Below are 57,671 nucleotides of genomic sequence, written 5' to 3'. Positions count from 1 at the left end.
GGGTAAGTGATATGCTGGACGCCTTCTATTCAGGTAAGGCGGAACGTGACCGTGTCAAACAGCAGGCCGGAGATTTATACCGCTTCCTGAAAAATGAACGGGATAAAAATATCCGAAAGATCAAAAAGCACCAGCAAACATTGAAAAAAGCGGAGAAGGCGGATGATTATCAAAAAGAAGGGGAACTGTTGACAGCTCACTTACACCTTGTAAAACAGGGTGATAAAAAAGTAGATGTCGTCGACTACTATGACCCGGAACAGCCGACGATTTCCATCGAGCTGAACCCGAATAAAACACCAAGTGAAAATGCCCAAAGCTTATTCCAAACCTACCAAAAGATGAAAAAATCAAAACAAGTGGTCCAGGAAGAAATTAATAAAGCGGAAACAGAAATCAGTTATCTGGATCAGTTGATTGAACAGGTAGAGAAAGCCAGGGAACAGGATATCGATGAAATCAGAGAAGAACTGCGCGAGGAAGGCTATCTGAAGAAGAAACCTCAGACGCAAAAACGCAAAAACAAACCAAAGACACCGGAACCGGAAACATTCCATTCCAGTGACGGCACCACAATTTACGTGGGACGTAACAATAAGCAAAATGAATATTTGACCAACCGGCTGGCGAACAAAAATGATGTCTGGCTTCATACGAAAGACATCCCAGGCTCCCATGTTGTCATACGGTCGAATGATCCATCGGAAGATACATTGTTGGAGGCAGCACAGCTTGCCGCTAATTTCAGTAAGTCTTCCCAGTCATCTTCCGTACCGGTCGACTACACGCTGATCAAGCATGTCAAAAAACCCTCAGGCGCTAAACCAGGGTATGTCATCTATGATAACCAGCAGACATTGTTCGTAACTCCAGATCCGACGTTTATTAAGAAACTAAAAAAGGATGGCTCCTCCCAATAGGGAGAACCATCCTTTTTTTGCTTGTAGCAAGTCTGTAAAGCTTATTATTTTGTTAAGAAGTAGATGAATACGAGGATGGTTGCTCCATAGGAAAAAACCGCCTGGAGCCAGTATCTATTTTTTTCTCTCCGGAGCAGCCATTTGTTCCACAGAAAAAAAACTCCCACTCCTGCCACCAGCGTCAAAACCGGTGGCCAGGACCACATGCTTTCCATAAAAGAATAAGTAAACCATACATAAAGATAGCCAAAACATGTAATCAATCCAAGAATGGCATTTGTAAGTATGAACATGGAATGTTTACGTGATTTCATTATGCACCACCATTGTCGCTCTGATGTCTATATACACTATATGGTACATAACTCAAGCCCTCAGCACAACTCAACTGTCTCTATCCCTGAAAAACCTTTCGGTGTGTGCATAAGAAAAATTATTCAATTAAACCAACGAAAAGTCGAAGACTTTGATTTCGAGATGTTTACCTGCCGTTACTAACGTAACGGAAACAGGGAGTTTTACTGTAAGAGGGCTTGGTATTAAAAGGCGGATGGTTCGCGCTGCCATTGTTCTAATTTCGCTTCGGCTTCTTCATCCAGCTGACCGTCTTCCCTCATATAAGCAATCAGTTCCTTAAAATCAGTGAGGGTCTGGTAAGTAAATCCTGCTTGTTCAAAAGCCTCTGCGGCTTCCGGAAGGCCGTAGCTGAAAATTGCCAGCACTTGAACAACTTCTGCTCCCGCTTCCTGCAATGCTTTAGCAGCTTCAATGGATGACTTTCCTGTGGAAATTAGATCTTCAATGACCACAACCCGATCCCCTGGATTAATCTTTCCTTCAATCTGGTTTCCTTTCCCATGCTTTTTTGCAGACGATCGGACATACACCATAGGTAAATCCATCGCTTCTGCGATAAAAGCTGCATGAGGAATGCCAGCTGTCGCACAGCCGGAAATGACATCGACAGTTGCATCCATTTCTTTGATGCGCGCGACAAACTTATCCCTGATTTCCCGTCTGATTCCAGGATAGGACATCGTCAGACGGTTATCACAATAGATGGGTGACTTCAGTCCGGATGTCCACGTAAATGGCTGATCTGGACGAATCTGGACCGCTCCTATTTCCAAGAGACTTTTACTAATATTTTGGTTATCAGTCATGGTTCCACTCCTCGACTATTTGTTGATAGCTTTTTCCCGGATGTTCAGCGGCAGTGATTGCCCTTCCGACAACGATAGCGTCTGTACCTTCCTGCTTTGCTTCTTTTGGCGTGGCAGCCCGTTTCTGATCGTTGCGCGCACTTCCTTCCGGCCGGATACCTGGCGTTACCGTTAAAAAGTTGTCACCACAGGCTTCTTTGATGGCTTTTACTTCATGAACCGAACATACAACACCATCGGCTCCTCCTTCTTTTGCCAGTTGTGCAAGGTGAATGACAGATTCCTTAACGGTTCCCTGTTGTCGCAGTTCTTCTGTAAACATCGTTTGGTCGGTAGAAGTAAGCTGTGTTACCGCCAGTAATACCGGACGCGCCTTGCCTTGACACCCGGCTTCCAGCCCTTCTCTTGCAGCGGCGATCATTTCTATTCCTCCCTGGGCATGGACATTGACGACTTCCACGTCGAGACGGGCAAGGTTACGCATCGCCTTTTTTACGGTGGTAGGGATGTCATGCAGTTTCAAATCCAGAAAAATAGGATGCTGGCGTTCTTTCAGGCTGGATATAATAGCCGGTCCTGATTGATAAAAAAGTTCCATCCCCACTTTGACAGGAAGCGAAGCCAGGTGGTGATAATCCAAAAAGTCGATCGCCTGTCTATCTGTTTCCATATCCAATGCTATATATAAAGGGTCAACGGTTTTCAACGGTGTGCTCCTCCTATCATTTCTTCCACCTGATCAAATCCATAACGTTCCATCGCTTCGGGGAACTGATCAATCAGTTCTTTACAGATGAATGGATTTTTGAAATTGGCGCTGCCAACAGCAACCGCACTTGCACCAGCAAAGAGGAATTCGATGATATCATCTACTGTTTCAATTCCACCCATGCCAATAATGGGGAGGTCAACCTCCTGGTAGACCTGATAAATCATCCGGATGGCGATCGGCTTGATGGCTGGACCGGACAGTCCGCCTGTCTGATTGGCAATAATCGGCTTCCTGCGCTGAAGGTCCAGTCGCATACCTGTTAACGTATTGATCATGGATAAGCCATCAGCTCCCGCCTTTTCCACTGCTTTTGCCATCCCTACTATATCTGTGACATTCGGCGACAGCTTGACATACACCGGCACTTCACTTGCTTGTTTCACCTGTCTGGTAACTTCAGCAGCAAGGGCTGCATCGGTACCGAACTGCACCCCGCCCTCTTTGACATTCGGACAGGAGATATTCAGTTCCAGCGCTTTGATCGTACTGCTCTGTGATATCTTCTCTGCCACTTCGACATACTCTTCCACCGTGCTGCCAGCTACGTTGGCAATCACAGGGGTATCATAATTACTTAAATACGGGAGTTCATCTGAAATGATTCGATCCACACCTGGGTTTTGCAGGCCGATGGCGTTCAGCATACCGGCAGATGTTTCTGCAACCCGAGGAGTAGGGTTACCGTAGCGTGTCTCGCCGGTTGCCGCTTTAATGATGATAGCCCCAAGCTCAGATAAGTCATAAAACTCACTGAACTCTTTTCCGAAACCAAAGCATCCGGAGGCCGGCATAATTGGGTTTTTCAAATCTAGTCCTGGCAGCGAAAGGTTTAGCTTCGTCATAGAATCACCTCACCTGTTCGGAAGACAGGGCCATCATGACAGATTTTGCGGTAACCTTTGGCATCGCCTTCCGGGGCTTGCACGACGCAGGCAAAGCATGCTCCGACACCACAGCCTAATCGCTCTTCTATCGAAAGATACCCTTCATAGCCGTCCAGTTTTTCAGATACAGCTTTTAACATAACGGCCGGCCCGCATGAGAAATAAGTATCGAAGCGCCCGTCCAAGTCAGGAAGTATGTCTGTTACAAAACCTTTATTTCCGTATGACCCGTCATTGGTAGTCACGAATACTTCCCCCAACTCACGGAATTCTTCCTCAAAAAAGACCGAGGCTTCGTGCTGAAATCCTAGCACGGTCGTAACCTCGATCCCTTTCTCCTTTAACTGTCTCGCCAGATAGTACAAGGGTGGAACACCAATTCCGCCACCGACAAGCAGCGCCCGTTCCGCAGATATGCTATCGATTAGAAACCCATTACCGCCAGGGCCAAGTACATCGAGGTGATCGCCGCTCTGCATTTTCGACAGAGCAGCGGTCCCCTTTCCAAGAATCTTATAAAGAATCGTCAATGTTCCCTTGGCTGGATCAGCATCAGCTATTGATATCGGACGTCTTAGTGAGTCGCTTTGATCGATCAGTATGTGGACAAACTGGCCTGGCTGCTTGATTTCAGCTGGCAGATCCCCTAGCAATACCATTCGATAGGTGTCTTCTGCAATTCGTTCATGGGAGATAATTTCCATCTCTTCCCGGATCATCATGATAGCGTCACCTCACGATTACCGATCGATCTTGCTGTAAAGGACATGGAATCAATCACATCTACAATCGCTTTTGCCGTGTCCAGGCTGGTCAGGCAGGCAATGCCGTGTTCCACTGCAGTACGGCGGATCCGGAAGCCGTCGCTGCGTGACTGCTGTCCTTTTGTGAACGTATTGACGACAAATTGGACATTGCCTGACTGGATGATATCGATGATATTCATATCCGTAGCTCCTACTTTACTGACTGTCTGTACCGGTATACCAGCAGATTGAATGGCATCGGCTGTACCGATGGTTGCATAAAGCCTGAAGCCGAGTTCATGGAAAGTACGGGCGATCTCAAGCGCTTCTTTTTTATCCTTATCAGCAACGGTCAGCAGCACAGAACCTTCGACAGGTATCTTGAGGCCGGCCGCTGTCATTCCTTTGTATAAAGCTTTTTCGAGCGTGCTGTCATATCCGATGACTTCACCGGTTGATTTCATTTCTGGTCCAAGTGTTGTATCGACACTGCGCAGCTTTTCGAAAGAGAAGGCAGGCACTTTCACGTAGACACCATCCGGGCAGCCTGCTACACCAGTTTCATACCCAAGTTCTGTCAGGTTTTGCCCAAGGATAGCTTTTGTTGCCAGGTTGGCCATTGTAATACCGGTAATCTTACTTAAAAATGGCACAGTCCTGCTCGCCCTTGGATTCACTTCGAGTACATAAGCTGTACCGTTATGGACGACGAATTGGATGTTGATTAGCCCTTGCATATTCAATTCCCTGGCAATTTTGATCGTCGCATCGACACATTGCTGCTTTAATTCCTCGCTGAGTCGCTGGGATGGATAAACTGCCATCGAATCTCCGGAATGGACACCCGCACGCTCGATGTGTTCCATGATGCCAGGAATGACGACTGTCTCTCCATCGCTGATCGCGTCCACTTCAATTTCCATCCCTGTTAAATATTTATCGATCAATATCGGGTGATCACTGTAATCTCTTACGGTCTCCTCCATATAGGAAAGCAATTCTGTTTCTCCATAGACAATTTCCATCGCACGCCCTCCGAGTACATAAGAAGGACGGACCACTACAGGATAACCGATTTGACGCGCTGTAACGATCGCTTCATCGACACTGGTGACACTTTCTCCACCAGGCTTTGCTATTTCCAGTCGATTGAGAAGCTGTTCGAACAGATCCCTGTCTTCTGTTTCATTGATGGCTTCCATGGTGGTTCCGAGGATTTTAACTCCTCTCCGGCTGAGCCCATCGACCAGGTTGATTGCTGTCTGTCCACCGAACTGTACAATGACCCCTTCCGGTTTTTCCAGTTCGATGACATGCATCACATCTTCTAATGATAATGGTTCAAAGTACAATTTATCGGAAACACTGAAATCCGTTGACACCGTTTCCGGGTTATTATTCATAATGATGGCTTCAAAGCCCATTTCCTTCAAGGCGAGTACCGAGTGTACGGTGGCATAGTCAAACTCCACACCCTGGCCAATCCGGATCGGTCCGGAACCGATGACGAGCACCTTCTTCCGGTCGGTAACAACGGATTCGTTCTCTTCTTCATAGCTGCTGTAATAATATGGTGTCTCTGATGCAAACTCACCGGCGCACGTATCTACCATTTTATAGACAGGAGTGATCTGATTCGTAAGTCGGTACTGATAGACTTCATCTACCTCATCCCCTGTCAGCCGGGCTATTTGCTGATCGGAAAACCCTAACTGCTTCGCTTTCCTGATCGGTTCGTAGGAAAGCTTTTCTGCCGTAATTACCTTTTCCAAATCAATCAGCTTTTTCAGCTTATGAAGGAAAAAGAAATCAATGCCGGTCAGGTCATGCAGTTCCTCCAGTGTCCGGTTGCGGCGCAATGCTTCTGCCAGTACGAATATCCGTTCATCATCCGCTTTAATGAGCCGCTGATCAAGCACTTCGTCAGGAAGATCAGTCAGATAACCGAGATACAGCTCTTCGGTTTTCCCCTCCAGCGAGCGGACACCCTTCATCAGTGATTCTTCAAAATTCCGGCCGATGGACATGATTTCACCAGTTGCTTTCATCTGTGTACCAAGAATCCGGTTACCTTTTGCAAATTTATCGAAAGGCCAGCGTGGAATTTTGGTCACAACGTAGTCAAGTGCCGGCTCGAAACAAGCATATGTGGTACCGGTGACCGGGTTCTTGATTTCATCAAGGGTAAGTCCCACCGCAATTTTAGCAGCAAGTTTTGCGATCGGGTAACCAGTCGCTTTGGAAGCTAGTGCCGATGAACGGCTGACACGCGGATTCACTTCAATCACATAATATTGGAAGCTTTCAGGGTCAAGCGCTAACTGAACGTTACAGCCGCCCTCTATTCCAAGCGCCCGGATAATTTTCAAAGAAGCGTTCCTTAAGAGTTGATATTCCCGGTCACTTAACGTCTGAGATGGCGCCACCACAATGGAATCCCCTGTATGGATACCCACCGGATCGAAGTTTTCCATGTTACAGACTACGATGGCATGGTCGCTTTTATCCCGCATCACTTCGTATTCCACTTCTTTGAAACCGGCGATATTCTTTTCAATCAGGCATTGATTCACCGGGGAAAGGGACAGGCCGTTGCGGGTAATTTCCCGCAGCTCTTTTTCATTGTCGCACATTCCTCCTCCGGTTCCGCCCATCGTATATGCAGGACGAACGATGACAGGGTAGCCGATTTCCGCAGCAAAGTCTGTTGCAGTCTCGACACTGCTGACGATTGTACTATCCGGCACCGGCTCGTTGAGTTCATGCATTAAATTACGGAAGATCTCCCGGTCCTCCGCCTTTTCAATCGCCTCCATTTTCGTACCGAGCAGTTCGACACCATAATCTTCCAGAATCGTAGTCTTGCTCAGTTCCATTGCCAGATTCAGCCCGGTTTGTCCTCCAAGGGTAGGCAGAATGGCGTCCGGCTGCTCTTTCCGGATGATTTTGGTCATGAACTCCACGGTTAGCGGCTCCATATAGACTTCATCCGCGAACGTATAATCGGTCATAATCGTTGCTGGATTCGAGTTAGCAAGAATGACTTCGTAGCCTTCTTCTTTCAATGCCTGGCAGGCTTGAGTTCCTGAGTAATCGAATTCGGCTGCCTGGCCGATGATGATCGGTCCTGAACCAATAACTAGAATTTTTTTCAAATCTGTACGTTTAGGCATACGGCTTCCTCCTTCTGCTGCTTCTTACTGGTGCGAATATTGGTTAGAAATTCATCGAACAGGCTCTCGGTGTCTTCCGGGCCTGGAGAACTTTCCGGATGGTATTGAACAGAAAATACCGGATGAACGCGGTGGGCGAGTCCTTCTACCGAGTCGTCATTCAAGGATGTTTGGGTCAGTTCCAGTTCAGTCGTTTCCAAAGAAGTCTGGTTTACGGCATAGCCATGGTTCTGTGAAGTGATATATGTTTTACCGGTCCTCAAATCTTTGACAGGCTGATTAGACCCACGGTGACCAAACTTCATTTTCGACGTGTCCGCCCCGCTTGCTAAAGCGATCAGCTGATGCCCGAGGCAAATCCCGAATATCGGCACGTGACCAATGAGCTGTTTGATCGTCTCAATTGCTTCTGGCACATTTTTCGGATCTCCCGGACCATTGGTCAACATGATCCCATCAGGTTTCAAGCGGTTGATTTCCTCGGCACTGGTATCGTAAGGAACAACGGTTACATGGCAATCCCGTTTCGTCAATTCCCTCAATATCCCGTGTTTCATTCCGAAATCCATCAGTACGATCCGGCATCCCCTTCCAGGTACGACATATGGTTTGATCGTTGACACCTGGCTGACCTGGTCTGTTGGCAAGGCTGTATGATCAAGCAATTCCAATACTTCCGAAACAGACCGCTCCATGGATGTGATCATCGCTTTCATGGTTCCGTGCTTACGAATGATTTTCGTAAGCTTGCGGGTATCAATGCCCGAGATACCTGGAATTTGCTTTGCTTTTAAAAATTCATCCAGTGTCTCTTCACTTCTGAAATTGGATGGTGTGTCGCAGTGCTCCTTCACTACAACCCCTAAAATGGCCGGGTCGACTGATTCGAAATCATCCCGGTTGATGCCATAATTCCCGATTAACGGGTAGGTGAAGGTGACGATTTGCCCGCAGTAAGAGGGGTCAGAAATGATTTCCTGATAACCTGTCATTCCTGTATTGAAAACAATTTCTCCGATAGAATCCTCTTCACTTCCAAATCCTTCGCCAACAAAATAACTGCCATCTTCCAATACCAATTGTTTGATTGTCATCGATCACTCATCCTCCCAAACGATTTCACCTTGTGATATGGTAACTGCCGGCCAGCCATGTACTTCCCAATTATGGAACGGTGTGTTTTTCCCTTTTGAGAAGAAGCTGTGCCGGTCGATTGTTTTTTGTTTCTCCAAATCTATCAATGTTAAGTCTGCGATACTTCCCTCTTCCAGCTTCCCATAGGGAAGTCCAAAAATCTCAGCTGGAATTTCTGTCATCCTGTCAAGTAAAGCTTCGAGGCTGATTTTCCCTGTCTGAACCAGGTTGGTGTACAGCAATGGAAAAGCAGTTTCCAGACCGACAATTCCGAATGGCGCATTCATAAGCCCTTCTCCCTTTTCTTCCTCGGTATGAGGCGCATGATCTGTCGCTATGCAGTCAATGGTTCCATCCAGCAGTCCGTCCAACAAAGCTTCCTGATCCTCTTTACTGCGTAACGGTGGATTCATTTTGAACATCGCATCGTCCTGGGTGATGTCCTCTTCGTTCAGCAGCAGGTGATGCGGAGTGACTTCCGCGGTTACTTGGATGCCGTCGCGCTTGGCGTCACGAATAACACGTACAGACTCTTTTGTGCTGACATGGCAGACATGGTAATGACATCCGGCCGCTTCTGCCAAAAGAACATCCCTTGCTATATGGACCGATTCAGATACAGACGCTATACCCGGCACACCAAGCTTCTCACTTGTCTTCCCTTTGTGAATGACTCCCCCTTCTAATAAACTGTTGTCTTCACAGTGGGCGACAATACTTACGCCATTGTCAGCCGCTGATTTCATTGCCTCCAGCATTTTCCCAGCTTCCTGAACTCCGACGCCATCATCAGTGAAGGCAAAAGCGCCGGCATCTCTCAGTACAGCCATATCAACGATTTCTTTTCCCAGCTGCCTCGTTGTGATCGCCGCATAAGGAAGCACTCGTACCAGGGCGTCCTGCTCAATCCTATGCCTTAATGCTTCCATCGTATCCAGTGAGTCCGGTACCGGCCTTGTATTCGGCATAGCACAGACGGTCGTGTACCCTCCTCTTGCTGCAGCCTTTGTCCCTGTTGCAATCGTTTCTTTCGCTTCTCCTCCTGGCTCCCGGAGATGTATATGTACATCAACAAGACCTGGAACTGCAATTTTTCCCTGTCCATCAATCGTACGATCAGCTTCTATTTCTGGATGAGCACCGATTTTCTTAACGATATTTCCTTCAACAAAAATATCTTCTGTTACCCATGCCCCATCTCTTCTTACATTTACATTTTTGATTGATAGATTCATTACAGTTCCTCCTTTAATAGTTCTGATATAATTGCCATTCGCATCGTTACCCCGTTAGCCACCTGTTTGAAAATCCGTGACTTGGGGGAATCGACGACATCACTGTCAATTTCCACACCGCGGTTAAACGGCCCGGGATGCATAATGATTGAATTTTTATTCATTCTACTCTCTCGCTCTTTCGTGAGTCCATAGCTTTGCAGATAGTTCTGCTCCTCTGATGATTGGTCATGCCTTTCATGCTGAATCCGGAGCAGCATGACGACATCTGCAAGTTCAACCGCTTCCTCGATAGATACATAGTTTTCAGCTATTCCTTCATCCTGCCATTCCGGTTTAGAAACAAAGTAGACTTCCGCTCCTAACTTTCTTAGTGCTTCGCTGTTTGATCGGGCGACACGGCTGTGCTTAATGTCCCCGATTATCGCTACTTTCAAGCCTTCAAAAGTACCGAACTCCTGATGAATCGTATATAAATCAAGCAAACATTGCGTCGGGTGCTGGCCCGTTCCGTCACCCGCATTGATAATCGGTACCTCCACCTTATTCGCTATCTCTCTTAATATACCATTTTGAGAGTGGCGGACAATGCATAAACTTGCAGAAATAGTGTATAATGTTTTAACAGTATCATATAAAGACTCCCCTTTTGTCAAACTGGAATCTTCTGAAGATATATCCAGCACATCCAGCCCAAGCCGCCGTTCCGCGACAACAAAGCTATTTTTCGTTCTTGTGCTTGGTTCTAAAAAAATATTTGCAGCAAATATTTTTTTCGTAAATTCAGGAACATCCCCTCGTTCGATAACTTCCGCTTTCCTGATTAAATGGTGGATGTCTTCGGATGATAAGTCTTCCATGGATAATAAATGTTTCACGTCATCAGCCTCCTCTGCCAGTTTGCGTATCAGCGCAGGGTTAAAAAAAGCGCCTCCGGGGTGCGGAGGCGCTCAATTATCATCATCATTCTGAGGCATGACGAATCAATCAAACCCTACACCCTTTAAAATCTCACGGGATTTTATTAAAAAGTGCGATGGTTCTGTTATGCTGCATTATCATCATTTGATTTTTTATTGCCTGTAACTGTTTCTTTGAACATTTTCCCGTTCCCATGGGCTTTTTCTTTGCCAGGAAGGATCAGGTTCAATACAACTCCAATCAGTGCGGACAGAGCCATTCCTGCGATTTGTACATTGTCAGTGACCTGGATGAAAGCTCCTCCGATTCCGATAACCAGGATGACGGAAGAAATGATCAGGTTTCGTTTTTCTCCCAGGTCGATCTGGTTGTCAATCAGCATGCGAAGCCCGCTGGATGCGATGATACCGAAAAGCAGGATGGAAACACCGCCCATGACCGCTGATGGAATCGATCCAATTACTGCTGTACTCATTCCGATGAAGCCGAACAGGACAGCAAAGACAGCTGCTCCTCCGATAACGAAGACACTGAAAACTCGTGTGATAGCCAGGACACCGATGTTTTCTCCATAAGTCGTGTTTGGCGGTCCGCCAAGGAAGGAAGCGATCGCGGTCGCAGTTCCGTCCCCAAGAATAGAGCGGTTCAAGCCAGGTTCTTTCAAAAAGTTACGGCCGACAACTTTGGATAGTACCATTTGGTCTCCGATGTGCTCAGCAATGGTCACAAGCGCAATCGGAACCATGATGAAGATGATTTCGATACTGATGACATCCACCGGAGAGTAATCGACGAATGGGACGATGAAATCCGGCTTCTGAAAAATAGCGCCCAATACCCCGGTAAAGGAATCAGCGGACGTTATAGCTGCCCACTCCGCTTTGATTTCTGCCGTGTCAACAATCCCTTGGAAAAGAGCGAACGAATATCCACCGACGATACCGACAAGGATCGGAAGCAGGCTGAAAAACCCTTTAAAGAAGATGGATGCGATGATGGTAATCGCCAGAGTAACCAGGGCTACACTGAAGTGAGTCGAGCTGTAGACCTGATCATCGATTCCTGGGACGTACATGGACATATCGATGGCCGTTGTTGCCAGCCCAAGACCAATGACGATGATGACCGGGCCGACGACAACCGGTGGCAGCAGGTTCATCAGCCAGTCTGTACCGAACATGGTGATCAGGAGTGCCACAAGGCCGTAGACAAGTCCTGCAAGAAAACTTCCTACCATTGCTCCTGGTACTCCGCTTGCAGAACTGGCTGCTATTACTGGAGCTATGAATGCAAAGCTTGAACCAAGATAGGCGGGAATCCTTCCTTTTGTGATTAACAGATAGGCAAGTGTCCCTGTTCCGCTGGAAACGAGCGCGACGGAAGGTGACAAGCCTGTCAGGAATGGAACAAGGATGGTTGCTCCGAACATGGCGAATAAGTGCTGTAAGCTTAAGGTAATCCATTTATGAAGTGCCGGGACATCTCTGACGTCTAATGCAGCTTGGTTTGATTTCATAATCATTTCCTCCTTTATTATTTAGAGCCATTTTTTAAAGGTATAAAAAAACCTCTTTGCTTAAAAAACCGCAAAGAGGTGGACGTATCCTGGTATGCTTCGATACGTTCTGAGTTTGCGACCTTTTAAGCCTCTCTGGACTTACTTAAAGGTGCTGTTTTATTCAATTCTTTTCAAAAATGACTACCGCGTCTTCTTCATCTGTTTCCGATACGGTAACCGTTACGATTTCATCGAGTGAAGTCGGAACATTTTTGCCGACATAGTCTGCCCGGATCGGGAGCTCGCGGTGACCGCGGTCGACAAGGACGGCCAGCTGTATTTGTGATGGTCTTCCATGATCCATCAATGCGTCCATTGCGGCACGCACCGTCCGGCCTGTATACAATACATCATCAACAAGTACGACTTTTTTTCCGTCGATATTCGTTTCGATGTTCGTTTCTTTCAGTTCTGGTTCTTGTTGTCCCGATTTGGTGGTGAGATCATCCCTGTAAAGTGTGATATCCAATTCACCATTAGGGAGGATGACTCCTTCAATATCGTTGATTCTTTTCTGGAGGCGGCTCGCTAAGGGAACTCCCCTTGTTTTGATACCAACGAGGATGACGTCATCGACACCCTTATTTTTTTCTATGATTTCATGAGAAATCCGGGTAAGTGCACGCCGGATAGCTGCTTCATCTAATACTGTAGTTTTCGGTTTCATTGCTCCACCTCCGATTGTTCAGGCCTATTAAAAAAACCTTTTCCTGCATGAGGGCAGAAAAAGGGTGTAAGTAACATAATCATATGCTCCGTTTCCTTTTCAGCCTCACAGGACTGTCTTTAAAGGTCATATTCAATTCTTTAATTGATTATCACAAACGTTCGACGGTTTGTCAACTACGTTTTTTAATTAATTCGAGCATTTGGGTGAAATCACTCGGTGGTTCGACATGGAAATCCATCCGCTCGTTCGTTACAGGATGGTTGAAGGCCAATGTTCTCGCATGAAGCGCCTGTCCATCAATTGGCAGGGATTTCCGAGGGCCATATTTAGGATCCCCGGCCAGAGGATGATTGATATATTTCATATGGACGCGGATTTGATGCGTGCGGCCTGTTTCCAGTACACATTCCACATGGGTGAAATCCTTGAATACCTGCAGTACTTGAAAATGCGTGACGGCTGGCTTACCTTCTTCTACTACAGCCATCGACTGTCGGTCTTTCGGATCCCGGCCAATCGGCGCTTCAATCGTACCATATTCATGGGAGATTTCACCATGAACAATTGCTTCGTATTTCCTGTCGGTTGTTTTATTGGCCAATTGTTCAGCAAGCGATTGGTGGGCGTTATCGTTTTTAGCGACCATCAATAACCCGCTCGTATCTTTATCAATCCGGTGGACAATCCCAGGCCTTGTTACCCCGTTGATTCCTGAGAGATCATCACAATGGTGCAGTAATGCATTCACCAGTGTTCCATTAGGATGTCCGGAAGAAGGATGGACGACCATTCCCCGCCGTTTGTTGACTACGATGACATCTTTATCTTCATAGACGATATTTAAAGGGATATCTTCTGCTTCAATTTTTAATGGTTCTGGCTCAGGCACTTCCCAGGTTATTTCATCCTGTTCCTGTACCTTGTAGTTACTTTTCACCGGATCACCATTGACGACCAGATGCCCCTCTTTAATCCAGCTTTGAACCTGTGTCCTGGAAACCGAGGGTTCGATTTCTATCATTAATTTATCGATGCGTTTACCATTATCCTGATTGGTTACTTGATATTGATTACTCACAATTGGGTACTCTCCTTCTTTTTACGTTCATCCAAAATAGAAGCGATGATGACCAGAATGACTCCGACTACCAGCGAGGAATCTGCAATATTGAAGATCGGATAATCATACGTAAAAATGATAAAATCAAAAAAGTCGACGACTTCTTTTCTGATCAGCCGGTCAATAAAGTTTCCAATTGCCCCCGCTAATAGCAAGGAGAGGGCAATCCCTGCCAATCTATATTTTTTACCATATTGGTGCATATAATAGATAATGACTCCGACGACAATCAATGTCACGATATAAAAGAAAATCATCTGACCTTGCAAAATCCCCCATGCCGCCCCGCGATTGCGGTGGGAGGTCAAATAAAAAAAGTTTTCGATGATCGTGAGGCTTTCTCCAATATACATATTCTTGACAACCATCCATTTTGACCATTGATCAAGCACGATCACAAAGCTAGCTATTATGTAATACCAGACCATAGGCTTCCTCCAAAATAATTATTCGATTTTATTATTGTACCACAAGTAGCTGTTATGTGATATCTGGAAAAAAGTTTTGTTTACATAATAATGATATAGTTACTTCCATGCAATTTTAAAGCCGTGTGCGGGCGCACACGGCTTTCTTACTTTTAATTCTCGTAATGTTCTTTTACAACTGTGGCACAGCGGACGCACAATTCTGGATGATCGTCATCTTCTCCAACATCATCAGATGCTACCCAGCAGCGTTCACACTTATCGCCTTCATGCTTCTCGACATATACATCGACATGATCATATGCTTTGGCTTCTGGATGGGACAATGCCACCTCAGCATCGGATACAATCAATAACTGATGGAGGTGTTCGATATTCTTCAGAACACTTTGCGTTTGTTCCTCCTTAGGAACAATTGTCACGCGTGCCTCCAGTGATTTCCCGATGACCTTTTCATTTCTTGCATCCTCTAAAGCTTTCAAAACATCATCACGAATTTCCAGGAAGTGATCCCATTTAGCTTTAAGCTCTTCACTTTCAATAACAGCTACTTCCTCCGGCATATCCGTCAACTGGACACTTTCCTCGCTGACACCAGGGAGGTATTCCCATACCTCATCTGCTGTGTGAGGGATGATCGGCGCAAGAAGCTTCACGAGTGCAGTCAATGTTTCATAATAGACCGTCTGGATGCTTCTTCTCCGTGGATGGTCAGGAGCTTCGATATACAGGATATCTTTTGCAAAATCCAGGTAGAAGGAGCTTAAGTCGATCGTACAGAAATTATGGACCTGGTGGTAGATGACATTGAATTCATAGTTATCATAAGCTTCACGAACATTCTTGACCAGGTTGTTGAGACGCATTTTCATATAACGGTCGACTTCTTCCAGCTGATCATCCGGCACCGTATTAGCCGCCGGATTGAAATCATGCAGGTTTCCGAGCAGGAAGCGGAATGTGTTACGGATTTTACGGTAAACTTCTGATACCTGCTTGAGAATGTCATCAGACACCCGGACATCAGCCTGATAGTCGGAGCTTGCCACCCACAGACGGATGATTTCCGCTCCCAGTTGTTTCGTAACTTTGTCAGGCAGAATGACGTTCCCAATCGATTTACTCATCTTACGACCATGGCCATCCAAAGCAAACCCGTGACTCAGAATCCCTTTGAATGGTGCTTTTCCAGTCACAGCAACGGAAGTGGACAAGGACGAGTTAAACCAGCCGCGATATTGGTCGGATCCTTCCAGATAAAGGTCTGCCGGACGCTGCAGCTCAGGACGCTGGTGCAGTACTGCCTGATGAGAAGAACCGGAATCGAACCAGACATCCATAATGTCTTCTTCTTTGGTGAATTCTCCGTTCGGACTGTGTTCAGAAGTAAAGCCTTCCGGAAGCAAGTCTTTCGCTTCCCGTTCGAACCAGACATTCGAGCCGTGTTCCCGGAACAGTCCAGCAACGTGATCGATTGTTTCATCGGTGATGATCGGGGTGCCATCTTCTCCGTAGAATACAGGAATCGGAACGCCCCATGTACGCTGACGGGAAATACACCAGTCTTCACGGTCTCTCACCATGTTATAGAGACGGGTTTCGCCCCAACGTGGTACCCATTTCACATTCTTGATTTCTTCCAGCAAGGTTTCACGGAAATCCTTGATCGACGCGAACCATTGGTCCGTTGCTCGGAAAATCGTCGGTTTTTTCGTTCTCCAGTCGTGCGGATAGGAGTGTGTAATGAATTCGAGTTTTTCTAATGCACCGACTTCTGTCAGTTTCTCGGTAATCGGTTTGTTGGCTTTGTCATAGAACATTCCTTCAAAACCTGGAGCTTCCTCTGTAAATACCCCTTTGTTGTCAACCGGACAGAGCACTTCAAGACCGTATTGCTTTCCGACCCAGAAGTCATCTTCCCCGTGGCCAGGTGCTGTATGGACACATCCGGTACCTCCATCTGTCGTAACATGATTACCCAGAATGACCAAAGATTCACGGTCATAGAATGGGTGCTGAGTCGTGACATGTTCTGCCTCTTTCCCTTTGAACGTTTTTACGACTCCATAATCTTCCCATTCCAATTTCTGCGCCACATCTTCCAGCAAGCCTTCCGCAATGACAAACTTGTTTTCACCGGCTTTTACAACCACATAGTTATAAGCCGGGTTCAAAGCAATCGCAAGGTTAGATGGGATCGTCCATGGCGTTGTCGTCCAGATAATGAATTTTTCATCCCCGTCAAACAACTCTTTACCATCTTTGACCTGGAAGGATACATAGATAGAAGGAGAACGTTTATCCTGATACTCAATTTCTGCTTCCGCAAGTGCTGATTCTGAGGAAGGAGACCAATAGACAGGCTTCAACCCTTTGTAGATATACCCTTTTTTAGCCATTTCTCCAAAGACTTTGATCTGCTCTGCTTCATAGTCTTTATTTAATGTGACATAAGGATTATCCCAGTCACCGCGTACACCCATGCGCTTAAACTCTTTACGCTGATTGTCCAGTTGTCCCATCGCATAGTCCGCACACTTTTGACGGAATTCGGCGACGGACATCTTTTTGCGGTCGACCTTCTTCTTTTTTGTAAGTGCTGTTTCAATCGGCAGTCCATGTGTATCCCAGCCAGGGACATATGGTGCGTGATAACCTGCCATTGATTTATAACGGACAATAAAATCTTTCAGGGATTTATTCAATGCATGCCCCATGTGCAAATCACCATTCGCATATGGAGGGCCATCATGAAGGACAAATAACGGGCGTCCCTCGGTTCGTTGCTGCACCTTTTCATATATGTTCATTTCTTCCCATCGTTCTTGCATCTTCGGTTCGCGGTTCGGAAGGTTTCCACGCATTGGGAAATCGGTCTTTGGCATCCGTAATGTGTCTTTATAATTCACTTCCATTTCCTCCTTACTCTTTCTGTGTGTAGACTAGGAAAACCTTGCTTATCACCCTGCCTTAATGGCGTAAGCCTCAGTCTTTCTATTTAAAAATATAAAAAAGACCCTCACATCCCTAAAGGGACGAGAGGATCTCGCGGTACCACCCTTGTAGAACCGGCTTTTACACATGCCGATTCCGCTCTGTTGATCCGTATCGTGGATAAGGCGTCCATCTCTACTCATTGCTTTTCGAATGGAAAACTCGAGGGTGATTTTCCTTCAAGGCGCTGCTCCAGGCTTTCACCATCCCTGGATCGCTTAAGCTGCAAGCGGGCTTAAGTACTTTCCCTGTCATCGTTTCTCGTTAAATATTCAGTTGCTGCAAGAAATATTTCATGTTAATGAATTATATGTAATATTACTGCATACGTCAAGATTATTTTTCTACCATCTCTTTTTCCCCATCGACTTTTTCGTCAATTTCTGTTTCAAACACATGATCCCAGTCATCTGTATCAATCATATCCAGCTGGGCTTCAACGAGCATACGCAGTCGTGTACGGAACACTTTGGCCTGTTTTTTAAGTTCTTCGACTTCGATGGCAATCCGGTGGGACTTTTGCAAGGCTTCATTGATGATCCGGTCAGCATTCTTCTCTGCTTCCTTTACAATCAGCTTCGATTCCTTACTGGCATTGTTTTTCACTTCTTCTGCTGTTTCCTGCGCTACCAGAATGGATTTATTCAGGGTTGTTTCGATATTTGTGAAATGTCCCAGGCGTTCATTCAGCTGCTCTATTTTCTCTTCAAGGGATTTTTTATCACGAATGACCAATTCGTAGTCTTTGATGACCTGTTCGAGGAACTCATTGACTTCGTCTTCATCATAACCCCTAAAACCGCGTGTGAATTCTTTATTATGGATATCCAATGGTGTTAATGGCACACCAGCCACCTCCTCAAAGTATCGGACATTTTTTCGAGTTATATTCCCATTTCGACAAAACTTTTCAGATTCCTGCTTGTCCGGTTGTTTATTTTAGCCGGGAGATGACGACTTTGTATTTATCTTTTTTGGTTGTGCCTAAGACGTCTTGCAGTTTGCTGCGCCCTTTGCCACGTATCGAAATCATGTCCCCTGCTTCCAGCTTGAATGATGGGTCTTCAACGATACGAAAATTTACTTTTACCTGACCTTTATCTATGAATAATGCAGCTTTTTGGCGGGACATCCGGTAGATTTCTTTAACGACCGTATCGAGACGCAATGAGGAGACTGTCGTGTCCACCTGCTCCCATTCTTCATCGCTGGAGAGCATACGGTCAAAAGGTACTTCCTGAAACTGCACGGATGCTTTCTTGATCCCCTCCAGATTCATTCGTACATAATCAGCTATTTCACTTGCGACGATGATTTGAACAACCCCGTCTTTCACCACGAGGTCCCCCAGCTTTTTCCGCTTGATTCCTAAGCTCATAAACGCACCAAGGACATCCGGATGGGAAAGCGTAACGAATTTTTCTGGATAGGATGCCCCAAGCAATGTTAGTTCAAAGTGTTCCGGTTCGATCTCTTCATAATAAGGGGCAAGAATAGCACGCTTACGTTCCGCTTCTTCATTTCCACCATAGAGCTTCCAGGTGAAGTCCGGGTGATTGCCAAGCAGGCTCTCGAAAATGAACTGCTCCCTTGGGTCAAAAAAATCCGTCAACTTACTTTGGAAACTGCGGCCGACTTCTTCTTGCCAGGATAGTACTTGATCGATAAAAGGCTGCTCTTCTTTACGAAAATGCTGATAAATCTCCATTTCTATCTCTCCACTCCAAAATTATAAAACCAGACTGCATGATTAAACTAATAGCTGTTAACAGTGTTATTGGTTTACCATAGTGACCTATTCACCAAAAGGGTCGAAAAGTCGAAGACTTGATTTCAAGATATCTACGGTTCTTTACCATAATAGTGTCAGGGGCGGCTGGGAAACTACTCGCTTTCCTGCGGGGGAACCGGCAAGCCTCCTCGGTCGTTACACTCCCTGTGGGGTCTTGCCTAGTCCCTTCTCCCGCGGGAGTCTCGCAGTTTCCCAACCACCCCATCCGAAAGATAAGAGAAACGAACCACTGCAATAAATGAAGGTGTATTCCACAAATCATATGGACCGATGATACAGATTATAAGCACGTTTTTATAAATAGCTCTCTCTATGCTTGTAGGGCGACATACCAATGTTTCCGTTTCTCTTATAAATTCAAGGAGGTCAGGGAAATTGGAGACTCCGATGGGAGGATAGTACATGGTGAGATCCCGCAGGGCTTTAGCCCGAGGAAGCTCACCGTACGCCCATGGAAAGCGAGTGATTTTCCGGACCTCCGAAAGCTCAACATCAGCACGGAAACAGTTTCTCTTGAAACTGAGTCTTCAGTTAATGGGAGCTTTAATTTATCTGGGAAGTCCAGTATATTCTGTTAACCACTATGTAAATAGCAAAAGAAAAGCCGCCGGTGGCAGCTTTGTTGGTCGTTATAAGTATTACATAAGCATGATATAGAGTTCCCGCAATCCCATATTCGCAAAGTTAAGTACCAGGATGGCAACGATCGGCGAAATGTCAATCATACCAAGCGGCGGGATAATACGACGGAACGGCTCTAAAAACGGCTCACATATTTTCGCCAGGAACTGACCGAATTTCGATTCTCTCGCTCCAGGAAACCAGGACATAAAAATATAAATGATTAATGCCCAGCTGTAAATTTGTATTGCGTTAGTCAATAAAACGAATAGTTGCTGCATTTCCTTACCACCTTCTGTCTAAATCATCTTCCTGTGCCAATATTTCCGAAATTGACCCGGAAATTTCCACATTATCAGGGGTACAAAGGAACGTTTGCATTCCCAGCTTCTGAATGTCCCCTCCAATAGCATATACGGTCCCGCTTAAAAAATCCACAATCCGTTTCGCCTGATGATGGTCAACCCGTTGTAAATTGATGACTACCGCACGACGGTTCACGAGGTGATCGGCAATATCCTGAGCCTCATTGTAGTTGCGCGGCTCGCACAGCATCATTCGGGAAGAGGACTGGGCACTCTTTAAACTGACGACATTTTTTGCTTTTTGTTCCGGGTAGTTCTGTGGTTGACTTACTTGCTGACTTTTGTTCGATTCTTCCACTTCTTCTTCCATATATTCATATTCATCGTCTAAGGTAAAAAATGATTTGAATTTATTCTTCATACTCATCTCTCCATCACCTCAATCATTTAATATCAGCCTACCAGGCTGGATCCAAGCCGGATGCAGGTGGCACCTTCTTCAATCGCCAGCTTGTAATCATTACTCATCCCCATCGATAGCTCCTTACAAGGTGCGTGCGGATAGTGCTTGTCCCTGATCCGGTCGCGCATAGCCCGAAGCTTACGGAAGGTACCTCTGAGCATTTCTTCATCATCTACATGCGGGGCCATGGTCATCAACCCGACTACGTTGACATTCGGGTAGTCTTTCAGCCACTCGATGAATTCTTCTACCTCATCCAGGGCCAGTCCATGTTTAGATTCTTCGCCGCTTACATTCACTTGCACATAACAGGAAACCGGACTTTCGGCACGTTTGTTGATTTCCTTCGCCAATGATTTCCGGTCTAACGAATGAATGTAATCAACCTCGCCAATGATTTCTTTTACTTTCCGGGACTGCAACGAACCAATGAAATGCCACGTGGCATCATCCCCTATGGCTTGATACTTTTCCAAAAAACCTTTCATCCTGTTTTCACCAAGGTCCATGATTCCGGCTGCCAAAGCTTCTCTGGCTCTTTCAACCGATACATATTTGGTTACGGCAACGACGGTAATTTCTTTCAGATCTCTGCCACAATTCCTGCAAGCTTCTGCGATGTTTGTACGAATTTCCTGCCAATTTGATTCCACACTCATGCTACACGTCTCCTTTTCCATCAGTAAAGCCTATGAATCCAAGCATTCGGCCTGTTTTCCCGTTATCACGGCGATGGGAAAAAAATACGTCTTCTTGTTCGTATGTACAATGCTCGGTTATTCGAATGTTCTGTTCCTTGATGCCGGCTCCAACTAGCATCAGTCGATTCAATTCTCTCAAATCTAACAGGAATTTTCCATCATTACGCGGTTCTGTGACTAATTTTATATACTTATCTTCGATGTTGTCGATTACTCTTTGATCCACTTCGTAATGTTTCTTACTGATAGAAGGGCCGATGGTCGCATGGATATCTTCCCTCGATGCTCCTTCATTGATAAGAGCTTCCACCATAGAAGCAGCCATACCGTTTACTGTCCCTTTCCAGCCAGCATGGGCAATCCCAATCCAACCCGCATTGGGGGCATGGAAGTATAACGGCACACAATCCGCAAAAAAAGCCGCCAATAATAAACCTGGCGTATTGGTTATCAAGCCATCACAGTTTTTAACAGAAGATCCTTGTTCCCGTGCTCCTCTTCCGCCATCTGCTCGCTTGACAACAGCGACTTCTGTGCCGTGCACTTGTTCCCCAATCACCCACTTGTTTAACGATATACCCGTGGAGGAAGCAAGAAGCTCACGATTGGCGATGACGTCTTGTTCCTTATCGTTTACATGCAGGCCATGATTAAAACTGGCATATGGCGGCGCGCTGACGCCGCCTTTCCTGCTCGTAAAACCAGCCTGCAACTTAGGTTGGGCTTGCATCCATTCTTCTATAACGAATACCCTATCCTCTTTATGCGAAAACGGTTCTGTCATATTACCACCTCAGTTGCCCTATATTTTACCACATTACCAGTCACATTTCTTGTTATAATTCCATTATTCTATCTCATTTGTCGATTGAGGTGGAAGTGCAAAAGGTTTTTTTACCAGAATTACATCTGTTCCAATGTTAATAATTTGATCCCAAGGAATCACCGCCTCTTCATCTTTCCCGAAAAGCCCCATCATTTTCCCTTTTAGCGTAATTATGATCGCAATAACTTTGCCAGTGTTCACATCTATATCTAAATCAGCGATTTGACCTAGTCTTTCTCCTGTTTCCAGAGCGATGATATCCTTCAATTGTAATTCTGAAATCATCATATCCTATCACCTTCCTTGTTACATACTATGTAAGAAACGCTGATTACATGGATAGTTTTTTTATACTTTAAGAAAGTTTAACTTTGTTAAAGTATGAAAGAATAAAAAAATACTAAGGCTTCGCCATAAGTAACTGGCGATTGACCACACGAAAAAAAGCTCAGCCCTGGCATACACCAAAACTGAACTAAAAAGATATTGGAACTTATTTTCTTTTTAACATGGCTTTATTCGAACATCGTCGTGTTCATTTCTTTGATGGCTGCCTTTTCAAGACGAGAAACCTGGGCTTGGGAGATGCCGATTTCTTCTGCTACTTCCATCTGGGTTTTTCCCTGGAAGAAGCGTTTCGTCAAAATCATTTTTTCCCGCTCATTCAGCCGTTTCATTCCTTCTCGAAGCGAGAGTTCATCCAGCCAGACCGAATCTTTATGCTTTTCATCCTTCAACTGATCCATCACAAAAATTGGATCTCCGCCATCATTATAGATTGGTTCAAATAATGAGACCGGGTCCTGGATGGCATCCATAGCAAACACAACATCTTCGTGTGGGACTCCCATTTCCTTAGCTATTTCAGCCGGTGCCGGATCCTTTGACCGTTCACTGATCAGTTTCTCCCGCATCTGCAACGCTTTATATGCGGTATCACGAAGCGAGCGCGACACACGGATCGGGTTGTTGTCCCGTAAATACCTTCGTATTTCTCCAATAATCATCGGAACTGCGTAAGTAGAAAATTTCACGTTATGACTTAAATCAAAGTTATCAATCGATTTCATAAGACCAATACATCCCACCTGGAACAAATCATCGACATATTCACCACGATTATTGAATCGTTGGATGACACTCAGCACCAGACGCAGGTTGCCATTGACCAGCTCCTCCCTGGCAGATTGGTCTCCGCTTTGCATTCGTTTAAATAAAACACGCATTTCATCGTTTTTAAGTACTGGAAGCTTAGATGTATCTACACCACAAATTTCAACTTTATGTCTAGTCACGGTATTAAACCCTCCCAGGAAGCTATTCAAAATTCAGTATCTCCCCGGGCTGGGAATAATATGCATTAGCTAAACTCGCTTATATAAGAATATACGTTCGGAAAAGTCCGTTAAAGTGCTATACCATCTTGTTGAATTCACGCTTCAATCTTTTAATAATTTTTTTCTCAAGCCTGGAAATATAGGATTGTGAAATACCAAGCATGTCTGCCACATCTTTCTGTGTCTTCTCTTCTTTATCGACCAGTCCGAAACGCAGCTCCATGATCTGCTTTTCACGATCGTTCAGCTGTTCCAGCGCTTTCTTTAATAGCCGTTTATCAACCTTATCTTCAAGGTCTTTCGTAATGATGTCTTCCTCCGTTCCAAGAATATCGGACAACAGTAGTTCGTTTCCATCCCAATCTACATTCAATGGTTCATCGAAAGAAACCTCAGATTTCAGCTTATTACTCTTTCTTAAATGCATCAGAATTTCATTTTCAATACATCGGGAGGCATATGTGGCAAGCTTGATTTTCTTTTCGGGATTGAACGTATTTACCGCTTTGATGAGACCAATCGTACCAATACTAATCAAGTCCTCGATATTTAATCCTGTATTTTCAAATTTCCGGGCAATATAAACGACTAGTCGAAGGTTCCGTTCAATCAGCATTGCTCTGGCAGCTTTATCCCCCTTCGGCAGCCGTTTCAGGAGCTCTGCCTCTTCTTCTCTTGATAATGGAGGAGGAAGCGCCTCGCTTCCTCCTATGTAGTAAATTTCATTGGTCTTCAATCCCAATTTTAATAAAATACGATAATACCAGAGGCGTAATTTCAACTTCCATTTGCTCATAACATTACTCCTTCCTTTAAGCTACTTTTCCTTTCTGCATCATCTCTGGATGGAGAAGTACGTGATAGCTGTCATCATCGGTCATGTTTCCGAATTGCATCCCGAGCAGCGGAGCATGCATGCATATGTTTTTCCCTTCACTGACTAATTCGATTTTGTTTAATTGGATAGCAAGCATCAATTTTCTTTCTCCTCCAGCACCCTGATAAGGGACAAAGTGGATACTATCCTGCAGGGGTTCAGGTATTCCATTAATGTCGAACGTTTCTTCCACTTCTTTAAGTGCTGTCCAATCTTCTTCCGAGACAAAAGCTTGAAAAACTTCCTCATCACCTAGAAAGACAAGTTTTTTCGTCAATGGATCAACCAACTGATTTCCGCTGTCAACTAAACCCGTTGATACTGTTTTTTTACCGTTCCATTCCAACACCACTTCATAAATTTCTTCATATTTCAATTTCAGCACAGCAATCCGTTCCAGCCTTTGCTTTGTAAACCACCATGCTGCCGGAAAGCCAATGATGACAAACAGCCAGCTAATTGGATCCCCATATCCTGTTGAAAACGTCACAATACCTGAAGTCGCCATCTGCACGTTCATGTTCAAAAAGAAATGACTGGCAAACATCGTCCCCCCGATGGCAAATGTCACAAAGTAAAAAGTGGTCAGATTACGCATATACAGGCGCAATGACTTATATGGAAAGGCCGCCAGAACAATGAGTAACGAATAGGCGAATTTTCCCAGGGGAGAGACCAGCCAGGAATTTGGGAAAAAAATAGTTAACGGTACAATAAAGGAGGCTATTAAAGCAGCGAACATCATTCGTTTCATAGAAGCATAGGACTTTGTGACTGCCTGTGTAATAATCAGAATCATTCCATCAACTAAAAAATTAAGGAGCCATACGGCATCAAGATAGATCATCACCTCTTTCTCCTTTTCTATTGAATGGTGATTTCAAGTATAAGACATGCTGTTCCTAAAAGTCTGTCACTTTCTGATGGGGTGGGAAGACTTTTTTTAGCCGAATTTGTCGTTCATTAAGTTATTGATTTACGTAAAACATTTATTCTACAAAAAGGCCGAAAAGTCGAAGACTTGATTTCGAAATATCTCCGGTTCTTTACCATAAAAGTGTCAGGGGCGGCTGGGAAACTACTCGCTTTCCTGTGGGGAACTGGCGAGCTTCCTCGGGCTATCGCCCTGTGGGATCTCGCCTAGATCCTTCTCCCACGGGAGTCTCGCAGTTTCCCATCCACCCCATCCGAAGGATGGGAGAAAAGAACCCCTGTTATATTGCAGATGTCTTCTACTTTTAATGGATAAATGAATAAAGACGCGGCTTTAAGCTCATATTTTATGCATAGCTCACTCTTGATTTGAAGAACGATATACCGATGTTTCCGTTTCTCTCATAAACGCAAGGAGGTCCGGGAAATTGCGAGACTCCAGTGGGATGAACATGAGCGGTGAGATCCCGCAAGGCGAAGCCAGAGGAAGCTCATCACATGCCCACGGAAAGCGAGTGATTCCCCGGACCTCCACACCGTTACTACCGTAACGGAAACAAACTATCTCGAAACTGAGTCTTCAGCAAAAGGGTGCTTTAATGGAAAAAATTATTATCAACGCAAAAAAGCTTGTAGAAAAACAGGTGTTTCTCTACAAGCTGAAAAACCCACGAAGAAAGGAATCTTCGTGGGTTTACTGATATTAAAGAGGGATTGTGAAAGTCGTCCTCTTCATTTTATTAGTTATCTTCTACGGTTTCTGTTACGAAGGAAGGTAGGAATATCCAGTGTGTCTTCTTCCTGGCCACCTTGTCCACCTCGTTGCTGGGATGGCATTTCCTGGTGACGAGGTTCTTCCCTTCTTCTTTCCAGACGGTCCGGCTGTTGTGGCTGCTGGTTTACACCGCCGCCCATTTGTCCCATATTTGGACGCTGCTTGGACTGGCTTTGGCTCAACTGAGCTTCATCAAAACCTGTCGCAATTACGGTAACTACGATCTCATCTTTTAGATTTTCATTAATGACGGAACCGAAGATGACGTTTACTTCCTGGTCAGCAGCAGAAGTTACAATATCTGCAGCTTCCTGTACTTCATAAAGGCTCAGGTTTGATCCGCCAGTGATATTCATCAGGACACCATGGGCGCCATCGATGGATGTTTCCAATAGTGGAGATGATATCGCTTTTTTAGCGGCTTCAACCGCACGGCTTTCACCAGTTGCAATTCCAATTCCCATCAAAGCAGACCCTTTATCCATCATGATGGTTTTAACGTCTGCAAAGTCAACATTGATCAGACCTGGGACTGCAATCAAGTCAGAGATACCTTGTACACCTTGACGAAGCACGTTATCCGCTTCACGGAAGGCTTCAAGCATCGGGGTGTTCTTGTCGACGATTTCCAATAGACGGTCATTCGGAATGACAATGAGCGTATCAACGGCGCTTTTCAGCCCGTCAATACCGCCTGTCGCCTGTACAGAACGCTTACGCCCTTCAAAAGTGAATGGACGTGTAACAACACCGACGGTCAACGCGCCAAGTTCTTTTGCCACTTGAGCGATGACAGGCGCTGCGCCAGTACCGGTACCGCCGCCCATACCAGCCGTGACAAATACCATGTCAGCACCTTGCAACGCTTCTTCCAGCTGCTCTTTGCTTTCTTCAGCAGCCTTTTTACCTACTTCCGGGTTGGCACCTGCCCCGAGACCACGGGTCAGCTTGCCGCCAATTTGCATTTTCACTTCTGCTTTGGACAGGTTCAAAGCCTGCGCATCCGTGTTGACTGCAATAAATTCTACACCTTGTACTCCGTGTTCGATCATACGGTTGACAGCGTTACTTCCGCCGCCACCAACCCCAATAACTTTTATCGTTGCTAATTGGTCCATGCTTGTATCAAAATCTAACATTTTTCGTTCCTCCCAGTTCAAAGATTACGAGACTTATTTTAGCTTCCATTCGTCAGTTATGAAGGAAACGTTGTTTAGTCGAAAAAGTATTTCAGTAGATTGGATAATCCTGATTCCTTTTTCTCTTTTTCTTCTTTTACAGGTTTCTCCTGCTGCTCTTGCTGCTTTGGCGTACTTCTTTTCTGTTTCTTCGGTCTAGGCTGTTGAGCATCCACCACCTGAACGGATGGAAAAATCTCTTTTCCTTGTATTTTCGCATTACGATAAGCGAATTGCAAGATTCCGACACCACTGGTAAATTGTGGTTCGCGAACCCCGATATAATCCGGAATAGCGAGACGGACATTCGCATGGAAGATATCCTGGGCAAGTTCCATGACACCAGGCATGCTCATCGAGCCTCCTGTCAGTACAAAACCTCCAGGCAAATCTTTTACGCCCATTCTGTGAATCTCTTGAGCGGCAAACACATAAATCTCTTCTAGTCTAGCTTCAATCATATCAGAAATCTGCAATTGATTGAATGTTTGTTTTCGATTACTTCCTATAATCGTCACTTCAAATTGTTCCTCTTCACGGGCATCATCGAAAAATGCATGGCCATGTTCCACTTTAATTTCCTCAGCTTCTTCTGTTGATGTCCGAAGACCGATAGAGAGATCTTTCGTAATGTTGTCTCCGCCCAAAGCCGTCATGCTTGTACCTTTCAGGTGGCCATCCTCAAATACAGAAACAGTGGTACTGCCTCCACCAATATCGATTAAAGCGACCCCAAGATTTTTTTCATCATCTGATAACGCTACTGTACCTGCAGCCAAAGGCTGAAGGCAGATATCCAACACTTGCAGTTCAGCTCTTTCCACACACTTCAACAAGTTATGTAGCACTGTTTTCGAACAAGTGATGATCGTACCTTCCATTTCCAGACGGACGCCAATCATACCGCGTGGGTCTGTAATTTCGTCCTGGCCGTCCACGATGAACTGTTTCGGAATGACGTCGATGATTTCTCTTTCCGGTGGTATCGAAATCACTTGTGCTGCATCAATGACACGTTTTATATCTTCATCGCCGATCTCCCGGTCATCACTGGAAACAGCGACCACACCATGACATGGCTGGAGCTGGATATGGTTACCGTTGACACCGACGACGACGCGATCTATTTTCATATCGACCATTCTCTCCGCCTGTTCGACAGCTGAGCGGATGGATTGGACAGTTTGATCGATATCTACAATGGCTCCTTTTTTCATTCCTTTTGATTTAGCGGTACCTACGCCGATGATATTCAGGGAATCATTCAGGATTTCCCCGATAATCACTTTAATCCGCGTGGTCCCAATATCTAAGCTTACTAATATTTCATTCTGATTCAAAAGCGATGCACCTCCTGCACTAAAGGCATATGAATAGTTCAAATATTATCGAATATAAGAAGAAAATACAATCCATTTCCCGTTTCGTAAATAGATTGATATACTATATGGTTCTTTCCACTTAGAAATATGGAAATAGAATCAAGTCATGTTCTGTTTCCACAGATAGATGTGATATTCCTCTTATTTTTCCGGATTTTTTTTCAGTTTTCTAGAATTGATCGTTTGAGTGATGAGATGTCTTCGGATGATCGCTATATTTTGGAATAAGCGTACACCAAATGCAAAGACTGCCGCAAGATACAAGTCAATACCCAGCTGCACTCCCAGGAATGCTAACAAGGCAGCAAGGGATACATTGGTAAAGAAACCAGTCAAAAACACGATATCATCGAATTTCTTTTCTAATTGTGCCCTTATTCCCCCTAATAGCGTATCAAAAGCGGCAAGAACCGCTATGGTCAAGTAATCGGTATAAGCGTCCGGTACCCGCAGATCCGTTAACAGACCCAGGATAACTCCGATGATTAAAAAGACAAATGGCAGCCACATTAATCCTCACCTGTTTCTTTACTGCTATCCAGCTCGAGCACGTCTATCTGCAGGTTATCTTCATAACCCGGGAGCTCTATATGCTGTTCTGCCTCCACTTCCATGGCAATCTGATCAAGGGCGAACATATCCCTGGAGCGACTCGCATTGACGTAATCCATCATCTTTTTGGGATTACTGGTAATGGCCTTTATCGTAATCGGCAAAGGAGGCATTGGGCGGTTATTGATATACGTCTCTCCATTTACATTACGGACAGGCGATATACTGATGAATCGCTCCTCCCCTACCCCGATCCCTGCAGCTCCAAAAGTATTCAGTTCATTGATCAAATGCGTCAACAGAGAGGGACTTACAGTAGGATAAGCTGGGGCCCCTTCTTCCCACTCCTGGAAAATAGGAGCAAGTGTTATAATGACTCCACTGCCTTCCAACTCTGCTAAACCAGCCTCCTGCTCTAATTGATGAATAGAGGACTTTAAAGTTTCCAGTTTTTCAGCGTCCGATACTTCTCCATACTCTTCAAGCGTCCGGTCAGCCTGAGCGATTTGCTCCAGTAATTCCTGCTGTAGTTTCTGCTGCTCCTGCAATGCCTGTCTGATCTCCCACTGATCACGTGTATCGCGGAGCTCAGGTTCGGAAGAGGCTGTTTGAAACTGGATTGCCAGCATGAAGCCAACCAGGGCAAAAATTAATGACATGAGCCATTTCGTACGTTTACTCAAGAAAATCACCCTTCACTCGAAAGCCTGGCATCCATTTGGATTTCCGCTGACTTTTCCAGCTCTACTTCAATGTTATCAGTAACAAGCTGATCAACTACTCCATTTTTTAAAGATAGACTGGAAAACAATACTTCAGGATCACCAATCGCTGTAATCACGAACGGTGCGGGGTGCTGAACGCCATCTATTGTGATGACCGGGCCTGTACAGGCGAAATAGCTGTTGCTGACGTATCGCTGACCATTAATCGCGATTGCCTTAGCACCGGCACTCTTTAATTCGTTGACTACTTGATGGATGTGAGGTTCATGGACGATATAACTATTGGCATGCTCTTCACTTGGAATATATGCTGCATCCTTTAGCGTCACCCTCAATCCAGGTCCCTTTACAGGCAATTGTCCAGTAAGCATCTGAAGTCTTTTCTTCCGTTCGACAAAATCTGCAATTTGCTGCTCGTTCGCAGCCAGATCATCTTCATAAGTCTGAACTGCTTCTGTTTTCGTTTGCAATTCTTCCCTTAGTTCTTTGTTCCTGGATTCTAAATCCAACAGTTGCTTTCGATAGTAGTATTCCTTCTCCCAGGTACGATCAGCAAGTTTTACCATTTGGGAGCTCTCGTCGGCTTGTGTATAGCTGTAAGAGACTAGAAAGCCGGTCCCTAATAGGACGAAAGCGAGAATAACATGCTTACCCCTGAGCTTCATCTTCATTCTCTCCCTGTTGATCTTCCCCGCTGCTTTCTACTTCAGAGGAACCTTCCTGCTCTGTGTCGGAATAAGATTCAAAGTAAGCGCCGACATCGATATGAATAATCCCTTTATCTTCAGGACTTAATTGTGTAACGATCGATGGATATGCTCTCATTTTCTTTGAAAAATTCCTGATCGTCCCTTGTACCTCATACCCATCATTCATATAAAGCTTAATTTGAAATGGATTGTCATCTGTAGGTGTCCAATGAATTTCAGAAATCAAATTAGCGACACTCGATGGAAGCTCTCGCAATTCCTTGGACATTTCCTCCAGGTAGGTTGCTTTATCAAAGTCAAGCAAAAGCGGTGCGTCACCGTTTGTTACACGCAATTCATAGGAGTCCAGCCGTTTGCCGTTTTCCAGTATCGGATAATAGCTTCCATCCACTCTAACGTAGCCTACGCGGTCATATTCGTCCACCTGGATGGTAATCGTGTTCGGAAAATCTCTGGAAACACTGACTTTTGCAACTTCCGGATGTCCTTTCACACCGGATTCTACCTGTTGCTTGTCCACTTTCCAGAAATTATCTTTCCCGGTTACATGACTCATTTCTTTGATTTCCTTATCGGAGACATGGACATTTCCTTCTACGGCCACTTGTTTTACATGGCTAAGGGGGGACTGTAAATACACAACGATCGCAATCAACAAGAACAAAATCGTCAAATAAAAGATCAAGCGCCTGTTCGCTTTCTTCTTCCTGGCATGTTTCAGCTTCGGAATACGATCTTCAATGGAAACAATATTTTTTTTCTCCATAATGATGATTTCCCCTTAACATCGTTCAATATCAGGGAAGATGGGATACTATGTAGGAAAAGTCATTCCTGCTAGCTCGTTATATCTCTATCATACAACAGTTTCCATCCATCTTCCGTTATTTTTAACTTTTGGAAATAATTGTTGCAAACTGCTTTTCCATTCTAAAAACGGGGCATTCCAAAGCATTGAAGCCTGGGCTGTAAAGTTGTTATCCCTAGCCGTCAAGGCTATCACCTTTAAGACCCGTTTGCATGTTCCCTCTAAGAAAAGCGATTAAACATATATCCACCCCTTCATTTTATCATGTTAGCCCGCGTTTTGTGACTCCCTGTGGCAAAAACTTCAGATTTTTTAATGATACTTTTATTTTCAGCTTTTAATACAGAAAAAAGCCGCAGCTATGCCCATTCACATAGTACGGCTTTGGAAAAATATCTCTGACTGTTCTTCAATAAATTATTCATAAATTTTCTATGGATGTAAATCCTTGTTTTTGATTTACCTTAAGAAGTATATTCCACTAAAGGCCCGAAAAGTCGAAGACTTGATTTCGAGATACTTTGAGGTCCGTTGCCGAACCAGGAGTAAGGGCGACTGGGAAACGGCTCGCTTTCCTGTGGGGGAGCCGCCAAGCCTCCTCGGTCGTTCACTCCCTGTGGGGTCTCGTCTGGGCCCTTCTCCCACGGGAGTCTCACCGTTTCCCCGCCACCCAGCTATCAAGAAGGTTAACGGACCCATGTATTACTCGGATCAGTCTTCCATATCCCCAATGTCCCTTTGATTGTGATGAGGCATAAAGCTCGTTTTTTTCATTTTATAGTCTTCCGTGCTGACCTGTTTCCGTTCCACATAAAACGCAAGGAGGGCCGGGAAATTGCGAGACTCCTCGAAAATGCTATGCATTTTCTTCGTGCGGTGCCTATTCAAGAAGCTTACTCAAAGTCCTATGGGAGGATAGTACATGGTGAAATCCCGCAGGGCTTTAGCCCGAGGAAGCTCACCGTACGCCCATGGAAAGCGAGTGATTTCCCGGACCTCCAAACGCTCACAACCATAACGGAAACAGTTTCTCTCGAAACTGAGTCTTCCATTAAAGGGAGCTTTAATTGCACAAATAAAATTTGGGTTTGATAGAGTGTGTAATTAAAGTTTTGAATAGCGGCTGACGCTTAGCAGAATGCCGACAGAGCATAATGTCAACGTTAAGGAAGAACCGCCGTAGCTTAAAAACGGTAGCGTAATCCCGGTAACAGGAATAAGTCCGGTTACTACACTGATATTAATCATTACTTGTATGGATATCATTCCTACGATGCCAAGTGCAAGAAGCGTACCATACAGGTCTGGTGCATATAAAGCAACACGGATACCCCGCCAAAGTACCAGCAGGAACAAGGCCAGGACGAATGCTCCGCCGAGAAAACCTAATTCTTCTGCCAGAATGGCGAATATAAAATCGGTCTGAGGTTCAGGCAGGTAGAAGAATTTTTGCAAGCTTTGCCCAAGACCAAGCCCCATCAGCCCGCCGGGACCGATAGCATAGAGCGATTGGATAATTTGAAACCCGCTTCCCAAAGGATCTTCCCACGGATTCAGAAAGGCGGTTATCCGCTTGATCCGGTATGGTGCAGAAGCGATTAATGCGACAAATCCAGCCAGACCGAGCAATCCTAACCCAACAAAATGAGCCCACCTCGCTCCAGAAACAAAAATCATCAGCATACACGTTCCCACTAACACGACGCCCGTCCCTAAGTCTGGCTGCAGCATAATTAATCCAAACGCGACAAGTACCAGACTTAATGCTGGCAGAAAGCCCTGTTGGAAGGAAGTGATATACTTTTGCCTCTCAGAAAGGAACTTGGCCAGGAAAATGATTAAGCCAAGTTTCATGAACTCAGACGGCTGGATGCTGAAAGCTCCGACGCCAATCCAGCTTTGTGCCCCTCCCCTTACCATCCCTACCCCAGGGATCAAGACAGCAATCAGGAAGATAAAACAGATAATCAGAAGCTTTTTGGCATGGGTCCTCCAAAACAGATAAGGCACCCTCGCTATAAAAAACATGGCCAACACACCAGCTCCGGCAAATAAAATCTGCCGCTTCGCAAAGAAGAATGAATCATTGAATTTATAGGTCGCCCAAATGCTGGACGAACTGTATACCATAATAACTCCGATAGTAAGTAAAGATAAGATACCAACCATCAACAAAATATCAGGCATGGCTCTCGGCTGGCTTTTTTTACTCAAGAAAAAACCCCTCCTCCAACTAAATTGGAAAATGGGGCTTTCATTTCTTTAACTGTGAACAAGCCCCTATTTCAGCTTATGCACAGCTTGGACATACATATGCCCTCTTTCTTCAAAAGTAGTATACTGATCCCAGCTGGCACATGCCGGTGACAGGAGTATGACATCTTTTTCCCCGGAAAGGTCAAATGCCACTTGCGCTGCTTGTCCTACATTATCAACTTTTTTAATTTCAGCAATACCGGCCTGCTGTGCTGCCTGTGTCATTTTATCCGCTGTCTCACCGAAGACCACCATAGCTTTCACATGGTCTAAAAATGGCACCAATTCATCAAAGCTGTTGCCCCGATCAAGACCACCGGCAAGTAAAATCACCGGCTGCTTAAATGCACCCAATGCTTTGGATGTAGCGAGAATATTAGTTGCCTTAGAATCATTATAAAACAGACGGCCCTTGATATTGCCGACAAATTCAAGCCGGTGAGGAACACCTTTAAAACTTGTCAGCACTTCTTGGATGCCTTCATCGGTAGCACCATTCAATTTCGCCGCTGCTACTGCCGCTAATATATTTTCCATATTATGCTCTCCAACGAGGACGATATCTTCCCGCTTCATAATGGAGCTGCCGTTATAATAGATATATTGTTCGTCTGCATATGCTCCCTCTTCCAATTCCTGCTTTGCAGAAAAAGGTACGAGAACAGATGCTGCATCATCGAGAAACTTAGCGATAACAGGATCATCGGCATTATATACGAGATAGTCATCCGCCGTTTGATTTTTGAAGAGACGAGCCTTGGCATGCTGGTAATTTTCCAACGTCTTATGGTAATCCAGGTGTGCTTCATAGATGTTCAATAACACAGCAACGGTAGGACGGAACTTTTCGATCCCCATCAGCTGGAAGGAAGACAATTCGATTACCATCGGCTGATCATCCGTTGTCTCTCTTGCTACTTCACAGGAAACTTCCCCGATATTACCGGCAATCCTTGGCTCTCTACCGCTCGCTTTCAACATTTCATGGGTAAGCGTAGTTGTGGTTGTTTTCCCGTTTGAACCGGTAATACCTACTATGGGACCATGATGAAGATGTGCGGCAAGCTCTACTTCGGTAATGACTGACAGGTTTCGCTTTTCCGCCTCTGTCACCAGACTATTGTCATACGGGATGCCTGGATTTTTCACCATGACATCGATACCATCCAACGCAGAAACCGGATGGCCGCCAAGAATGACCTCAGCACCTGCTTTTTCCAGCTCCTGCACCACCGGGTCATCCTCGCTTGCTTTATAGTCATTGACACGGACGTTTACACCACTGTCCAGTAATAACTTTGCTGCTGCTGTGCCACTTTTGGCAAGTCCTAAAATCAATGCATGCTGATAAGGAAAATCTTCTAATCGTTTCAACCTAACCACACCTCAATATAAATTCCTAAAATGGCAAACACCAGTCCGACAAGCCAGAAAGAAGTTACCACACGCCATTCTGACCAGCCTTGCAATTCATAATGGTGATGGAGTGGACTCATCCGGAATACTCGTTTGCCTCTCGTTTTGAATGATATTACCTGAATAATGACCGATAATGTCTCAATGACGAATACTCCTCCAATTACAACCAGGAGGATTTCCAGTTTGGTCAGGATTGCAACGATCGCAATCGCTCCACCTAATGCCAATGATCCAGTGTCGCCCATGAATACTTTAGCCGGGTGGGCATTGAATACTAAAAACCCGAGCAGTGATCCCACAACCGCTAAAGAAAAGATAGTAATCTCAAATTGCGGATTTCCTGTCCATGCCAGGATAGCAAAAGCACCGAATGCCAGAGCAGCTGTCCCGGCTAACAGGCCATCTAACCCATCTGTCAAATTGACAGCATTAGAAGCTCCTACCAGCATCACAAGAATTAACACAGGATAAAGCAGACCAAGGTCTACTTGGATATCTGTAGCTGGTACAGCTATGTAGGTCGGGAAATTATGCTGACGTAAAATTAAATAAACAACGACAGCGATGACAAACTGTGCGAGCAATTTTTGCTTGGAAGTCAACCCAAGATTCCGCTTCATGACTACCTTAATAAAATCATCAAGAAATCCAATCAATCCATACCCAATCAATACGAATAAAAGTAAAAAGACTTCAAAACTCATTGGTTCTGGATTAAATTTAGCTGCCATGATCAAGGTCGTTATGCTGACAGAAAACAGTACCATCAGCCCGCCCATCGTCGGCGTCCCTGATTTTTTCTGATGGCTTTCTGGTCCTTCTTCCCTAATACTCTGTCCGAACTTCAGTCTTCGAAGAAATGGGATGAATACAGGTGAAATCAGGACGGTGATTAAAAATGCGATGGCTATTGTAATTAATAGTACAAAATCGTTCATCTAATATTCCTCCTTTGTTCCTGGTACCGTCCGTTTAGTTCTCTACTAAAGGATCGATGATTGTTTCCAGTTTTACACCCCTGGAAGCTTTAACTAATACCACCGTATCCTTATCGAGATCTTTTTCTACTGCTTGATGCAAAGATGTTTTATCTGTGAAATGTTCGGATTTAATATTCAATTTCTTTTCCGCTACGGCTTTACTGATTTCATCGGCATCTTCGCCAAATGTATAGACAGCTGCAATATCTTCATCTATCACATCTGCGACACTGCGATGCATTGCTTTTGCATGGCTGCCGAGTTCATAGACATCACCGAGCACGAGAATTTTATTTTTCTTTTCATTCATGCCTTTGATGACTTCAATGACAGCTTTCATGGAAGTAGGGGAAGCATTGTAGGCATCATTAATAATCAATGACCCATGTTTTCCTGCCTGCCGCTCAAACCGCATGCCTGTAACCTGAATCTGGTCAAGTCCCTGCTGGATCAGCTCGCTGGAAAGCCCCATTAGACGGGCCAGCGTAATAACATAGCTCGCATTTTTAACATTATGCTTACCTGCAAGCGGTAATTCATAATGAACCCCGTCAATGACAAAACTGCTTTTCAGATCCTTTAATTTCAGGTCTTTGATCTGGGTTCTGTTATGTTCGTCTATACCACAACCCCAGTTATTCGGATCCTTTAATTCTTCAGCCAGTAACGGTTCATCCCCATCAAATATCAATGCCCCGTCACCTTTGAGACCGGCCTTGATTTCCAGCTTTGCTTTAGCAATCCCCTCACGGCTTCCTAAATATTCAATATGCGATTCCCCGATATTCGTAATCAGGGCGTAATCCGGCTTGGCAAGTCGACTCAACACCTCAATTTCCCCAGCCTGGCTCATACCCATTTCCAGAACAGCTACTTCCGTATCCTCCGGCATCGCGAATATGGTTAAAGGGAGTCCTATATGGTTATTGAAATTCCCGTCTGTCTTATGCGTCCGAAATTTCGTGCTGAGGACCGCTGCTGTCAAATCTTTGGTCGTGGTTTTTCCATTTGAACCGGTGATGCCAATCACTTGGGGGCTCACTTTGTTTAAATAGAAGCCTGCCATTTTCTGCATCGCTTCCGTGGTCTCATTTACAAAAAATAACGGGAAATCCGTCGGTACAAACCGAGGCACTTCCCTGTCTTTTTGCCATAAGGCAGCTACCGCTCCATTTTCGATCGCCTGTTTTAAAAACTCATGCGCATCAAAATTTTCACCGACAATCGGCACAAAAACACTTTGTTTCATTTCTTTTCTTGAATCTGTCATTACCTGACGTAAAGGAATGCTATCCATTGCTGCTCCCTTATATTCAGGGAACAGTTCACATAATTCTTTTACAGCAAACAACATCACTTACTCTCCTTTAGCTGCTTTAAAAGTTGTCGCGCTATTTCTCTGTCATCAAACTCATATCTTTTTCCGTTAATGTCCTGGTAGGTTTCATGACCCTTCCCGGCAATCAATACCATGTCTCCTGGCTGTGCTGTTTCTAAAGCATATTCTATGGCTTCCCGGCGGTCGACTATTCTGTCATACCCACCTGCCAAGTGATCGGTCATATCATCAAGAATCTGTTCCGGCGATTCTGTACGCGGGTTATCTGATGTGAAAATCGCATGGTCACCGAACTCCATCGCTACATCTGCCATCAGCGGGCGCTTTGTCCGGTCCCGATCACCACCACAACCGACCACTACCCTTACTTTGCCTTTACAAAACTCCCGCATTGTCTGCAACACATTATGAAGGGAATCAGGCGTATGAGCATAATCAATGACCACGCCGAATGGCTGATTCTCCTCTACGGGTTCAAAACGTCCACGGACACCCTTGGAGGCCTCCAGTGCCTTTTTAATCACGGCAAGTTTCACCCCGGAGGCAATCGCTGCCCCGGCAGCAGCCAGCATATTATATACATTGAATTTACCCATCAGGCTGCTGTTGATAAGGGTATCTCCTTCAGGGGTACTCAATGTAAATGTCGTCCCTTTTTCATGCAGGTGAAGGTCTTTCGCCATGATCGCAGCCTCCTTTTGAATGCCGTAACTAAGAACCGGCTGAGCAGTACTGCGTTTCATGACATCGGCCGCATCATCATCTTCATTGATGACGGCAAACTTCGGGTGTTGAGGATGGTATGTATTCCCCAGTTGGGCAAATAACAGTGACTTAGCATGAAGATATTCATCCATGGTGCTATGATAGTCCAGATGATCCTGACTCAAGTTCGTAAAAACGGCCACATCAAAGTCGCAGCCATGCACCCTTCCTTTATCTAATGCATGGGAAGAAACCTCCATAATGGTGGTATCCACGTTTTGCTCTTTCATGGTATGGAAACTTTTTTGCAAAAACAATGAGTCTGGTGTCGTGTTTTTCACAGGATACACCGACTCATTGATTTTCATTTGGATCGTACCGATCAAGCCGGTCTTATGCTGATTCATCTGGAAAACTTCCTCAAGCAGATAGCTGATCGACGTTTTCCCATTTGTCCCGGTTATACCGATCAGCTGCATTCCAGTCGTCGGATACTTGTAAAAAGTGTTGGCAATACTGCCCATTGCCCTGTTGGAGTCCGGGACAACCACATACGGTACAGATACATCAAGAGGGCGCTCACAAACGAGCGCTGCCGCTCCTTTTTGGATAGCCTGGTCCACAAAGTCATGCCCGTCAAAATGTTCACCAGGCAGACAGATAAACAAGTCCCCTTCTTTCACTTGACGGGAATCCATTTCCACTCCGGTTATTTCAATTTCTGTTATCGGTTGATTTGTTTGGAAATACGGTATATGTCTCAATAATTCTGGTAGTTTCAATATTATCATCCTAACTGTAAACACATTCTCATATATTATAGCAAAAGTTTTTCAATCTCACGATGACAGAAGAAAATTTACTCAGAAAAACTTGAATGAGCGAGTTGTTCTTAATTTGATGAAGGCACATAGGCGAATCAAGTGACCTCTAAACGGAATCTTTAAATAAAGGGAGCCATAACAGAAGTCAATGGTATAAAAACCTCATTCTCCTAAGTAAATTCTGATGGATGATCCCGTTTCTAACTTCACGCCTGGAGCAGGTGCCTGCTGGATAACTTTGTCGCCTTCTCCACTGACGTCTATATTGAGATCGATCAGGTAATTGGTGAGTTCTTCCCTGTCCATACCAACCAGATCAGGCATTTCGATCATCGGCTGATCCGGCCACTTGTACTCTTTCTCCAGACCGCCCTCTCTTTGTTCGACTCCTAACGCCCGCAAACTGTCCTCCATAATATTCCCTACAATCGGAGCAGCTACCACTCCACCGAACTGAATGGTATTCTTTGGATTGTCGACAGCGAGATATACAACCAGCTCGGGATCATCCGCCGGAGCGAAACCTATGAAGGATACGATATAATTATTTTTCATATAGGTCCCATCTTTGCCGACTTTCTGAGCGGTACCTGTCTTTCCACCCACGCGGTAACCTTCCACATACGCTCCCCTGCCTGACCCACTGGCTACTACACTTTCCAAAGCTTTGCTGACTTCCTCCGAAGTTTCTTCAGAAATAATTTGTTCTTTCAGCTTTGGCTCATTTTTTTCTACCAATTCACCTGACACAGGGTCACGCCATCCTTCCTGGATATAAGGTTCATAGAGATAACCTCCGTTGACAGCTGCCGCTACAGCCATTACCTGCTGGATTGGTGTAACCGATACCCCTTGCCCGAAAGCGGTGGTCGCAAGTTCAACCGGCCCTACATTTTCCGGCTTGAACAATATCCCTTTCCCTTCTCCCTGCAAGTCTATTCCTGTTTTTTTACCAAATCCAAAATTATCGATGTACTGGAATAATTTTTCTTTTCCCAGCTTTTGCCCTAAATTAACGAATCCTGGGTTACATGAATTTTGAACGACCTCCAAATAGGTTTGATCCCCATGTCCACCACTTTTCCAGCATCTTATTTTAGCACCATCGACATTAATTGATCCAGAATCGTGGTAATGGTCTTCGTGCAGATCCACCATACCTTCTTCCAGCGCTGCAGCCAATGTGATTATTTTGAATGTGGAACCTGGCTCATAAGTGCTCCATACTGGCAGGTTACGGTTGTATACAGAAGCATCAACTTCCTGGTACTTTTCCGGGTGGAAATTGGGTCTGCTCGACATACCGAGTACTCTCCCGGTCTTGGGATCGACTGCAATGGCTATCGCCCCATCCGGATTATATTTAGATACTGCAATATCGAGTTCCCGCTCCATGATTGTCTGTACTCGTTGATCAATGGTAAGTTGTAAATCCATACCATCCTGGGGAGCTTTATAAACATCGGCTTTATCAGGCATCCGTTTTCCTTTGGCATCCGAGTAAAAGGAAAGATAGCCCGGATCCCCGCTCAATTTTCCATCATAGAAAGCCTCGAGACCCATCAGACCCTGGTTATCGATTCCGGTAAAACCGAGCACGTGGGAAAGAAAAGCACCATTAGGATAGTGACGTTTAGAGTCCTGTGCTACATAGATCCCTTCCATCCTCAACCCCTGGATTGCTTTCGCCTGTTCCTCGGATATCTTTCTGCCTTCTGGATGAATTCTCTCGATCGAAATGTTTTTGGTTACATGCTGATAAGCTTTCTCCACAGGCATGTCCAATATACGAGCCAGTTCCTGTGCCGCTCGTTTTGGTTCCTTTATTTGTCTCGGAACGACCATTACCGTGGGTGCTGATACGTTGCCTACTAAAACTTCTCCTTCGGTATCCAGTATCTTCCCTCGTTCTGGCTCAAAAGTAATATCCCTGCTCCATGATTCTTCTGCATCGGCCACAAGAAAATCTCCAAGCACAAATTGTACATATCCCAGCCTGATCATAATGATCAAGAAAATGACCGCTGCCAAAATAAAAACAGTGATCAACCGTTTTCTGACTGTTACGAGTGATACGCGCTTCATCAACCTGGCCCCTTTCGCGCATAGACTTAGCTTGTATCACTATATGACAGTCAAAAAACGATTAGAACACTGCTCAAATCAGGAGGAAGAGTCCGTTTCTTCATCTGTATTCTGATCCTCTTCCTCTGTCTCTTCTTCATTTTCTAGTCCTGGCGGCTGAAATTCTACTACGAGATACCCGCCCTTTTGAATCTTTGCACCTTCAGGAACACTTTGTTTATAGGCAAAACCGTTGCCCATTGTTTCAACTTTCAACCCGAACATATCAGCAAAATGGAAGACATCTCTTGCTGACCATCCAGTAATATCCGGCATCGTCGGTTCATCGGTAATAAGTAAGATACGCTGATTCGGAAGTACAGGAGCCCCTGGTTCCGGATAAATTTGTTCGACCTTATCATTTTCATCCCCGATTACTGTCACACGATTGAATGTATCACCAAGTTTCTCTTTTGCCTTCTTAACCTTATCACCCATAACATCAGGCAATTCGATTGGGTCCACCGTTTCTTTCGTTTCCTGATCCGGACGGATATCCAAATAATGGAGACTGTTCTCTGTCACTGTCTTTACGATGTGAGAGACAGGCTCAGGTCCATATTCGGTCACTTCCAACTCTGGCTGCTGTACAGCTACATAAATCAGTAATTCCGGATCCTCCTGAGGAGCCATCCCCAGGAAGGAAAACATGTAGTTGTTCTTGCCTGTCATATATTTCCCTGTTTCTGAATCCGGGATCTGTGCCGTACCTGTCTTCCCTGCCAATGTATAATCATTAAGCTGATAGACGCTAGCAGTACCATCGTCCTCAGAAACGACAGTTCCAAGCAGATCGCGCATTTTTTCTGCCGTCTCAGGCGAGATAGGGTCACCAATCTCTTCAGGCTCATTCTCACTGACAACCTCTTTAGTTTCACCATCTAACACCTGCGATAATACATATGGACGCATCATATTGCCATCGTTCGCTACTGCGCTGGCTGCGGTCAATAATTGGATTGGTGTGGTTGTCGTACCTTGTCCATAGGCGGTGGTCAATTTTTCAACCGGCCATTTATAAAGTATTTTTCCGGTTTCTTCTCCAGGCAAGTCGATGCCGGTTTTGTTTTCAAATCCAAAATCATGCAAGTAATCAAGGAATTTATCGGATCCGACTTTTTCGGATAGCTTGGCTGCTGCTACGTTTGAGGAAACACGCATACCTTTATCGTAAGTAATGTCTCCCCACCCTTCACGGCGATGGTCTCGAATCGGCCGGCTTCCTTCATCAAACTGGTAGCTGCCGGAAGAAAATTTTTCATTCCCATTGTACACTCCTTCTTCCATCGCTGCCGCCCACGTGAAGATCTTCATCGTCGAACCTGGCTCAAAAGAGTAAGAAACGATATCGTTATACCAATTCTCCACCTCACCGATCTGATTCGGGTTGTAGCTTGGGCGATTACCCAGCGCGAGAATCTGTCCGGTATCCGGATCCATGACGGCTGCCATAATCCGTTTCGGGTTGTATTGCTCTTCTACTTGCGACATAGCATCTTCTAAAAAGGTCTGAATCTTCTGGTCGATAGTTAGGACGACATCATCGCCGTCTTCCGGCTGCTGAATCACTTCTTTTGGATCCAGGAGTTTCACTCCGTATTTATCCCGCTGATAAGATATCCGGCCGGGTTTTCCATCTAAGTATTTCTGCATTTGCTTCTCTACGCCTGTGATCCCTTTGTTTTCCCCATCTTCCGTACGGGAAAAACCGATGACATGCGAAGCGAATGTTCCATTTGGGTAGTACCTTTTCGATTCTTCGATAAAATTAATACCTGGGATGTTCTTTTCCTTGATATCCTTCATTGTCTGTTGGGATAGATCCCTTCCCGCTGCTCCGAATTCCACCTGGAACCGACCGTCTTCCATGCCTGATTCAATCTTTGACTCTATTTCACCAGCTTCCATATCTAATAAAGGAGCCAGCATATCCGCCGTTTCTTCCGGGTCGGTGACATGCTTTGGCTCCTCAAGGTTAGTGGAATAGCTTTCATCGACGATGGCATAAAGTCTGTAGGTCGGGCGATCATAGGCCAGTGTCATGCCATTCTGATCCAGGATCCGGCCGCGGGTCGCATCAAGCTGATAGGCACTTGTACGCTTCTTATCGGCCCATTCATCTAAATCAATCCCCTGCACTTCTCCGGTTGTCTGAATATAAAGAAATCTACCTAACAGCAGCATGAACAGCAAGGAAAAAAACAGCATCCACACTTTAGCCATCCGGTGGGTATTCTTGCTTTTCATCAGATGATCACCACAATCTTTTGTTAATTTCCGATGGTTGACGCCTGTTTAACCTGGGCATTTTGAATATTCAATCCGTTCTCCTTCGCGATCTTAAGGATACGATCCGGATTGCTTAATTCTTTCACTTCATACTGAAGACTTTCATTTTCTGCCTTTTGTACTTTGACCTGTTGCTCTAATTTCTGTACATCTCTATTCAGAGCGTCAGTCGTAGATGAAAATTGTACCATAAAAACAGAGGCAGTGAGTACTATTCCACTTACTGCGGTATAAAGAAATTTTTCTCCTCTGGAAATCCAGCGTTTTTTCTGGACTTTGACTTTCACCTGTTTTTGCTGTTGTTCTTCAGGCTGTTGCACATGTTTTATTTGCTCTGCGTTCATTATTTGTTCCACCTTTCATCGCTTTTGAATTCTTCTGTCCATTCTTTTACTTTCTCTACAATTCGCAGCTTAGCGGACCTTGATCTGCGATTGTCATCTAATTCGTCCTCTTCCGGTACGATTGGCTTTCTCGTAATGAGCTTGAATGGCGGTTTCTTTTCTTCTGGAATGATCGGGATGTTCTTTGGCACCGGTGGATTACTGCTCCACTTTTTGAATGCCTGTTTACAAATCCTGTCTTCCAGTGAATGGAACGTAATCACAGCGATCCGTCCGTTAACAGAAACGGAACGAGCAGCCTGATCAAGCGCGTTGCTGAATACGCCAAGCTCATCATTGACGGCAATTCGAATTGCCTGAAAAACGCGTTTCGCAGGATGACCGCCTTTTCTGCGGGCGGGCGCCGGGATCGCATCTTTAATGATATCGACTAGTTCAAACGTCGTTTCAATCGGCTGTTCTTCCCGCTTTGTTTCTATCTTTCTGGCAATTTGCTTTGAAAATTTTTCTTCACCATATTGGAAAAAAATCCTCACCAGCTTCTCATATGGCCATTCATTGATGACCTGATAAGCTGAAAATGAATCCTGCTGATTCATCCGCATGTCAAGCGGCGCATCATTTTGATAACTGAACCCACGCTCTTTCACATCCAGCTGGGGGCTCGACACCCCTAAATCAAACAAAATTCCATCCACTTGTTCGATACCAAGCTTCTCTAACTGAGACTCCAATTCTTTAAAATTCGCATGTACAAATGTAATTTTGTCGTGATGAGGCTTCAGCCTCTCTTTTGCTGCCTCGAGTGCCATTTCATCCTGGTCGAAAGCAATCAATCTTCCACCTGTACTTAGCTGCTCACATATGGCTTCTGAATGACCTCCACCACCTAATGTACAATCAACGTATGTACCTTCTGGCTGGATTTGTAATCCCTCGACAGCTTCCTTTTTCAATACACTATAATGATCAAACATCCAATCACCCGCTTCTTATTTTCGAATTAAATATCGAAGTCCATCATATTTTCAGCAATCTCCGCAAAGGATTCTTCTGATTCCTCAAAATAGTCTTCCCATTTATCCTTCGCCCAGAATTCAATCCGGTTAGAGACACCGATTACGACACATTCCTTCTCAAGTTCTGCGAAATTTCTTAGTGGTTGTGCGATATTTACTCTTCCCTGCTTGTCCACTTCGCATTCTACTGCACCAGAGAAGAAGAAACGTGTGAAGGCGCGGGCGTCTTTTTTAGTAAGTGGGAGTTTCTTAAGTTTTTCTTCAAGGATTCTCCATTCAGTCATTGGGTAAGCAAACAAACATTTATCCAGTCCACGGGTCAATACGAAACTATCCCCCAGGCCCTCACGGAACTTGGCAGGAACAATGATTCTACCCTTCGTATCAATGTTATGTTGGAATTCGCCCATGAACATAGAGTCTTCCCCACTTTCTGAATAAATCCAGTGTACCACATTCCCCCACTTTCCTCCACATTAACATACACTTTCTCCCCACACTAAAAAAAATCCTGCTCCAATGAGCAGGATTCCTTCTTTATTTTTCGACGCTTAATTGTTGTCCCATCAAGGTTTTTAACGGTTTTTGACACCTAGGTGGAGGATGGTGGGGGATTATAGGTAAATACAGTGGTGAGACTCCTCAAATCTCATATCATGTTCCAGTATTTCTTCAAAGAGTTCCCACCCATACTGGTTTATCCATGGGAGGATACCCCACATCCGTTCCTGAAGCCCTTCTCCTGGGTGCAGCAATAGCTCCAGGTAGTCAAATTTGTTGAGCTCGTTTGCGTGCTTTTCTTCTAGAGCTTTTGTCATCCGCTGTTCCAGAAATTCAATGTCTTTAAAAAGATAAGCTAAATTCTTATCTGCCAGTTGACCGACATCATCACGTATTTCAGCTGCCTTCTCTCTTAATGGCTGATGGAGTCGTTCAATACCATTTTTTACTTGTTCCGTAATTTCTTCTAATGGAGGGTAACTTTGTGAGGTGAGCCAGGCTGTCTTTTCATGACTGATCCCTTTTTCAATCACATCCTCCGCTCTTAAATGGAAGCGATCCAGATATTTTGCCGCTTTACGGTCGATAAGAGAAAATGAAAGACGCGGGAAAACTGGTGGCATTTTTACTTCCAACGCCTCAAAAGCAGGCTTCAACACCGACCAATAATTGATTTCCCCGGGACCGCCAATGAAAGCGAGTGTAGGAAACATTAACTCCTGCATCAATGGCCGGGTCACTACATTGTTACTAAGGAATTCCGGGTGTTCTTCAGCCATGTCCAGCAACTCTTCTTTCGTCAATACGACCTCGTTTTGCTTGCCGTAGTAATTCCCGTCCTCCCCCTTCATTAACAGTACCCTTTCTCCATCGTGATGGTAGAATAAATGGGCATCTGACAGGTTGCAATCAAGGGAAACCGGATAGCCTTGCTGCATGTTCTGCTGCCAGGCCGCATACACCCCCTGCGTGATCTGTGTCTGGTTATGGATCATCGCTTTAAAATGCTCCGATTCCAGTTTACGGAAGGAGGGGTGATGGGAGTCGACCAGCACGACTCCTTCTTCACGAAACAGATGGAATATCAGGCGGGCAAAGAAATCCACATAGCTCTTCGATTGGTTTATTAGTTGATAGATTTGATTTTCCAGATCTTTCGTATATACGGATTCTTCCAGGTGGCTAAACAATTGTCCCAGCCATTCTTCAACTGCCGGCTTTTCCATTGGTAGATCCGTCACCGAAGATTTTTTGCCCGGAGTATGCTTCACCTGATATTTTTGCATACGGTTATTTTCAGGAAGAAAGACATGATTGATTTCATCAAAATCATGGTCCTCCCCGGCAATCCAAAATACCGGGACCACCGGCGTTCCTTCTTCTTTCTCTGCCTTCCTTGCCAGATTAATAATAGAAATCAATTTATGAACGGAATATAACGGACCAGTCAGCAGACCTGCCTGTTGACCTCCGATGACGACGGTGCTCTCTGCATCAGCAAGCCGGTCGATATTTTCCATTGTGCTGCGCGGGGCATCCCATTTCGCATTTATCTCATGTAAGACACGTACGAGTTCATCTCGTTGGAAAGATTGTTCCTTCAAATCTTTTTTCCGATCAGCGAATACCGTCGAGTGAAAAGGATGATAGTGGAACTTATCCTGTACGCGCTCGTTTGCCTGGCGATAATCTTTTATCAGAGGGTTGGTTGTTGGTAAATCAATTGGATCAATGCGCATATGTGAAGGTCTCCTTTTCATTCTGAAATATGTATACTTATGTATTGTACAAAAAAGGAGCGCGTAATTCACATATTCTGTTTTATAATGCGAGCAGTTTACCGGCAAGTCCATACAAACTGAGACTGATATACAGGAAACCGAATAATAACGTATTAAAACGCCAAAATCCCTTCCACGCCCGTTTGAACGCTATTTCTTCATGAAGGCGATACTGGATAATAATAGCTCCTGTCAATACCAGCAGCAAAACCAGCAGGATATAACCGAAAAAAGACTGCTCAAACAGTACTTTCGCCAATAAGTCGACAGACAGGATAAATAGAAGTGTAGCCAGGTTGGTCGTCTTATGGATCGCTTTCCATTTATGACGGTATATTTTTCGATAGATGAAATAGAAAATAAACAATATCGGGATAGGCATCGTTAATGCGGCCGCATACATGTAAATCAAGATATCACTCATCTTCCTCCTCCTTTCTCTTTTCAAATTGTTTGGCATTTATGGCTTGGTAGATAAAAGAATGTGCTGGGATTTGTCCAGGGGATTTTTTCAGAAGGTAACCGGTGATCGCGTTTATTTCTGTTATTCTGCCTGCGGATAAATCTTTATACATCGAAGAATAGTTTTTGGCTGTCGACCGGGCAATCCGCTCCACATTCGCCCATTCTTCGTTTTCATCCAGAGCGAGTACATTGCAGGCTTCCCTGCATAGTTGCCTGGCAAGCTTGGTTAGGTATGGGTTGTCCAGCAACTGGCCATTACGTACTTCGAGTAAAGCGGTCAGCGGATTTATAACAGCATTGATAACCAATTTCTTTGCCAGCATTGGATAGTAGTCTTGCTCTAATACAAACGGGAAATCTTCCTGATGCAATCGTTCCACCAAACTTCCGCTATCCATACTTCCCGTGAGAGAAGCCACTCGGATGATCCCTCTTCCGGTGTGACGTACCGTGTGGTCAGATACTTTCAAGGCACCATGTTCAATCACCCCGACCATCACATTAGCTGAAAGCTCTTTTGCTTTTTCTATATGAGCCATCCCGTTTTGCAGAAAAATTACTGTTATGGAGTCATCCATTTCATTAAGGACCGGGATTAAAGAATCCAGATGATGCTGTTTGACGCAAACAAACAAGACAGCATGATTTCTGATGCCTTCTTCGATTTGGCGGACACGGATAATCGTAGCAATACTCGTGCCCTCAAGCTGAATTCCGTTACTTTCAATACTTGCTGTCTGATCCTTTCGGCGTACGTATAAGGTTACCTGATGGTTTTCACCCAGATAATGGGCAAGCAGCATACCGGTAGCCCCACCGCCGATGATACCTATTTCCACATCGCCGCCTCCAATCCCTCTTCTTTTACTAAATATTGTAGCAAACGATTGAAATAAAGAGCACTAATTTTTGCCATAAATTGAGCGAACACTCAATTGTTCGTTTCATTCTGAAAATTTTTATATTATAATAAGGGTATAGAGAAATGAAAGGGGAAATCATCATGGTGGAAACTTTACAAGTAGAACGTTTATTAGTTAATTATAAGACCCTTGAAGAATTTAAGCGTTTTAAAGAATATGGCAACCAGGAACTTTCTATGCTGGAGGATTTGCAAAACAATATTGTGGAGAATGACAGTGAGTCGCCGTTTTTTGGAATCTATTATGGAAACGCTTTAGTAGCCAGAATGAGTCTTTACCGCGTAGGTGCAAAGTATGACCACTACTTCCATCCACCTCAGGATTACCATGAGTTATGGAAACTGGAAGTTTTGCCTGATTACCGCGGCAAAGGATATGGAAAAGCTTTAGTTGATTTTGCGAAAAGCTATGATTTGCCGATCAAAACGAATCCGCGCATCAATTCTCACGGGTTCTGGGAGAAAATGGGCTTCCAAAAAGCACATTACGAAATGGAACGGGACCTTGGTGAGAATCCATTAATCTGGATGCCTGCTGGTGTAGAGGAAAAAGAAACTGGAGAGAGTCCGGAGTAAGTTAACAAGTTAGCACACTGCGATATATAAAATAAGCCGCGCTATGAATTCGATAGCGTGGCTTCTATTTTTGAGAGGATTGTTTATACCATAGGACATAACCCGATAAGGAGTCATAAAAAAATAATGCCATTAAACCGGCAAGTTCTTATCTTTTTGCACCCAGTCCATCAGTTTTTCCACTTCTTTCCAGGCTGACTGGTAGCGAGTTACGGCGTCTTTTAACGCCTGGTTTTCTTCCCTCAATGTTTTTACCTGCTCCTGTACGTTAGGGTCTCCAGCAGAATGCTGTTTTTCTTTCATCTCGGTCAGTAGAGAAATAGCATCATCCAGCGACATATTGAGGGCAGCATCTGGAATTGCTGCTTTTGCATGTTGTTTCCTTTTTCTTTCATTTTTGGCAGTTTCAATAGCCTGCTGGTAATGCTTACGGACATTGGCATTCCAGCGAAAGCCACAGGCTGCAGGGGTTCGGGAGAGTTTGTCAGCTACTTCCCGGAAAGCTTCCAGCTGCGTCCTCCCCTGTCGAATGCAGCGGAGCACCGTTTCTGCCAATAGTAAATCTTCATTTTCTTTCCACGCATCCTGGCGATTGACGTCCATTCCATCCCTCCTCTATCGTTTGCTTTATATGTATGCAAGACAGAGGTTTAATAGAATGACTCTGTTAAATCTCAATGTTGATTTTAAAATGAAAGCTCCCCTTTAATGGAAGACTCAGTTTCGAGAGAAACTGTTTCCGTTATGGTTGTGAGCGTTTGGAGGTCCGGGAAATCACTCGCTTTCCATGGGGGTACGGTGAGCTTCCTCGGGCTAAAGCCCTGCGGGATCTCACCATGTACTATCCTCCCATCGGAGTCTCGCAATTTCCCGGCCCTCCTTACGTTTATGGGAATAACGGAAATCATCGATATTCATTCCTTCTGCCAAAGGGAGAGCTACTTGTAAAAACGTGCGTAACCAGTGATGGTCGAAGACAGCCTTATCTCTAACATGGGTTCTTTTCCCCATCCTTCAGCTGGGGTGGATGGGAAACTGCGAGACTCCCGCGGGAGAAGGGGCTAGGCAAGACCCCCGCAGGGAGTGAAACGACTGAGGAGGCTTGCCAGGTCCCCCGCAGGAAAGCGAGTAGTTTCCCAGCCAGCCCTGACTCTTTTATAGTAAAGAACCCTTGATATCTCGAAATCAAGTCTTCGACTTTTCGGCCTTTTAATTGAATAGGCTGGTGAGTTGATTCAGGAGCGGCGGTTCATGAATCGGTTGACAGCCTGTTTATGTTCTTCTGATTCCCATAGTTGTGCACAGGCACGTACTTCTTCATCCATAACGGGGGACATAGCAAGCATCGATAGTTTTTTATCATACTGCCTCTTCCATACTTTCATTTGTTCGATGGATTTATCAAGAAAACCGGAGAGCAGCTGTTCCAGGTTCTCAAGCTCTTCACTCTCTATCAGACGATGTGCCCAGCCAATCTCAGCTACACGCTTACTGTTATACATTTCCGCTTCTACCAGCCACTGGAAAGCGAATTCGGGGCGGATTTTTTCATATAACAGCGCACCTCCACCCCAGCCAGGAGTGATGCCCAATTTCCCCTGGACAAATCCAAACGACGCATTTTGGACGGCAATTCGGAAATCACATGCTGTAGCAATTTCACAGCCCCCACCACGAGCCTCTCCATTTAACACCGCTATTGTAGGGACTGGAAAGGATGCCAGTTGATAGAGGACTTCTTTCATTGGATATAAGACCTGGAAGGCTTCACTGGCATTCAAGTCGCCATGTAGATCTTTCAAGTCTCCTCCGGCACAAAAAGCCCGACCTCCTTCACCGGTAACAACTAGACATTTCAAGCTTTCTTCTTCTCTGGCCTGTTTCAGCACTTCAGAGAGTTCAGCCGTCATCTTCTTAGAAACAGCATTCATTTTGTCTGGACGATTTAATGTTATCTTTGCAAAACCAGACGGAAACTTTTCATATGTAATCGTCTCATAACTCATAACAATCTCCTCCTGCATACTAACTAACATCCATTATATATAAAAAACTTGGCTTCCCGCCAAGTTTTCATCAGAAACTCTATAATTTTAACGTATTTATCCGCAGAGTCTTTCTATTTAATCTGTTAACAAAGTTATAAAAAAGATGTCTGAAATGATATCAGACATCTTTTTCCATGCTTATTGTTCGACTACTTGCTTTCCATCATAATGTCCACAAGATTTGCAAACATGGTGAGGCTTCGTGTATTCTCCACAGTTGGAGCATTCCACCATACCTGGTACGTGAAGTTTTTTGTGTGTACGACGTTGGTTCTTCACTTTTTTAGAAGTTTTACGCTTTGGTACTGCCATGTTCTACACCTCCTTCAATCGATCGAAAATCTCTATAGGGATTTTCTCAGTCTTCTTTTTGGTTATCATTGAGTAATGATTGCAGTTTAGCCATTCGAGGATCCACTTTTTTCTCCTGGGCTTCCTCTGTGACCAGTTGCCAGCCTTGACCTTCCTGTGGTGCCTGATCATATGCTTCCTGTTTTTCGGAAAACACTCGAAAAGGAACCTCCAAGAGTACATTTTCCTTTATATAAGGCGTCAAGTCAAGAACTTCTCCATCAACTGGATGAATTTCTGATTCATCTTCTTCCTCATAAAAAGGTGACGTGGAAAAGACTTCTATGGCATCCACGTGAAATGGATATTCAACATCTACCAGTGTGCGGGCACATGGGAGGATCATCGTTCCATCAATGGTAAATTGAAAAGTAATCTCTTCCCCTTGCATCGTCGCCTGCCCTTTGACTTGGACTGGCGGTATCTGCCGAATATCATTTTTCATTTCTTCTAATTCACTAATATCTACATCATCTTCAAATACAAACGGCTCATCACCAGCTTGCTTGAGCTTTTGTAGCGGAAATTTCATTAATATCACCTCATGGCAACAAGAGTAATTGTAAATATAATTTAACCTTTTGTCAACATATTTTCTTTACACACAAACGAAAAGCGGAAGCGCCTGGTCAGCGACGATTGGACTGGACTGAACCGTAGGAGACTACAGTCACTTGGGTTATCGTCCAAAAAGGCGAAACCCGTAGTGACTGTTGTGCTCGTAAGCGAAAAGAAGACACGATGAACGTAGTGAATCGATGTCGCCTTATCGTACGGAGGTGAAGGAAGTACACGAGTCGCTAGGCGCTGTAGCTAGACACACGAAAAGCGGAAGCGGCTGGGCTCCTGCCCCGTATTTATATCATGTTTTTACTAAAATAACACATCTGAAACCTTATTGGCGAATCATTGCACTACATGGTTTGGATATTTTTGCTACAATAAGTCTAAACAGTCAATAATACGGAATACATACTATTGTACGGAAAGGAACGGTTATGATGAAAGCATGTGGACTGGTGGTCGAATATAACCCTTTCCATTATGGGCACCTTCACCATCTGGAACAATCCAAAAAAGAAACAGGCGCTGCATGTATGATTGCTGTCATGAGCGGACCATTTCTGCAGCGTGGTGAGCCGGCTATCATAGATAAATGGTCAAGAGCCAGGGCCGCACTGGAATCAGGAGTCGACCTGGTAGTGGAACTTCCTTCCCTGTTTGCTGTGGAGCATAGTGACTTATTCAGCAAGGGGGCTGTTCTGACCTTGAAAGAGCTTGGAATTGACGCCTTATGCTTCGGGAGTGAACATGGAAATATCACGAGCTTCACAGAAGCTGCTGAAATATACGCAGCCTCTCAAAATGATTTTGACAGTAAACTGCATGAATTGTTATCCTCCGGGCTATCTTTTCCGGAGGCAGCAAGACACGCTTACCAGTCTATCGGACTGACCAAGGGAGAAGTCGATTTAGCCAAACCGAATAATATACTTGGTTTTAGTTATGTCAAACAATTGCTCAAATATGCTCCGGAAGTAAAAGCAGCGACAATCCAGCGAATCAGTAATGACTACCATGATGAAACCATCACCGGCGAAATTGCAAGTGCCACAAGCATTCGTAAGGAGCTTTTTTCTGCCGGATCCATGACGGATATAGTTGAACAAGCCCTCCCTGTAACAACAAGAACTGTGCTGAGCGACTATAAGCGAAAAACACACCAGTGGCATGATTGGGAATTATATTTTCCCTTTTTGCATTATCGTATCCTTACCATGAGTGCCACAGAGTTAAGAGCCATCCATACAGTGGAAGAGGGGCTGGAAAACAGAATGAAACGGGTTGCCAAACAAGCCGGATCTTTTCGGGAACTGATGGAGGGAATGAAAACAAAACGGTACACCTGGACCAGGCTGCAACGGATGTTCACCCATATCCTATGCAACACGACGAAAGACGAAGCAGAGGCAATGCTTTCGCTTGAAAAAATGCCTTATGTGCGGATTCTAGGCATGAATGCAACAGGGCAGGCCTATTTGAAAGAAGTACGTAAAGAAGCCGATGTACCATTCATCAATCAAATCCAGCAAATGGACGACCCGCTATTAAGGATAGATGAACGGGCTTCGAACGCCTACTACAGTATCTTTACAGCTCCATTGAAGCAACATATGCTGCAACAGGAATTACAGCCCCCACTCCGGATACATGCCATCCAGGGTAAATGAAAAATGACCTGGCATACATAGCTGCCAGGTCATTTTTCGTTTATGCTTTCGGTTCCAATTGGTCCAAATAGTCGAGGGCTTCCTGGAAGGTATCAACCGGGACAACTTTCATGGAAGTATCAATCTTTTCTGCTGTCCTCTTTGCTATTTCATAATTTGATCCTTCTTTGCCACCTTCATTAGGAGCAAAGAATATATCAACACCTTCTTTGTCAGCGGCCACTACTTTCTTATCAATCCCGCCAATCCTTCCTACTTCCCCTTCATAGGAAATCTCACCCGTACCAGCAACCATATAACCTTTGGTTATATCCTCTTCGGTCAGCTGATCATAAATTTCCAAGGAGAACATCAGGCCGGCACTAGGACCGCCGATTTCCCCGCTCTTGAATTGAACTTTAGGGTTTACATCCACACTCCGGTCCGTAACAAGGGTAATCCCGACGCCAACTTTATCTTTCTGTTCTGGAAATGGAGCCAATTCAATTTCTTTGACCATTTCTTCGCCTTCTCGTTCAAGCGTAAGTTCGACAGAATCCCCTGCCCCCATTTTATCTACATAATCCACCAGGTCACTGGATTCCGCGACTTTCTTGTCATCCACTTGAATAATTCTGTCTCCCGGCTTCAATTCCTTCTCTGCTGGCATACCTTTAAGTAAGTTCATCACGTAGACGCCTTCATACTGAATGTCGATATCTTTGTCTGCGGCTTGATAGGCTACTACCTGGGCCGCTTCCTGTGAGCTCTCCATCATCTGCAGCTGGGCATGCATATATTCGCTCTCTGAAATCCCTTCCGGACGGATATCCTCTATCGGATAAATTTGATGATAAGACCTTATTTTTGCCAGTAAGTACTGGATTGGTGTCGCCTGTCCTCCTCTTACTGTCACCAGGTGCATTTCTCCTGAGCTGTCATACGCGCCCTCCACCTGGACGACAGGGTTGAGCTCTTCCGCTCCTCCCGGTTTATAAATATAAAATGGCAGCCGGTAACCACCTAGAAACAATGCTAATAAGATCGTTATGATTGCTGTAATAATATAACGCCTGCTTAACTTCATGCTATGACTCCTTCCAATTTGCCAACAGTCCCTTTATCTTGCTGATTTGGTCTACTGCTGCTTTCTCTCCCTCTGCTACAATCTCTTCAATATCCGTAAATGCTCGTGTACTGAACCTGGAGACATCAGGACGAATCATGATATCTGCTGAAACACCTAAATGACTGACGAGTTCATCCTGCATAATATCAATACTTTGGGTAATTACATCATAGATCGAATGTATTTCAGCATCTCCGCTGAAATGGGCACAGTCTACAGCTATCACCATATCCGCTCCCATGTCCTTTGCGACGGAAGCAGGTACCCGGTCAATGACACCGCCATCTATGTACAATCGACCTTCAATTTTTTCCGGCACAAAAATACCCGGAATGCTAATACTGGCACGTACCGCATTACTCGCATTTCCCTTCGTGAATACTTTCTTGCTTCCTGCATACAGGTCAGTGGCCACCACTCCCATCGGAACAACGAATTCCTCGATATTCTTATTGTACGTGAATAGTCTTATATATTCTTTGATTCTTTTCCCTTGAATAAAACCCATTTTCGGGACAGTGAAATCAAGGTAATACTTCCGTTTGAACGTTGTTGCCAACTTATATAAGTCATCAATTTTCTGACCAGCTGCATAAAATGCTCCTACAAGTGCACCCATGCTGCTCCCGGCAATTATATCGATCGGAATATTGTTGTCATGAAGAGCCTTCAACACTCCCAGGTGGGCAAAGCCTCTCGCTCCACCCGAACCTAATGCCAGACCAATTTTTGGACGTTTCACTCCTGATCTCTCCCTGGTGTCGTTATTTTACTTCTATTTTATGGCATATCAGAAGGCACTATGTGCATATCTTTAAAAGACGAACGTATGCTTGTCTTAATTGTAAACATTCTACTATGGATAAAAATAGAAGTACAGAAATCTGAACGTTTTTCTTGAGGAGGCGGACATGAAGTCACAAATCAAATCTTTCATACTCGCCCTTATAACGATTCTTTTTGCTATTCTGCTAATTCAATACCCCGACCAGGCTTTATCTGCCAGCATCCGTGGTCTGAATATGTGGTGGGAAATTGTCTTTCCTTCTCTGCTCCCTTTCTTTATCATTTCGGAATTGATGATCGGGTTTGGTGTAGTGACCTTTATCGGTGTTTTATTCGAACCGATTATGCGGCCCCTGTTCAATGTCCCCGGTGCCGGAAGCTTCGTATGGGCGATGGGCATGGCCAGCGGGTATCCTTCCGGAGCTAAAATCACCGCCCGTCTCAGACAGGAAAAACAATTAACTCGTATTGAAGCTGAGCGGCTGGTTTCCTTTACAAATGCTTCGAATCCATTGTTCATTTTTGGGGCGATAGCTGTTGGTTTTTTTAATGATCCTGTATTAGGAATGCTCCTCGCGGTAAGCCATTACGGCGGCAACACGATGGTCGGAATAGTCATGCGCTTTTACCACCGTAAAGATAAAAGCTCCAAAGCTAATCATGAGCGCTTCTCGATCAAACGGGCATTCCGGGAGCTGCACGAAACCAGGATAAAGGACGAGCGTCCCTTTGGAAAACTGTTCGGTGATGCTGTTTTGTCCTCTATTCAGACATTATTGATGATTGGCGGGTTCATCATCATTTTTTCCGTTTTAAATAAACTGTTGTTCGTTACAGGAGTTACCGAAATAATTGCGGACAGCTTCACCTTTTTATTAACTTTCCTGCATTTGCCCGAAGTATTAAGTATCCCGATTTTCTCCGGGTTGATGGAAATTACCATGGGTTCTCAAATGATTTCCCAATCCGGAGTCGAAATGCTGTTTGCAGCTGTCGCTGTCAGCTTTATCCTTGGCTTCAATGGTTTTTCCGTCCAGGCTCAAGTTGCAAGCATCCTGGCGGAGACCGATATACGTTTTCACCCATATTTTCTGGGTCGCCTGATGCACGGCATCTTCGCGAGTGTATTATGTATTTTATTATTCCAGCCGCTATATGCCTCCCAAACCGAGGGATCGTCAGGTGCTATACCAGTACTTTCAAAAATTAAAGAATCAGGGTGGCCGATGCATGTCCTGGAACAGCTCTCGCATTACGGTCCTTTAATTACCATTGCCAGCCTGATGGCCGGATGTCTCATCCTGTGGAAACAGCATAAAACCAGTCATTTTTATAAATAATCAAGGAAAACCTGCCAATCATTGACGGCAGGTTTTTTCATTATCCGGAATATTTATTCTTTAGTGCAACTTCGACAGGGGGCGGCACGAGATCAGAAACGGACGCCTGATACTTTGCTACCTCTTTGACAATGCTCGAGCTCAGGAAGGAATATTGATTATTTGTCATCATAAAAAAGGTTTCAATCTCTTCATTCAGTTTCCTGTTCATCGAGGTGATTTGCATTTCGTATTCAAAGTCACTGACGGCTCTCAGCCCGCGAAGAATCGCCTGTGCGTTCTTGCTTTGGGCGTATTCCATCAATAACCCCCCACAGGAATCAACGGAAACGTTTTCAATGTCTTTAGTCACTTCTTCAATCAATGCCTTTCGTTCTTCCACATCGAAAAGCGGGGCTTTTGATTGATTATTAAATACGGCTACAATGACATGATCAAAAACTTTGGCACCTCTTTGGATGATATCGAGATGTCCATATGTAATCGGGTCGAAACTGCCAGGACAAATGGCTAGACGTGTCATACTATATCCTCCTCATCGGTATATGCTGATGGCAATC

General features: G+C 44.8%; 56 protein-coding genes and 1 other annotated feature (2 of these 57 only partly in view). Of the genes, 4 read left to right on the top strand and 52 right to left on the bottom strand.

The window, feature by feature from the left end; all coding sequences use genetic code 11:
* On the top strand, window positions 1-920 hold the 3' portion of the coding sequence (locus tag B9Y67_RS15850) for an Rqc2 family fibronectin-binding protein (protein WP_085508146.1). Its footprint begins 802 nt before the window's first position; 920 of the gene's 1,722 nt are visible here — the last part of the coding sequence; its start codon lies off the left edge, out of view; its stop codon occupies window positions 918-920.
* A gap of 44 nt (window positions 921-964) precedes the next feature.
* On the opposite strand, the gene B9Y67_RS15845 is transcribed toward B9Y67_RS15850, so the two are convergent.
* From B9Y67_RS15845 to B9Y67_RS15625, 43 genes are all read right to left on the bottom strand, one after another.
* A complete protein-coding gene (locus tag B9Y67_RS15845) occupies window positions 965-1,234 on the bottom strand; it encodes a hypothetical protein (RefSeq protein WP_085508144.1) in 270 nt (89 codons plus the stop codon).
* A gap of 225 nt (window positions 1,235-1,459) precedes the next feature.
* Window positions 1,460-2,083, bottom strand: coding sequence for an orotate phosphoribosyltransferase (gene pyrE / locus B9Y67_RS15840; RefSeq protein WP_085508142.1), 624 nt, complete (start codon window positions 2,081-2,083; stop codon window positions 1,460-1,462).
* Window positions 2,076-2,789, bottom strand: a complete 714-nt coding sequence (pyrF, locus tag B9Y67_RS15835) for an orotidine-5'-phosphate decarboxylase (protein ID WP_085508140.1) — start codon at window positions 2,787-2,789, stop codon at window positions 2,076-2,078. Before pyrF ends, pyrE begins: the two co-directional genes overlap by 8 nt.
* Window positions 2,786-3,697: a dihydroorotate dehydrogenase gene (locus B9Y67_RS15830; protein ID WP_085508137.1), complete on the bottom strand. Its 912-nt coding sequence runs from the start codon at window positions 3,695-3,697 to the stop codon at window positions 2,786-2,788. Before B9Y67_RS15830 ends, pyrF begins: the two co-directional genes overlap by 4 nt.
* Window positions 3,694-4,461 carry a dihydroorotate dehydrogenase electron transfer subunit gene (locus B9Y67_RS15825; RefSeq protein WP_085508135.1) on the bottom strand — a complete coding sequence of 256 codons (768 nt, stop codon included), beginning with the start codon at window positions 4,459-4,461 and terminating at the stop codon, window positions 3,694-3,696. The genes B9Y67_RS15830 and B9Y67_RS15825 overlap by 4 nt, the downstream gene beginning before the upstream one ends.
* Entirely contained in the window at window positions 4,458-7,658 is a 3,201-nt protein-coding gene (gene carB / locus B9Y67_RS15820) for a carbamoyl-phosphate synthase large subunit (protein ID WP_085508133.1), read from the bottom strand. The genes B9Y67_RS15825 and carB overlap by 4 nt, the downstream gene beginning before the upstream one ends.
* The gene (locus B9Y67_RS15815; RefSeq protein ID WP_085508131.1) at window positions 7,637-8,752 is read right to left on the bottom strand and encodes a carbamoyl phosphate synthase small subunit; all 1,116 of its coding nucleotides are present in this window, start codon (window positions 8,750-8,752) and stop codon (window positions 7,637-7,639) included. The genes carB and B9Y67_RS15815 overlap by 22 nt, the downstream gene beginning before the upstream one ends.
* A 3-nt stretch (window positions 8,753-8,755) precedes the next feature.
* The gene (locus B9Y67_RS15810) at window positions 8,756-10,027 is read right to left on the bottom strand and encodes a dihydroorotase (protein ID WP_085508128.1); all 1,272 of its coding nucleotides are present in this window, start codon (window positions 10,025-10,027) and stop codon (window positions 8,756-8,758) included.
* Window positions 10,027-10,905, bottom strand: coding sequence for an aspartate carbamoyltransferase catalytic subunit (locus B9Y67_RS15805; protein ID WP_085508126.1), 879 nt, complete (start codon window positions 10,903-10,905; stop codon window positions 10,027-10,029). The genes B9Y67_RS15810 and B9Y67_RS15805 overlap by 1 nt, the downstream gene beginning before the upstream one ends.
* Before the next feature lie 167 nt (window positions 10,906-11,072).
* Entirely contained in the window at window positions 11,073-12,464 is a 1,392-nt protein-coding gene (locus B9Y67_RS15800; protein WP_085508124.1) for a solute carrier family 23 protein, read from the bottom strand.
* A gap of 163 nt (window positions 12,465-12,627) precedes the next feature.
* The gene (gene pyrR / locus B9Y67_RS15795; protein WP_085508122.1) at window positions 12,628-13,173 is read right to left on the bottom strand and encodes a bifunctional pyr operon transcriptional regulator/uracil phosphoribosyltransferase PyrR; all 546 of its coding nucleotides are present in this window, start codon (window positions 13,171-13,173) and stop codon (window positions 12,628-12,630) included.
* Window positions 13,174-13,345: 172 nt separating this feature from the next.
* Window positions 13,346-14,254, bottom strand: a complete 909-nt coding sequence (locus B9Y67_RS15790) for an RluA family pseudouridine synthase (protein WP_085508120.1) — start codon at window positions 14,252-14,254, stop codon at window positions 13,346-13,348.
* Complete coding sequence (gene lspA, locus B9Y67_RS15785) at window positions 14,251-14,724, bottom strand: signal peptidase II (RefSeq protein ID WP_085508118.1); 474 nt, start codon at window positions 14,722-14,724, stop codon at window positions 14,251-14,253. The genes B9Y67_RS15790 and lspA overlap by 4 nt, the downstream gene beginning before the upstream one ends.
* A gap of 152 nt (window positions 14,725-14,876) precedes the next feature.
* Window positions 14,877-17,633 (bottom strand): isoleucine--tRNA ligase, encoded by a 2,757-nt coding sequence (ileS, locus tag B9Y67_RS15780; RefSeq protein WP_085508115.1) that lies wholly within the window; start codon window positions 17,631-17,633, stop codon window positions 14,877-14,879.
* Window positions 17,634-17,752: 119 nt separating this feature from the next.
* Window positions 17,753-17,982, bottom strand: a binding site (T-box leader).
* A gap of 72 nt (window positions 17,983-18,054) precedes the next feature.
* The gene (locus B9Y67_RS15775; protein ID WP_085508113.1) at window positions 18,055-18,564 is read right to left on the bottom strand and encodes a DivIVA domain-containing protein; all 510 of its coding nucleotides are present in this window, start codon (window positions 18,562-18,564) and stop codon (window positions 18,055-18,057) included.
* A gap of 88 nt (window positions 18,565-18,652) precedes the next feature.
* Complete coding sequence (locus B9Y67_RS15770) at window positions 18,653-19,426, bottom strand: YlmH family RNA-binding protein (RefSeq protein ID WP_085508110.1); 774 nt, start codon at window positions 19,424-19,426, stop codon at window positions 18,653-18,655.
* Between the two features lie 722 nt (window positions 19,427-20,148).
* Window positions 20,149-20,412: a YggT family protein gene (locus B9Y67_RS15760; protein WP_062445759.1), complete on the bottom strand. Its 264-nt coding sequence runs from the start codon at window positions 20,410-20,412 to the stop codon at window positions 20,149-20,151.
* A gap of 4 nt (window positions 20,413-20,416) precedes the next feature.
* Window positions 20,417-20,863 carry a cell division protein SepF gene (locus tag B9Y67_RS15755; RefSeq protein ID WP_085508106.1) on the bottom strand — a complete coding sequence of 149 codons (447 nt, stop codon included), beginning with the start codon at window positions 20,861-20,863 and terminating at the stop codon, window positions 20,417-20,419.
* A 26-nt stretch (window positions 20,864-20,889) separates the two neighbouring features.
* Window positions 20,890-21,558 (bottom strand): YggS family pyridoxal phosphate-dependent enzyme, encoded by a 669-nt coding sequence (locus tag B9Y67_RS15750; protein ID WP_085508104.1) that lies wholly within the window; start codon window positions 21,556-21,558, stop codon window positions 20,890-20,892.
* 1 nt (window position 21,559) lies between these two features.
* A complete protein-coding gene (gene pgeF, locus B9Y67_RS15745) occupies window positions 21,560-22,384 on the bottom strand; it encodes a peptidoglycan editing factor PgeF (RefSeq protein ID WP_085508102.1) in 825 nt (274 codons plus the stop codon).
* Window positions 22,385-22,447: 63 nt separating this feature from the next.
* Window positions 22,448-22,714, bottom strand: coding sequence for a YlmC/YmxH family sporulation protein (locus tag B9Y67_RS15740; protein ID WP_062445755.1), 267 nt, complete (start codon window positions 22,712-22,714; stop codon window positions 22,448-22,450).
* Between the two features lie 227 nt (window positions 22,715-22,941).
* A complete protein-coding gene (gene sigG, locus B9Y67_RS15735) occupies window positions 22,942-23,721 on the bottom strand; it encodes an RNA polymerase sporulation sigma factor SigG (protein WP_062445754.1) in 780 nt (259 codons plus the stop codon).
* Window positions 23,722-23,839: 118 nt separating this feature from the next.
* Window positions 23,840-24,559 (bottom strand): RNA polymerase sporulation sigma factor SigE, encoded by a 720-nt coding sequence (gene sigE, locus B9Y67_RS15730; RefSeq protein ID WP_085508100.1) that lies wholly within the window; start codon window positions 24,557-24,559, stop codon window positions 23,840-23,842.
* A gap of 16 nt (window positions 24,560-24,575) precedes the next feature.
* Entirely contained in the window at window positions 24,576-25,487 is a 912-nt protein-coding gene (gene spoIIGA / locus B9Y67_RS15725; RefSeq protein WP_085508097.1) for a sigma-E processing peptidase SpoIIGA, read from the bottom strand.
* Between the two features lie 830 nt (window positions 25,488-26,317).
* Window positions 26,318-27,487 carry a cell division protein FtsZ gene (ftsZ, locus tag B9Y67_RS15720; protein ID WP_085508095.1) on the bottom strand — a complete coding sequence of 390 codons (1,170 nt, stop codon included), beginning with the start codon at window positions 27,485-27,487 and terminating at the stop codon, window positions 26,318-26,320.
* A gap of 74 nt (window positions 27,488-27,561) precedes the next feature.
* Complete coding sequence (gene ftsA / locus B9Y67_RS15715) at window positions 27,562-28,866, bottom strand: cell division protein FtsA (RefSeq protein ID WP_085508093.1); 1,305 nt, start codon at window positions 28,864-28,866, stop codon at window positions 27,562-27,564.
* A gap of 183 nt (window positions 28,867-29,049) precedes the next feature.
* The gene (locus tag B9Y67_RS15710) at window positions 29,050-29,418 is read right to left on the bottom strand and encodes a small basic family protein (protein WP_085508091.1); all 369 of its coding nucleotides are present in this window, start codon (window positions 29,416-29,418) and stop codon (window positions 29,050-29,052) included.
* A complete protein-coding gene (locus tag B9Y67_RS15705; protein ID WP_085508089.1) occupies window positions 29,418-30,143 on the bottom strand; it encodes a DUF881 domain-containing protein in 726 nt (241 codons plus the stop codon). The genes B9Y67_RS15710 and B9Y67_RS15705 overlap by 1 nt, the downstream gene beginning before the upstream one ends.
* 5 nt (window positions 30,144-30,148) lie before the next feature.
* A complete protein-coding gene (locus B9Y67_RS15700; protein WP_085508087.1) occupies window positions 30,149-30,850 on the bottom strand; it encodes a DUF881 domain-containing protein in 702 nt (233 codons plus the stop codon).
* Window positions 30,834-31,661: a cell division protein FtsQ/DivIB gene (locus tag B9Y67_RS15695; RefSeq protein WP_085508085.1), complete on the bottom strand. Its 828-nt coding sequence runs from the start codon at window positions 31,659-31,661 to the stop codon at window positions 30,834-30,836. The genes B9Y67_RS15700 and B9Y67_RS15695 overlap by 17 nt, the downstream gene beginning before the upstream one ends.
* Before the next feature lie 1,146 nt (window positions 31,662-32,807).
* Entirely contained in the window at window positions 32,808-33,890 is a 1,083-nt protein-coding gene (spoVE, locus tag B9Y67_RS15685) for a stage V sporulation protein E (RefSeq protein WP_085509219.1), read from the bottom strand.
* A 93-nt stretch (window positions 33,891-33,983) separates the two neighbouring features.
* A complete protein-coding gene (gene murD, locus B9Y67_RS15680; protein WP_085508080.1) occupies window positions 33,984-35,333 on the bottom strand; it encodes a UDP-N-acetylmuramoyl-L-alanine--D-glutamate ligase in 1,350 nt (449 codons plus the stop codon).
* Window positions 35,330-36,316, bottom strand: a complete 987-nt coding sequence (gene mraY, locus B9Y67_RS15675; RefSeq protein WP_085508078.1) for a phospho-N-acetylmuramoyl-pentapeptide-transferase — start codon at window positions 36,314-36,316, stop codon at window positions 35,330-35,332. The genes murD and mraY overlap by 4 nt, the downstream gene beginning before the upstream one ends.
* Window positions 36,317-36,350: 34 nt before the next feature.
* Window positions 36,351-37,712 (bottom strand): UDP-N-acetylmuramoyl-tripeptide--D-alanyl-D-alanine ligase, encoded by a 1,362-nt coding sequence (locus B9Y67_RS15670; protein ID WP_085508075.1) that lies wholly within the window; start codon window positions 37,710-37,712, stop codon window positions 36,351-36,353.
* Complete coding sequence (locus tag B9Y67_RS15665; protein WP_085508073.1) at window positions 37,712-39,184, bottom strand: UDP-N-acetylmuramoyl-L-alanyl-D-glutamate--2,6-diaminopimelate ligase; 1,473 nt, start codon at window positions 39,182-39,184, stop codon at window positions 37,712-37,714. Before B9Y67_RS15665 ends, B9Y67_RS15670 begins: the two co-directional genes overlap by 1 nt.
* 204 nt (window positions 39,185-39,388) lie before the next feature.
* On the bottom strand, window positions 39,389-41,311 hold the full coding sequence (locus B9Y67_RS15660) for a stage V sporulation protein D (protein ID WP_085508070.1): 1,923 nt from the start codon (window positions 41,309-41,311) through the stop codon (window positions 39,389-39,391).
* Window positions 41,312-41,389: 78 nt separating this feature from the next.
* Window positions 41,390-43,597 carry a penicillin-binding protein gene (locus B9Y67_RS15655; protein WP_085508067.1) on the bottom strand — a complete coding sequence of 736 codons (2,208 nt, stop codon included), beginning with the start codon at window positions 43,595-43,597 and terminating at the stop codon, window positions 41,390-41,392.
* A 23-nt stretch (window positions 43,598-43,620) separates the two neighbouring features.
* Window positions 43,621-43,983, bottom strand: coding sequence for a cell division protein FtsL (gene ftsL / locus B9Y67_RS15650; RefSeq protein WP_085508065.1), 363 nt, complete (start codon window positions 43,981-43,983; stop codon window positions 43,621-43,623).
* Window positions 43,983-44,960, bottom strand: a complete 978-nt coding sequence (rsmH, locus tag B9Y67_RS15645) for a 16S rRNA (cytosine(1402)-N(4))-methyltransferase RsmH (protein WP_085508063.1) — start codon at window positions 44,958-44,960, stop codon at window positions 43,983-43,985. Before rsmH ends, ftsL begins: the two co-directional genes overlap by 1 nt.
* Before the next feature lie 26 nt (window positions 44,961-44,986).
* Window positions 44,987-45,418, bottom strand: coding sequence for a division/cell wall cluster transcriptional repressor MraZ (gene mraZ / locus B9Y67_RS15640; protein ID WP_062447906.1), 432 nt, complete (start codon window positions 45,416-45,418; stop codon window positions 44,987-44,989).
* Window positions 45,419-45,616: 198 nt separating this feature from the next.
* A complete protein-coding gene (bshC, locus tag B9Y67_RS15635; protein ID WP_085508061.1) occupies window positions 45,617-47,242 on the bottom strand; it encodes a bacillithiol biosynthesis cysteine-adding enzyme BshC in 1,626 nt (541 codons plus the stop codon).
* Between the two features lie 82 nt (window positions 47,243-47,324).
* A complete protein-coding gene (locus B9Y67_RS15630; protein WP_176224026.1) occupies window positions 47,325-47,708 on the bottom strand; it encodes a DUF3397 domain-containing protein in 384 nt (127 codons plus the stop codon).
* Complete coding sequence (locus tag B9Y67_RS15625; protein ID WP_085508057.1) at window positions 47,701-48,588, bottom strand: 2-dehydropantoate 2-reductase; 888 nt, start codon at window positions 48,586-48,588, stop codon at window positions 47,701-47,703. The genes B9Y67_RS15630 and B9Y67_RS15625 overlap by 8 nt, the downstream gene beginning before the upstream one ends.
* A gap of 164 nt (window positions 48,589-48,752) precedes the next feature.
* Between B9Y67_RS15625 and B9Y67_RS15620 the strand changes: the two genes are divergently transcribed.
* On the top strand, window positions 48,753-49,247 hold the full coding sequence (locus B9Y67_RS15620; RefSeq protein WP_085509218.1) for an N-acetyltransferase: 495 nt from the start codon (window positions 48,753-48,755) through the stop codon (window positions 49,245-49,247).
* Between the two features lie 132 nt (window positions 49,248-49,379).
* Here the strand turns inward: B9Y67_RS15620 and B9Y67_RS15615 are convergent, their stop codons facing one another.
* The 5 genes from B9Y67_RS15615 to B9Y67_RS15595 all read right to left on the bottom strand — a co-directional run bounded on the left by B9Y67_RS15615 (window position 49,380) and on the right by B9Y67_RS15595 (window position 52,178).
* Window positions 49,380-49,850 (bottom strand): RsfA family transcriptional regulator, encoded by a 471-nt coding sequence (locus B9Y67_RS15615; protein WP_085508054.1) that lies wholly within the window; start codon window positions 49,848-49,850, stop codon window positions 49,380-49,382.
* 228 nt (window positions 49,851-50,078) lie between these two features.
* Entirely contained in the window at window positions 50,079-50,258 is a 180-nt protein-coding gene (locus tag B9Y67_RS20485) for a hypothetical protein (protein ID WP_139823824.1), read from the bottom strand.
* Window positions 50,259-50,482: 224 nt separating this feature from the next.
* On the bottom strand, window positions 50,483-51,253 hold the full coding sequence (locus B9Y67_RS15605; RefSeq protein WP_085508050.1) for an enoyl-CoA hydratase/isomerase family protein: 771 nt from the start codon (window positions 51,251-51,253) through the stop codon (window positions 50,483-50,485).
* Window positions 51,254-51,433: 180 nt separating this feature from the next.
* Window positions 51,434-51,607, bottom strand: coding sequence for a 50S ribosomal protein L32 (gene rpmF / locus B9Y67_RS15600; RefSeq protein ID WP_028782672.1), 174 nt, complete (start codon window positions 51,605-51,607; stop codon window positions 51,434-51,436).
* A 46-nt stretch (window positions 51,608-51,653) separates the two neighbouring features.
* Entirely contained in the window at window positions 51,654-52,178 is a 525-nt protein-coding gene (locus B9Y67_RS15595; RefSeq protein ID WP_062445720.1) for a YceD family protein, read from the bottom strand.
* 466 nt (window positions 52,179-52,644) lie between these two features.
* Between B9Y67_RS15595 and B9Y67_RS15590 the strand changes: the two genes are divergently transcribed.
* Entirely contained in the window at window positions 52,645-53,877 is a 1,233-nt protein-coding gene (locus B9Y67_RS15590; protein WP_369668771.1) for a nucleotidyltransferase, read from the top strand.
* Window positions 53,878-53,917: 40 nt separating this feature from the next.
* Here the strand turns inward: B9Y67_RS15590 and B9Y67_RS15585 are convergent, their stop codons facing one another.
* On the bottom strand, window positions 53,918-54,943 hold the full coding sequence (locus B9Y67_RS15585; protein WP_085508047.1) for a SepM family pheromone-processing serine protease: 1,026 nt from the start codon (window positions 54,941-54,943) through the stop codon (window positions 53,918-53,920).
* A gap of 1 nt (window position 54,944) precedes the next feature.
* Complete coding sequence (locus tag B9Y67_RS15580; RefSeq protein ID WP_085508045.1) at window positions 54,945-55,727, bottom strand: patatin-like phospholipase family protein; 783 nt, start codon at window positions 55,725-55,727, stop codon at window positions 54,945-54,947.
* A gap of 169 nt (window positions 55,728-55,896) precedes the next feature.
* Here B9Y67_RS15580 and ylbJ point away from each other — a divergent pair, with 169 nt between their 5' ends.
* Window positions 55,897-57,111 (top strand): sporulation integral membrane protein YlbJ, encoded by a 1,215-nt coding sequence (ylbJ, locus tag B9Y67_RS15575; protein ID WP_085508043.1) that lies wholly within the window; start codon window positions 55,897-55,899, stop codon window positions 57,109-57,111.
* A gap of 40 nt (window positions 57,112-57,151) precedes the next feature.
* Here the strand turns inward: ylbJ and coaD are convergent, their stop codons facing one another.
* On the bottom strand, window positions 57,152-57,634 hold the full coding sequence (gene coaD / locus B9Y67_RS15570) for a pantetheine-phosphate adenylyltransferase (protein ID WP_085508041.1): 483 nt from the start codon (window positions 57,632-57,634) through the stop codon (window positions 57,152-57,154).
* A 12-nt stretch (window positions 57,635-57,646) separates the two neighbouring features.
* Window positions 57,647-57,671 carry the end of a 16S rRNA (guanine(966)-N(2))-methyltransferase RsmD gene (gene rsmD / locus B9Y67_RS15565; protein ID WP_085508039.1) on the bottom strand. It continues 524 nt past the right edge of the window, so 25 of the gene's 549 nt are visible here — the last part of the coding sequence; its start codon lies off the right edge, out of view — the gene reads right to left on this strand; the stop codon is at window positions 57,647-57,649.

This window comes from Thalassobacillus devorans, assembly GCF_900176565.1.
Classification (GTDB): domain Bacteria; phylum Bacillota; class Bacilli; order Bacillales; family Halobacillaceae; genus Thalassobacillus; species Thalassobacillus devorans_A.
This window is presented reverse-complemented; position numbering and strand designations above follow the sequence as displayed.

What these genes read in the sequence shown, in the direction of transcription:
- spoIIGA (WP_085508097.1), bottom strand. Translation starts at nt 25,487, where the DNA reads ATGATCTATCTTGATGCCGTATGGCTCCTTAATTTTTTAGTTGATGGA.
- B9Y67_RS15590 (WP_369668771.1), top strand. Translation starts at nt 52,645, where the DNA reads ATGATGAAAGCATGTGGACTGGTGGTCGAATATAACCCTTTCCATTAT.
- ftsZ (WP_085508095.1), bottom strand. Translation starts at nt 27,487, where the DNA reads ATGTTAGATTTTGATACAAGCATGGACCAATTAGCAACGATAAAAGTT.
- B9Y67_RS15615 (WP_085508054.1), bottom strand. Translation starts at nt 49,850, where the DNA reads ATGGACGTCAATCGCCAGGATGCGTGGAAAGAAAATGAAGATTTACTA.
- pyrR (WP_085508122.1), bottom strand. Translation starts at nt 13,173, where the DNA reads ATGAAACCGAAAACTACAGTATTAGATGAAGCAGCTATCCGGCGTGCA.
- pgeF (WP_085508102.1), bottom strand. Translation starts at nt 22,384, where the DNA reads ATGACAGAACCGTTTTCGCATAAAGAGGATAGGGTATTCGTTATAGAA.
- B9Y67_RS15760 (WP_062445759.1), bottom strand. Translation starts at nt 20,412, where the DNA reads ATGCAGCAACTATTCGTTTTATTGACTAACGCAATACAAATTTACAGC.
- ylbJ (WP_085508043.1), top strand. Translation starts at nt 55,897, where the DNA reads ATGAAGTCACAAATCAAATCTTTCATACTCGCCCTTATAACGATTCTT.
- B9Y67_RS15660 (WP_085508070.1), bottom strand. Translation starts at nt 41,311, where the DNA reads ATGAAGCGCGTATCACTCGTAACAGTCAGAAAACGGTTGATCACTGTT.
- B9Y67_RS15825 (WP_085508135.1), bottom strand. Translation starts at nt 4,461, where the DNA reads ATGATGATCCGGGAAGAGATGGAAATTATCTCCCATGAACGAATTGCA.
- B9Y67_RS15710 (WP_085508091.1), bottom strand. Translation starts at nt 29,418, where the DNA reads ATGTGGCTGCCATTTGTCTTTTTAATCATCGGAGTTATCCTGGGTCTG.
- B9Y67_RS15695 (WP_085508085.1), bottom strand. Translation starts at nt 31,661, where the DNA reads ATGGAGAAAAAAAATATTGTTTCCATTGAAGATCGTATTCCGAAGCTG.
- B9Y67_RS15700 (WP_085508087.1), bottom strand. Translation starts at nt 30,850, where the DNA reads ATGAAGCTCAGGGGTAAGCATGTTATTCTCGCTTTCGTCCTATTAGGG.
- B9Y67_RS15630 (WP_176224026.1), bottom strand. Translation starts at nt 47,708, where the DNA reads ATGAGTGATATCTTGATTTACATGTATGCGGCCGCATTAACGATGCCT.
- carB (WP_085508133.1), bottom strand. Translation starts at nt 7,658, where the DNA reads ATGCCTAAACGTACAGATTTGAAAAAAATTCTAGTTATTGGTTCAGGA.
- B9Y67_RS15670 (WP_085508075.1), bottom strand. Translation starts at nt 37,712, where the DNA reads ATGTTGTTTGCTGTAAAAGAATTATGTGAACTGTTCCCTGAATATAAG.
- pyrE (WP_085508142.1), bottom strand. Translation starts at nt 2,083, where the DNA reads ATGACTGATAACCAAAATATTAGTAAAAGTCTCTTGGAAATAGGAGCG.
- B9Y67_RS15605 (WP_085508050.1), bottom strand. Translation starts at nt 51,253, where the DNA reads ATGAGTTATGAGACGATTACATATGAAAAGTTTCCGTCTGGTTTTGCA.
- bshC (WP_085508061.1), bottom strand. Translation starts at nt 47,242, where the DNA reads ATGCGCATTGATCCAATTGATTTACCAACAACCAACCCTCTGATAAAA.
- B9Y67_RS15845 (WP_085508144.1), bottom strand. Translation starts at nt 1,234, where the DNA reads ATGAAATCACGTAAACATTCCATGTTCATACTTACAAATGCCATTCTT.
- B9Y67_RS15750 (WP_085508104.1), bottom strand. Translation starts at nt 21,558, where the DNA reads ATGAGTGTGGAATCAAATTGGCAGGAAATTCGTACAAACATCGCAGAA.
- B9Y67_RS15620 (WP_085509218.1), top strand. Translation starts at nt 48,753, where the DNA reads ATGGTGGAAACTTTACAAGTAGAACGTTTATTAGTTAATTATAAGACC.
- rpmF (WP_028782672.1), bottom strand. Translation starts at nt 51,607, where the DNA reads ATGGCAGTACCAAAGCGTAAAACTTCTAAAAAAGTGAAGAACCAACGT.
- rsmH (WP_085508063.1), bottom strand. Translation starts at nt 44,960, where the DNA reads ATGTTTGATCATTATAGTGTATTGAAAAAGGAAGCTGTCGAGGGATTA.
- spoVE (WP_085509219.1), bottom strand. Translation starts at nt 33,890, where the DNA reads ATGCCTGATATTTTGTTGATGGTTGGTATCTTATCTTTACTTACTATC.
- B9Y67_RS15740 (WP_062445755.1), bottom strand. Translation starts at nt 22,714, where the DNA reads ATGATGATTTCAGAATTACAATTGAAGGATATCATCGCTCTGGAAACA.
- B9Y67_RS15655 (WP_085508067.1), bottom strand. Translation starts at nt 43,597, where the DNA reads ATGAAAAGCAAGAATACCCACCGGATGGCTAAAGTGTGGATGCTGTTT.
- mraZ (WP_062447906.1), bottom strand. Translation starts at nt 45,418, where the DNA reads ATGTTCATGGGCGAATTCCAACATAACATTGATACGAAGGGTAGAATC.
- B9Y67_RS20485 (WP_139823824.1), bottom strand. Translation starts at nt 50,258, where the DNA reads ATGGGGAAAAGAACCCATGTTAGAGATAAGGCTGTCTTCGACCATCAC.
- B9Y67_RS15770 (WP_085508110.1), bottom strand. Translation starts at nt 19,426, where the DNA reads ATGGAGATTTATCAGCATTTTCGTAAAGAAGAGCAGCCTTTTATCGAT.
- sigE (WP_085508100.1), bottom strand. Translation starts at nt 24,559, where the DNA reads ATGAGCAAATGGAAGTTGAAATTACGCCTCTGGTATTATCGTATTTTA.
- mraY (WP_085508078.1), bottom strand. Translation starts at nt 36,316, where the DNA reads ATGAACGATTTTGTACTATTAATTACAATAGCCATCGCATTTTTAATC.
- B9Y67_RS15585 (WP_085508047.1), bottom strand. Translation starts at nt 54,943, where the DNA reads ATGAAGTTAAGCAGGCGTTATATTATTACAGCAATCATAACGATCTTA.
- lspA (WP_085508118.1), bottom strand. Translation starts at nt 14,724, where the DNA reads ATGGTCTGGTATTACATAATAGCTAGCTTTGTGATCGTGCTTGATCAA.
- ftsL (WP_085508065.1), bottom strand. Translation starts at nt 43,983, where the DNA reads ATGAACGCAGAGCAAATAAAACATGTGCAACAGCCTGAAGAACAACAG.
- B9Y67_RS15755 (WP_085508106.1), bottom strand. Translation starts at nt 20,863, where the DNA reads ATGAGTATGAAGAATAAATTCAAATCATTTTTTACCTTAGACGATGAA.
- B9Y67_RS15830 (WP_085508137.1), bottom strand. Translation starts at nt 3,697, where the DNA reads ATGACGAAGCTAAACCTTTCGCTGCCAGGACTAGATTTGAAAAACCCA.
- B9Y67_RS15810 (WP_085508128.1), bottom strand. Translation starts at nt 10,027, where the DNA reads ATGAATCTATCAATCAAAAATGTAAATGTAAGAAGAGATGGGGCATGG.
- B9Y67_RS15815 (WP_085508131.1), bottom strand. Translation starts at nt 8,752, where the DNA reads ATGACAATCAAACAATTGGTATTGGAAGATGGCAGTTATTTTGTTGGC.
- B9Y67_RS15595 (WP_062445720.1), bottom strand. Translation starts at nt 52,178, where the DNA reads ATGAAATTTCCGCTACAAAAGCTCAAGCAAGCTGGTGATGAGCCGTTT.
- B9Y67_RS15800 (WP_085508124.1), bottom strand. Translation starts at nt 12,464, where the DNA reads ATGAAATCAAACCAAGCTGCATTAGACGTCAGAGATGTCCCGGCACTT.
- coaD (WP_085508041.1), bottom strand. Translation starts at nt 57,634, where the DNA reads ATGACACGTCTAGCCATTTGTCCTGGCAGTTTCGACCCGATTACATAT.